General features: G+C 61.6%; 57 protein-coding genes (1 of these 57 only partly in view). 34 read left to right on the top strand and 23 right to left on the bottom strand.

The genetic code is table 11. From position 1 onward, the window contains the following. Positions 1-193: the 5' portion of a DUF1192 domain-containing protein gene (locus ACUXUR_RS11205; RefSeq protein WP_445502431.1), read on the bottom strand. It extends 14 nt beyond the left edge of the window; the window shows 193 of its 207 coding nt (coding positions 1-193); it begins with the start codon at positions 191-193; its stop codon lies beyond the left edge, outside the window. Positions 194-316: 123 nt separating this feature from the next. Between ACUXUR_RS11205 and ACUXUR_RS11200 the strand changes: the two genes are divergently transcribed. Continuing rightward, a complete protein-coding gene (locus ACUXUR_RS11200; RefSeq protein ID WP_445502571.1) occupies positions 317-1,294 on the top strand; it encodes an NAD(P)H-quinone oxidoreductase in 978 nt (325 codons plus the stop codon). A gap of 158 nt (positions 1,295-1,452) precedes the next feature. Here the strand turns inward: ACUXUR_RS11200 and ACUXUR_RS11195 are convergent, their stop codons facing one another. Further along, a complete protein-coding gene (locus ACUXUR_RS11195; protein ID WP_047189218.1) occupies positions 1,453-1,653 on the bottom strand; it encodes a YdcH family protein in 201 nt (66 codons plus the stop codon). A gap of 187 nt (positions 1,654-1,840) precedes the next feature. Between ACUXUR_RS11195 and ACUXUR_RS11190 the strand changes: the two genes are divergently transcribed. Beyond that, on the top strand, positions 1,841-2,023 hold the full coding sequence (locus ACUXUR_RS11190; protein ID WP_445502430.1) for a YdcH family protein: 183 nt from the start codon (positions 1,841-1,843) through the stop codon (positions 2,021-2,023). Between the two features lie 74 nt (positions 2,024-2,097). On the opposite strand, the gene ACUXUR_RS11185 is transcribed toward ACUXUR_RS11190, so the two are convergent. Further along, the gene (locus ACUXUR_RS11185) at positions 2,098-2,856 is read right to left on the bottom strand and encodes a sulfite exporter TauE/SafE family protein (protein WP_445502429.1); all 759 of its coding nucleotides are present in this window, start codon (positions 2,854-2,856) and stop codon (positions 2,098-2,100) included. Positions 2,857-2,980: 124 nt separating this feature from the next. Between ACUXUR_RS11185 and ACUXUR_RS11180 the strand changes: the two genes are divergently transcribed. Then, a complete protein-coding gene (locus ACUXUR_RS11180) occupies positions 2,981-4,894 on the top strand; it encodes a propionyl-CoA synthetase (protein ID WP_445502428.1) in 1,914 nt (637 codons plus the stop codon). 8 nt (positions 4,895-4,902) lie between these two features. Continuing rightward, entirely contained in the window at positions 4,903-5,118 is a 216-nt protein-coding gene (locus tag ACUXUR_RS11175) for a hypothetical protein (RefSeq protein WP_445502427.1), read from the top strand. A gap of 54 nt (positions 5,119-5,172) precedes the next feature. Here ACUXUR_RS11175 and ACUXUR_RS11170 read toward each other — a convergent pair whose 3' ends face one another. Then, positions 5,173-5,886, bottom strand: a complete 714-nt coding sequence (locus tag ACUXUR_RS11170) for a DUF1013 domain-containing protein (RefSeq protein WP_445502426.1) — start codon at positions 5,884-5,886, stop codon at positions 5,173-5,175. Positions 5,887-6,205: 319 nt separating this feature from the next. Here ACUXUR_RS11170 and purE point away from each other — a divergent pair, with 319 nt between their 5' ends. The 4 genes from purE to ACUXUR_RS11150 all read left to right on the top strand — a co-directional run bounded on the left by purE (position 6,206) and on the right by ACUXUR_RS11150 (position 9,280). Next, positions 6,206-6,697, top strand: coding sequence for a 5-(carboxyamino)imidazole ribonucleotide mutase (gene purE / locus ACUXUR_RS11165; RefSeq protein WP_445502425.1), 492 nt, complete (start codon positions 6,206-6,208; stop codon positions 6,695-6,697). A gap of 4 nt (positions 6,698-6,701) precedes the next feature. Continuing rightward, positions 6,702-7,781, top strand: a complete 1,080-nt coding sequence (locus ACUXUR_RS11160; RefSeq protein WP_445502424.1) for a 5-(carboxyamino)imidazole ribonucleotide synthase — start codon at positions 6,702-6,704, stop codon at positions 7,779-7,781. A gap of 167 nt (positions 7,782-7,948) precedes the next feature. Continuing rightward, positions 7,949-8,182 (top strand): 30S ribosomal protein S21, encoded by a 234-nt coding sequence (gene rpsU / locus ACUXUR_RS11155; protein WP_134496050.1) that lies wholly within the window; start codon positions 7,949-7,951, stop codon positions 8,180-8,182. A 237-nt stretch (positions 8,183-8,419) separates the two neighbouring features. Next, positions 8,420-9,280 (top strand): tetratricopeptide repeat protein, encoded by an 861-nt coding sequence (locus ACUXUR_RS11150; protein ID WP_445502423.1) that lies wholly within the window; start codon positions 8,420-8,422, stop codon positions 9,278-9,280. 52 nt (positions 9,281-9,332) lie between these two features. On the opposite strand, the gene ACUXUR_RS11145 is transcribed toward ACUXUR_RS11150, so the two are convergent. The 8 genes from ACUXUR_RS11145 to ACUXUR_RS11110 form a co-directional block, all read right to left on the bottom strand. Continuing rightward, positions 9,333-9,812 carry a GNAT family N-acetyltransferase gene (locus tag ACUXUR_RS11145; RefSeq protein ID WP_445502422.1) on the bottom strand — a complete coding sequence of 160 codons (480 nt, stop codon included), beginning with the start codon at positions 9,810-9,812 and terminating at the stop codon, positions 9,333-9,335. Positions 9,813-10,028: 216 nt separating this feature from the next. Then, positions 10,029-11,426, bottom strand: coding sequence for an NAD(P)(+) transhydrogenase (Re/Si-specific) subunit beta (locus ACUXUR_RS11140; protein ID WP_445502421.1), 1,398 nt, complete (start codon positions 11,424-11,426; stop codon positions 10,029-10,031). A gap of 4 nt (positions 11,427-11,430) precedes the next feature. Beyond that, positions 11,431-11,880, bottom strand: coding sequence for a proton-translocating transhydrogenase family protein (locus ACUXUR_RS11135; RefSeq protein WP_445502420.1), 450 nt, complete (start codon positions 11,878-11,880; stop codon positions 11,431-11,433). An 18-nt stretch (positions 11,881-11,898) separates the two neighbouring features. Next, positions 11,899-13,035, bottom strand: coding sequence for a Re/Si-specific NAD(P)(+) transhydrogenase subunit alpha (locus ACUXUR_RS11130; RefSeq protein WP_445502419.1), 1,137 nt, complete (start codon positions 13,033-13,035; stop codon positions 11,899-11,901). Positions 13,036-13,096: 61 nt separating this feature from the next. Continuing rightward, positions 13,097-13,390, bottom strand: a complete 294-nt coding sequence (locus ACUXUR_RS11125) for an aa3-type cytochrome c oxidase subunit IV (RefSeq protein ID WP_445502418.1) — start codon at positions 13,388-13,390, stop codon at positions 13,097-13,099. Positions 13,391-13,501: 111 nt separating this feature from the next. Further along, a complete protein-coding gene (locus tag ACUXUR_RS11120) occupies positions 13,502-14,719 on the bottom strand; it encodes a glycosyltransferase (RefSeq protein ID WP_445502417.1) in 1,218 nt (405 codons plus the stop codon). 60 nt (positions 14,720-14,779) lie between these two features. Next, positions 14,780-16,147 carry an ABC1 kinase family protein gene (locus ACUXUR_RS11115; protein WP_445502416.1) on the bottom strand — a complete coding sequence of 456 codons (1,368 nt, stop codon included), beginning with the start codon at positions 16,145-16,147 and terminating at the stop codon, positions 14,780-14,782. 89 nt (positions 16,148-16,236) lie between these two features. Beyond that, positions 16,237-18,081: a M3 family oligoendopeptidase gene (locus ACUXUR_RS11110; protein ID WP_445502415.1), complete on the bottom strand. Its 1,845-nt coding sequence runs from the start codon at positions 18,079-18,081 to the stop codon at positions 16,237-16,239. Between the two features lie 167 nt (positions 18,082-18,248). On the opposite strand from ACUXUR_RS11110, the gene ACUXUR_RS11105 reads away from it, so the two are divergent. From ACUXUR_RS11105 to ACUXUR_RS11095, 3 genes are all read left to right on the top strand, one after another. Then, a complete protein-coding gene (locus tag ACUXUR_RS11105) occupies positions 18,249-19,283 on the top strand; it encodes a sigma-54-dependent transcriptional regulator (protein WP_445502414.1) in 1,035 nt (344 codons plus the stop codon). Between the two features lie 108 nt (positions 19,284-19,391). Further along, positions 19,392-21,167, top strand: coding sequence for a L,D-transpeptidase family protein (locus tag ACUXUR_RS11100; protein WP_445502413.1), 1,776 nt, complete (start codon positions 19,392-19,394; stop codon positions 21,165-21,167). A 138-nt stretch (positions 21,168-21,305) separates the two neighbouring features. Next, a complete protein-coding gene (locus ACUXUR_RS11095; RefSeq protein ID WP_445502412.1) occupies positions 21,306-22,973 on the top strand; it encodes a peptidoglycan L,D-endopeptidase MepK in 1,668 nt (555 codons plus the stop codon). 34 nt (positions 22,974-23,007) lie between these two features. Here ACUXUR_RS11095 and ACUXUR_RS11090 read toward each other — a convergent pair whose 3' ends face one another. After that, entirely contained in the window at positions 23,008-23,868 is an 861-nt protein-coding gene (locus ACUXUR_RS11090) for an urea carboxylase-associated family protein (protein ID WP_445502411.1), read from the bottom strand. A gap of 142 nt (positions 23,869-24,010) precedes the next feature. Here ACUXUR_RS11090 and ACUXUR_RS11085 point away from each other — a divergent pair, with 142 nt between their 5' ends. The 6 genes from ACUXUR_RS11085 (at position 24,011) to ACUXUR_RS11060 (ending at position 29,114) form a co-directional block, all read left to right on the top strand. Continuing rightward, positions 24,011-24,463: an acyl-CoA thioesterase gene (locus ACUXUR_RS11085; protein WP_445502410.1), complete on the top strand. Its 453-nt coding sequence runs from the start codon at positions 24,011-24,013 to the stop codon at positions 24,461-24,463. Positions 24,464-24,643: 180 nt separating this feature from the next. Then, a complete protein-coding gene (locus ACUXUR_RS11080) occupies positions 24,644-25,081 on the top strand; it encodes a universal stress protein (protein ID WP_445502409.1) in 438 nt (145 codons plus the stop codon). Positions 25,082-25,313: 232 nt separating this feature from the next. Beyond that, a complete protein-coding gene (locus ACUXUR_RS11075; protein WP_445502408.1) occupies positions 25,314-26,501 on the top strand; it encodes a hypothetical protein in 1,188 nt (395 codons plus the stop codon). Positions 26,502-26,506: 5 nt separating this feature from the next. Then, on the top strand, positions 26,507-26,896 hold the full coding sequence (locus tag ACUXUR_RS11070; protein WP_445502407.1) for a DUF2946 family protein: 390 nt from the start codon (positions 26,507-26,509) through the stop codon (positions 26,894-26,896). A gap of 36 nt (positions 26,897-26,932) precedes the next feature. After that, positions 26,933-27,472, top strand: a complete 540-nt coding sequence (locus tag ACUXUR_RS11065; protein WP_445502406.1) for a YcnI family copper-binding membrane protein — start codon at positions 26,933-26,935, stop codon at positions 27,470-27,472. A 43-nt stretch (positions 27,473-27,515) separates the two neighbouring features. Next, positions 27,516-29,114 carry a copper resistance CopC/CopD family protein gene (locus tag ACUXUR_RS11060; protein WP_445502405.1) on the top strand — a complete coding sequence of 533 codons (1,599 nt, stop codon included), beginning with the start codon at positions 27,516-27,518 and terminating at the stop codon, positions 29,112-29,114. A 39-nt stretch (positions 29,115-29,153) separates the two neighbouring features. Here ACUXUR_RS11060 and ACUXUR_RS11055 read toward each other — a convergent pair whose 3' ends face one another. Continuing rightward, positions 29,154-30,032 (bottom strand): ferritin family protein, encoded by an 879-nt coding sequence (locus ACUXUR_RS11055; RefSeq protein ID WP_445502404.1) that lies wholly within the window; start codon positions 30,030-30,032, stop codon positions 29,154-29,156. 61 nt (positions 30,033-30,093) lie between these two features. Between ACUXUR_RS11055 and ACUXUR_RS11050 the strand changes: the two genes are divergently transcribed. From ACUXUR_RS11050 to ACUXUR_RS11020, 7 genes are read left to right on the top strand one after another with little or no spacing between them, the layout of a single operon-like run. After that, the gene (locus ACUXUR_RS11050) at positions 30,094-32,691 is read left to right on the top strand and encodes a 4Fe-4S binding protein (RefSeq protein WP_445502403.1); all 2,598 of its coding nucleotides are present in this window, start codon (positions 30,094-30,096) and stop codon (positions 32,689-32,691) included. Positions 32,692-32,709: 18 nt separating this feature from the next. Beyond that, positions 32,710-34,656, top strand: coding sequence for a TAT-dependent nitrous-oxide reductase (nosZ, locus tag ACUXUR_RS11045; RefSeq protein ID WP_445502402.1), 1,947 nt, complete (start codon positions 32,710-32,712; stop codon positions 34,654-34,656). A gap of 3 nt (positions 34,657-34,659) precedes the next feature. Continuing rightward, the gene (locus ACUXUR_RS11040; RefSeq protein WP_445502401.1) at positions 34,660-36,057 is read left to right on the top strand and encodes a nitrous oxide reductase family maturation protein NosD; all 1,398 of its coding nucleotides are present in this window, start codon (positions 34,660-34,662) and stop codon (positions 36,055-36,057) included. Next, positions 36,054-36,971 (top strand): ABC transporter ATP-binding protein, encoded by a 918-nt coding sequence (locus ACUXUR_RS11035; protein ID WP_445502400.1) that lies wholly within the window; start codon positions 36,054-36,056, stop codon positions 36,969-36,971. The genes ACUXUR_RS11040 and ACUXUR_RS11035 overlap by 4 nt, the downstream gene beginning before the upstream one ends. After that, on the top strand, positions 36,971-37,801 hold the full coding sequence (locus ACUXUR_RS11030; protein WP_445502570.1) for an ABC transporter permease: 831 nt from the start codon (positions 36,971-36,973) through the stop codon (positions 37,799-37,801). The genes ACUXUR_RS11035 and ACUXUR_RS11030 overlap by 1 nt, the downstream gene beginning before the upstream one ends. Further along, positions 37,798-38,397: a nitrous oxide reductase accessory protein NosL gene (locus ACUXUR_RS11025; protein WP_445502399.1), complete on the top strand. Its 600-nt coding sequence runs from the start codon at positions 37,798-37,800 to the stop codon at positions 38,395-38,397. Before ACUXUR_RS11030 ends, ACUXUR_RS11025 begins: the two co-directional genes overlap by 4 nt. Before the next feature lie 10 nt (positions 38,398-38,407). Further along, a complete protein-coding gene (locus ACUXUR_RS11020; protein ID WP_445502398.1) occupies positions 38,408-39,406 on the top strand; it encodes an FAD:protein FMN transferase in 999 nt (332 codons plus the stop codon). A gap of 1 nt (position 39,407) precedes the next feature. Here the strand turns inward: ACUXUR_RS11020 and ACUXUR_RS11015 are convergent, their stop codons facing one another. From ACUXUR_RS11015 to ubiT, 5 genes are all read right to left on the bottom strand, one after another. Then, complete coding sequence (locus ACUXUR_RS11015) at positions 39,408-40,115, bottom strand: Crp/Fnr family transcriptional regulator (protein ID WP_445502397.1); 708 nt, start codon at positions 40,113-40,115, stop codon at positions 39,408-39,410. 67 nt (positions 40,116-40,182) lie between these two features. Continuing rightward, positions 40,183-40,560, bottom strand: a complete 378-nt coding sequence (locus ACUXUR_RS11010; RefSeq protein WP_445502396.1) for a hypothetical protein — start codon at positions 40,558-40,560, stop codon at positions 40,183-40,185. Positions 40,561-40,645: 85 nt separating this feature from the next. Continuing rightward, positions 40,646-41,554: a ubiquinone anaerobic biosynthesis protein UbiV gene (ubiV, locus tag ACUXUR_RS11005; RefSeq protein ID WP_445502395.1), complete on the bottom strand. Its 909-nt coding sequence runs from the start codon at positions 41,552-41,554 to the stop codon at positions 40,646-40,648. A gap of 19 nt (positions 41,555-41,573) precedes the next feature. Continuing rightward, complete coding sequence (ubiU, locus tag ACUXUR_RS11000; protein ID WP_445502394.1) at positions 41,574-42,551, bottom strand: ubiquinone anaerobic biosynthesis protein UbiU; 978 nt, start codon at positions 42,549-42,551, stop codon at positions 41,574-41,576. Then, positions 42,542-43,102 carry a ubiquinone anaerobic biosynthesis accessory factor UbiT gene (ubiT, locus tag ACUXUR_RS10995; RefSeq protein ID WP_445502393.1) on the bottom strand — a complete coding sequence of 187 codons (561 nt, stop codon included), beginning with the start codon at positions 43,100-43,102 and terminating at the stop codon, positions 42,542-42,544. Before ubiT ends, ubiU begins: the two co-directional genes overlap by 10 nt. A 111-nt stretch (positions 43,103-43,213) precedes the next feature. On the opposite strand from ubiT, the gene ACUXUR_RS10990 reads away from it, so the two are divergent. Together ACUXUR_RS10990 and ACUXUR_RS10985 are read left to right on the top strand one after the other, a co-directional pair. Beyond that, complete coding sequence (locus ACUXUR_RS10990; RefSeq protein WP_445502392.1) at positions 43,214-44,731, top strand: UbiD family decarboxylase; 1,518 nt, start codon at positions 43,214-43,216, stop codon at positions 44,729-44,731. Then, a complete protein-coding gene (locus ACUXUR_RS10985; protein WP_445502391.1) occupies positions 44,728-45,309 on the top strand; it encodes a UbiX family flavin prenyltransferase in 582 nt (193 codons plus the stop codon). The genes ACUXUR_RS10990 and ACUXUR_RS10985 overlap by 4 nt, the downstream gene beginning before the upstream one ends. 211 nt (positions 45,310-45,520) lie before the next feature. Here ACUXUR_RS10985 and ACUXUR_RS10980 read toward each other — a convergent pair whose 3' ends face one another. Further along, positions 45,521-45,976, bottom strand: a complete 456-nt coding sequence (locus ACUXUR_RS10980; protein ID WP_445502390.1) for a pseudoazurin — start codon at positions 45,974-45,976, stop codon at positions 45,521-45,523. Positions 45,977-46,296: 320 nt separating this feature from the next. Between ACUXUR_RS10980 and ACUXUR_RS10975 the strand changes: the two genes are divergently transcribed. Continuing rightward, positions 46,297-46,638 (top strand): metal-sulfur cluster assembly factor, encoded by a 342-nt coding sequence (locus ACUXUR_RS10975; RefSeq protein ID WP_445502389.1) that lies wholly within the window; start codon positions 46,297-46,299, stop codon positions 46,636-46,638. After that, positions 46,638-46,883, top strand: coding sequence for a DUF2249 domain-containing protein (locus tag ACUXUR_RS10970; RefSeq protein WP_445502388.1), 246 nt, complete (start codon positions 46,638-46,640; stop codon positions 46,881-46,883). The genes ACUXUR_RS10975 and ACUXUR_RS10970 overlap by 1 nt, the downstream gene beginning before the upstream one ends. 81 nt (positions 46,884-46,964) lie before the next feature. On the opposite strand, the gene ACUXUR_RS10965 is transcribed toward ACUXUR_RS10970, so the two are convergent. Further along, positions 46,965-47,120, bottom strand: coding sequence for a hypothetical protein (locus tag ACUXUR_RS10965; RefSeq protein WP_445502387.1), 156 nt, complete (start codon positions 47,118-47,120; stop codon positions 46,965-46,967). 136 nt (positions 47,121-47,256) lie between these two features. Between ACUXUR_RS10965 and ACUXUR_RS10960 the strand changes: the two genes are divergently transcribed. The 6 genes from ACUXUR_RS10960 to ACUXUR_RS10935 all read left to right on the top strand — a co-directional run bounded on the left by ACUXUR_RS10960 (position 47,257) and on the right by ACUXUR_RS10935 (position 52,936). After that, positions 47,257-47,823: a cytochrome c oxidase subunit 3 family protein gene (locus ACUXUR_RS10960; protein WP_445502386.1), complete on the top strand. Its 567-nt coding sequence runs from the start codon at positions 47,257-47,259 to the stop codon at positions 47,821-47,823. Between the two features lie 3 nt (positions 47,824-47,826). Beyond that, entirely contained in the window at positions 47,827-48,102 is a 276-nt protein-coding gene (locus tag ACUXUR_RS10955) for a cytochrome C oxidase subunit IV family protein (RefSeq protein ID WP_445502385.1), read from the top strand. A 217-nt stretch (positions 48,103-48,319) separates the two neighbouring features. Continuing rightward, on the top strand, positions 48,320-48,772 hold the full coding sequence (locus ACUXUR_RS10950) for a c-type cytochrome (protein ID WP_445502384.1): 453 nt from the start codon (positions 48,320-48,322) through the stop codon (positions 48,770-48,772). Positions 48,773-48,788: 16 nt separating this feature from the next. Next, positions 48,789-50,135: a cbb3-type cytochrome c oxidase subunit I gene (locus ACUXUR_RS10945; RefSeq protein ID WP_445502383.1), complete on the top strand. Its 1,347-nt coding sequence runs from the start codon at positions 48,789-48,791 to the stop codon at positions 50,133-50,135. 60 nt (positions 50,136-50,195) lie between these two features. After that, positions 50,196-51,008, top strand: a complete 813-nt coding sequence (locus tag ACUXUR_RS10940; protein ID WP_445502382.1) for a CbbQ/NirQ/NorQ/GpvN family protein — start codon at positions 50,196-50,198, stop codon at positions 51,006-51,008. Between the two features lie 14 nt (positions 51,009-51,022). After that, on the top strand, positions 51,023-52,936 hold the full coding sequence (locus ACUXUR_RS10935) for a nitric oxide reductase activation protein NorD (protein ID WP_445502381.1): 1,914 nt from the start codon (positions 51,023-51,025) through the stop codon (positions 52,934-52,936). A 69-nt stretch (positions 52,937-53,005) separates the two neighbouring features. Here the strand turns inward: ACUXUR_RS10935 and hemN are convergent, their stop codons facing one another. Together hemN and ACUXUR_RS10925 are read right to left on the bottom strand one after the other, a co-directional pair. Beyond that, positions 53,006-54,358 carry an oxygen-independent coproporphyrinogen III oxidase gene (hemN, locus tag ACUXUR_RS10930; RefSeq protein ID WP_445502380.1) on the bottom strand — a complete coding sequence of 451 codons (1,353 nt, stop codon included), beginning with the start codon at positions 54,356-54,358 and terminating at the stop codon, positions 53,006-53,008. A 9-nt stretch (positions 54,359-54,367) separates the two neighbouring features. After that, positions 54,368-54,558, bottom strand: a 191-nt coding sequence (locus tag ACUXUR_RS10925; RefSeq protein WP_445502379.1) for a hypothetical protein, incomplete at its 5' end; no start/stop codon positions are given.

Raw genomic sequence — 54,558 nt, 5'->3', positions numbered from 1 at the left:
GTCTGAAGAAGGCACTGGCGGCAGCGCGGGAATTTTCCTTCTCGGCCTTCGCCTCCTTCAAGCGGGCGATTTCTTTTTCCAGCATAGCGACGCGTTCATCGAGCTCGTCGACGGAGAGCATCGACAGGTCCTGGCCGATCTCATGGGCGCTCACGATTTTGCGGGGCTCATCGGCGAAGGGATCGAAGGCCATGGCATTCTCCTTCTCAATGGGTGTCCTCTGAACGTTAATCCGGCATGCATTCCTTGCCAACTTCGCCCTATATGAGCGGAGCTTGACCAAAGGAGGGAAATTATGGAGCCGATTCCAGGCACGATGCGCGCAGTGATCGCGGAAGGCAGCGGCGGCCCCGAAATCCTGAAGGTGGTCGAACGGCCGGTGCCGCAGCCGAAGGAAGGCGAAATCCTGGTGCGGGTGCGGTTTGCCGGGGTCAACCGCCCGGACGTGATCCAGCGCCAGGGTGGCTACCCCCCTCCTCCCGGTGCGCCGGATATCCTCGGCCTTGAGATCGCGGGCGAAGTCGTAGGCTCGGACCCGAACGCCAACCGCTTCAAGGCAGGCGACACGGTCATGGCCCTGGTTGCGGGCGGCGGATATGCCGATTACGCCGTGGTCCATGAGAGCAATGCGCTCCCCGTCCCGGAAGGCCTTTCCCTCGAAGAGGCCGGTGCGGTGCCGGAAACCTACTTTACGGTCTGGACCAACGTGTTCGAGCGCGGAGCCCTCAAGCCCGGCGAGACGCTGCTCGTCCATGGCGGCTCCTCCGGCATCGGCACCACGGCGATCCAGCTCGCCGAGGCCTTCGGGGCCAAGGTGATCGCGACGGCCGGCAGCCCTGAAAAATGCGAGGCCTGCCTGCGGCTCGGGGCCGACGTCGCAGTCAATTACCGGGAGCAAGACTTTGTCGCCGCCGTGAAGGAAGCGACCGACGGCCGGGGAGCGGACGTGATCCTTGACATGGTGGGCGGCGACTACATTCCCCGCAACCACGAGGCCGCCGCCCAGGATGGGCGCATCGTCCAGATCGCCTTTCTTAAGGGCAGCAAGGTCGAGGTGGATTTCCGCCGCCTCATGCTGAAACGCCTCACCCATACGGGCTCGACCCTGCGCTCCCGCTCGGCTGCCGAGAAGGCTGTCATCGCCGAGGCTTTGGAGGCCAAGGTGCTGCCGCTCCTGGCTGAAGGGCGCTGCAAACCCGTAATGGATTCAACCTTTGCTTTGGAGGACGTCGCTCAGGCTCATGCCCGGATGGACGGGGGAGAGCATATTGGAAAGATCGTCCTGCGGCTCTAGCGCGTCGTGCTTAAAAGGTCTCCGCTACTCGCTAACGTGGCCCTTTTCGGATCGCTGACGCAGATCTCCAGTTCGCGGTCGACAATGCGCCAGTTGAAACGGCATCGGACGGAATCCCAAGGCGATCTTTGGGTCCGAGGCCGAAAGGCGGCCCTTTTTCAGGCGATGATGTCGGGCGTGAGCTGGTCTTCCAAACGGATGATCTGGTCCTTCAGGACGAGCTTGCGCTTCTTCAGGCGCTGAACCTGGAGCTGGTCCCCGGCGATCATGCTCTCGAGGGCGTCGATGGCCATGTCGAGATCACGGTGCTCCTGCTTGAGGCGCGCCAATTCCGCTTCCAATTCAGCCAGTTCGGTCATTGAAAATCGATCCAGATGCCCGTGTCCTAAAGGGACCCGGCGAGAGGGCGGAATTATGCTCTCAAGCCTCCTGAAGGGCAAGCTGAGGGGCGCATCTTCTACTCACGATTTTGCAAATTTTGCCTTCGACTCGCCACAGTGAGTCTGGCTAAATAAGTCTGTCAGGTATCGAACAGGAGGAACTGACATGCCGCTGCAGAATCATCTGACGGAGCTTGAGCGTAAGCATCGGGCTCTCGAGCGCGAAATCCAGGATGCCCTCAACAGCCCGTCCATGGATGACATGAGACTCGCAGAACTGAAGCGGAAAAAACTCCAACTGAAGGATGAAATCACCCGCCTGAGAAGTTCAGATACGGCGGTGCATTAAAGCCGGTCTTCAAAACACCCCCACCGAGAGCCGTCGCTTCCTTTGAGGAGCGGCGGCTTTTTCTTGTGAGGGCTCTAGATGAGTACGCCCGCACCGTCGTAGATGAGCTTTGCACCGACCAGCACCAGCAGAATGTAGACGGCCGTGTAGAAGCCTTGGCCGGATACCCGCCGCACGAGCAGGACGCCTGCCCAGGTCGAGGCAATCGCCACCGGAAAAAGCGCGGCTGCGGTCGTCAGATTTTCCGTCGTGAACTGGCCGAGCGCCATATAAGGTGGCACCTTGATCCAGTTGATGAGCGCGAACAGGACGGCCCCCGTTCCGACGAAGACATCCCGCGGCAGTTTCTGCGGCATCACGTAGATCTGGAAAGGCGGCCCGCCCGCATGCGCGATCATGCTGGTAAAGCCTGTCACCCAGCCCCAGAAGAGGCCGCGCGGGGTATCGGCCGGTGCCGCTTCCGGCGGGGTGGCGCTGCGTTCCAGCATCATGCGGCGGATCGCAAAGGCGACGGAGATCACGCCGACGGCGAGCTTGATCGCAGCATCCGACACCTGCGCCGCCAGGAGATATCCCGTGAGGATGCCCGACACCGCTCCTGCCACCAGCAGCGCCACGTTGCGCTTGTCCCATGTGTAGCGATAGGCCCAGACGGAGACGACATCCTGCACGATAAGGATCGGCAGCGTGATGGCGGCTGCCTGCACCGGCGAGACCACCAGCGCCATCAGCGGCAGGGAAAGAAGCCCGAGCCCCGAGAAGCCGCCCTTGGCGAGGCCCATGAGCGTGACGGCCGGAATAGCGGCGGCATAGAAAAGCGGGTTGGTGATCATTCGAAACCTTAAGGGAACTCGCCGAAAGTCGACTGGTCGAAAGTCGCCGCTGACCACGGCAGCTTTGCCTGCTACCACAACGGCAATCTCAAGTCTCATGCGGTAGAAGCAACGGGGAAACGCCATGCCATCAACCCAAAGCCGCTATCATGAGGTCTATGCGCGCTGGAAGTCCGATCCGGAAGGGTTCTGGCGCGAGGCCGCCCGGGAGATCGACTGGTTCAAGCCTGCCGATAAGGTATTCAACGCCCGGGCAGGTGCCTATGGCCGCTGGTTCGAGGGGGCGCTCTGCAACACCTGCTACAACGCCGTCGACCGTCATGCGCGAACGCGCGGCGATCAACCCGCCATCATCTACGACAGCCCCGTCACGAACGCGAAACGCAGCATCTCTTACGCCGAATTGAAGGATGAGGTATCCGCGCTCGCAGCCGTGCTGCACGACATGGGTGTCGGACGAGGCGATCGGGTCATCATCTACATGCCGATGATTCCCGAGGCTGCGTTCGCGATGCTGGCCTGCGCGCGCATCGGCGCGATCCATTCCGTGGTATTCGGCGGCTTTGCGGCGAAAGAATTGGCAACCCGCATCGATGACGCGAAGCCGAAGGTCATTCTCTCCGCTTCCTGTGGCATCGAGGGCTCGAAGGTCGTGGCCTATAAGCCGCTGCTCGATGAGGCGATCCAGCTCGCTGCCACCAAGCCCGATGCTTGCCTGATCTATCAGCGCCAGCAGCTCGAGTGCCCGCGCATCGAAGGACGCGATCTCGATTGGGCGCAGGAAGTCGCCAACGCCAAGGCTGCAGGCAAGCACGCCGAATGCGTGCCGGTCGCCGCCACGGATCCGCTCTACGTGCTCTACACCTCCGGCACCACCGGCAAGCCGAAGGGCGTGGTGCGCGACAATGGCGGCTACATGGTCGCGCTCAAGTGGACCATGAGCAATTTCTACGGCGTGAAGCCCGGCGAAGTGTTCTGGGCGGCCTCCGACGTCGGCTGGGTCGTGGGCCATTCCTACATCGTCTACGGTCCGCTGCTGCATGGCTGCACGGCGATCCTCTACGAAGGCAAGCCCGTGGGTACGCCGGATGCCGGCGCCTATTGGCGCGTGATTGCCGACCACAAGGTCGTGACGCTGTTCACCGCACCCACCGCCTTCCGCGCGATCAAGAAAGAGGATCCCAACGCGGAGCTTCTCAAGAAATACGACCTCTCGCATTTCCGCGCCCTTTTCCTCGCCGGCGAGCGGGCCGATCCCGACACGGTGCAATGGGCCGAGACCATTCTCAACGTGCCCGTCATCGACCATTGGTGGCAGACGGAAACGGGCTGGGTCGTCGCAGGCAATCCGCTGGGCTTAGGCGCGCTGCCCGTCAAGCACGGTTCGCCCACGGTGGCGATGCCGGGTTATGCGCTTGACGTGCTCGACGAGGGCGGCAAGCCCGTGGGCCCTGGCACCATGGGTACCATTGCCATCAAGCTGCCGCTGCCTCCCGGCTGCCTGCCGACGCTCTGGCAGGCGGATGAACGCTTCAAGGAAGCCTACCTCACCACCTACCCGGGCTACTACAACACCTCGGATGCGGGCTACATCGACGAGGACGGCTATGTGTGGGTAATGGGCCGGACCGACGACATCATCAACGTGGCGGGCCACCGTCTCTCCACCGGTGGTATGGAGGAGGTTCTCGCGTCCCACCCGGCGGTCGCCGAGTGTGCAGTGATCGGTATGAAGGATGCGCTGAAAGGCGAGGTGCCCTGCGGCTTCGTGGTGCTGAAATCCGGAGTGCGGCAAACCTCTGCCGAGGTCGAGAAGGAACTGGTGGGCCTCGTGCGCGAGAAGATCGGCCCCGTGGCGGCCTTCAGGCTCGCCATCACCGTACCGCGCCTTCCGAAAACCCGCTCCGGCAAGATCCTGCGCGGCACCATGAAGAAGATCGCCGATGGTGACGAGTGGAGCATGCCCGCCACCATCGACGATCCCGCGATTCTTGAAGAGATCGGTGACGCGCTCAAGAATAGAGGCGTAGCACCCTGAAAGGCGTGATGATGACGAAACTGTCGAAGGAGGATGCCAAGGCGCGCTTCGAGGCGTTGCTAGAGCAGGTGCTCACGACGGATGAGAAAGCCCGGCAGCATGCCGCGTTGAAGAACGCACGCGGCTTGGCAAGGCAGGAGGCTGTCACCGCGAAGACCACTTTCGAGGAAAATCGAGAGAGGTCGCCTAAAGCACGCAGGCGTGAGCCGAAGCGGCAGGGTTAAGCGTGACAGCGCAGAAAGAAAAAGGCCCGGATCGCTCCGGGCCTTTTGTTTGTCTTATTCCTCGTCGTCCGAACGCTTGAGCTGCTTGAGCTTGGCGAAGACCGAGTTGACGTCGATATTTTCTTCCTGCGGCTTCGGGCGGCTCATATCGGCGAAGGGCTCGTCGCGGGTGGGCTCGGCCGTGGAGATCTCGGCCGGCATCAGGGTGCCGCCCTGATCCTGCGGCTCCACATGCGGACGGTCCTTGGCGGCGCGCTGCACCTCGAAGTCCAAGTCGATCTGCGAGCAGAGACCCAGCGTCACCGGGTCCATGGGGGTGAGGCTGGCCGAGTTCCAGTGAGTGCGGTCGCGGACCTGCTGGATCGTGGTCTTGGTGGTGCCCACCAGACGCATGATCTGCGCGTCCTTGAGTTCCGGATGGTTGCGCACGAGCCAGAGGATCGCATTGGGGCGGTCGTGGCGGCGCGACACGGGGGTGTAGCGCGGCCCCTTCTTGACCCGCTTCTGCTCGGGCAGCTTCACGCGCGACTCGGCGAGCTTCAGGCGGTGGTTCGGGTTGGCTTGAGCCTTTTCGATCTCCTCGCGGGTCAGCTGGCCCGTGGTAATCGGGTCGAGTCCCTTGATGCCTGCTGCGACTTCGCCGTCCGCGATGCCTTTCACCTCGAGCGGGTGGAGCTTGCAGAAATCGGCAATCTGATCGAACGACAGGGATGTGTTTTCGACGAGCCAAACGGCCGTCGCCTTCGGCATCAGCGGTCCCTGGGACATGGGGCGAACCTCCTTCAAGCCGGGCACCGGACATCGGCGCCGCACGGCAAAACTCTCTTGCGCTCCGAACCGGTCCGGACCGGAGCATCTCGTCTCACGTTGTGAGGGAAACGAGATGATTATAGGGAGCGTGGGGCGATGTTGCAAACTTTAACGCACCGGACCCAAAAGTGGATTCCACTTTTCTCGTCCGGTGCTCTAGCGAATAACCGGGACCACTTTTTAAGCACGATGCGCCTACGGCTAATGCTTGCCTGCCGTGAGAGCCTTCGCTATGTCCGGCTTTCAAATTCTGAGGCCTTGAAAGCCGGAGCACATCATGGCGCCACCCCCCGTTGCCATCATCATGGGCAGTCAGTCGGACTGGGCGACCATGCGCCATGCCGCCGAGACCCTGGACGCGCTCGGTATCGCCTACGACTCCCGCATCGTTTCCGCCCACCGCACTCCGGACCGGCTCGTCGCTTTCGCCAAGGGCGCCAAGGCGGAAGGCTTCCAGGTGATCATCGCAGGCGCAGGGGGTGCTGCGCACCTTCCCGGAATGACCGCCTCCATGACCCCCCTCCCCGTCTTTGGCGTTCCGGTCGAATCGAAGGCGCTGTCGGGCCAGGACAGCCTGCTCTCCATCGTGCAGATGCCCGCCGGCATCCCGGTGGGAACGCTCGCCATCGGCAGGGCCGGCGCCGTGAATGCGGCCCTTCTGTCCGCCGCCGTTCTCGCTCTCCACGATCCCGCTCTTGCCGAACGGCTCGATGCCTGGCGCAAGCGCCAGAGCGACAGCGTGGCCGAACGCCCCTCCGACGAAGGCTGACCTCATGATCCGTCCAGGCTGCACCATCGGAATCTTAGGCGGCGGGCAGCTTGGCCGCATGATGGCCATGGCTGCGGCGCAGCTTGGCCTCAAAGCCCATATCTACGCCCCGGAAGAGAACAGCCCCGCCTTCGACGTCGCGGCGGACGTCACCGTCGCCCCGTACGAGGACGAGGCCGCCCTGGTCCGTTTCGCCAAGGCCGTGGACGTGGTGACGTATGAATTCGAGAACGTCCCCAGCGAGACGGCCGCAACGTTGAGTGCCCATACGCTGCTCGCGCCCAATGCCCAGGCCCTGGCCGTGGCGCAGGATCGTTTCCTGGAAAAGACTTTCATCTCCGGCCTCGGCATTCCGGTCGCCCCCTTTGCAGGCTTCTCCAACGAGGCGGAGCTGAATGAGGCCGTGGAACGGCTGGGCCGCCCCGCCGTGCTCAAGACCCGGCGCTTCGGCTATGACGGCAAGGGGCAGGTGATGATCCGGGCCGAGACCGATCCTGTCGCCGCCTGGGCCGAGGTAGGTCGTACGCCCTGCATCATCGAAGGCTTCGTGCCCTTCGAACGGGAGGTCTCGGTGGTGGCAGCCCGCACGGCTTCCGGGGCCTTCGCCGCCTATGATCTCTGCGCCAACGAGCATCGCCATCATATCCTCGACACCACGCGGGTTCCGGCGGGCGTTTCAACCGCGACCGAAGCTGAGGCCATGCGGATTGCCAAAAGCATTGCCGATGCCCTCGATTATGTGGGCGTCCTGGCTGTCGAGCTGTTCCTTGTGACGGAAAACGGCCAGGAACGCCTGGTGGTGAACGAGATTGCCCCCCGGGTGCACAATTCCGGCCACTGGACTCTCGGTGGAGCCTCAACGTCCCAGTTCGAGCAGCATATCCGGGCGATCTGCGGCTGGCCTCTCGGCTCGCCCGCGCGTCTGGGCCGCGTGGAGATGCAGAATCTCATCGGCCATGATGCAGACGAATGGGAACGGATTCTGGTCGAGCCCGGCGCCCATCTGCACCTCTACGGCAAGGCGGAGGCCAGGGCTGGCCGCAAGATGGGGCATGTGACCCGGGTTTTTCCTGAAAGGGACTGAACCTTTCAAAAACCCTGACGTTAATGTCCTGGTGTGGCGCTTTTGTCGGAAGGAACCCTGGACAGGCAAGGCTTCTTCTGATATCGACGCCAGCCAGATTGAGGTGCGCATGGCGCGCCTCGTTTTCTTTTACACAATCGAAACGGCTCAAAATACGAGGAATTCGCGTGCAGGTTCTTGTCCGGGATAACAACGTCGATCAGGCGCTCCGCGCTCTCAAGAAAAAGATGCAGCGTGAGGGCATCTTCCGCGAGATGAAGCTCCGCGGTCACTATGAGAAGCCGTCTGAGAAGAAGGCCCGCGAAAAGGCTGAGGCGGTCCGCCGCGCCCGCAAGCTGATCCGCAAGCGCATGCAGCGCGAAGGCCTTCTGCCTTCGAAGCCGCGCACGACGGCTCGCTAAGATTTTCAAACTGGCCCTTTGAGGCCAGCCCGTCGATTGTGAAACAGCGCCTTCTGCGCAAGCAGGGGCGCTGTTTGCATGTCTGGGCCTCGCTTTGGCGACCTTTTGACCCGAATTTCTGAAGGATGCCGGACTATTTTCCTTGACACTGCCTTCGTGTTGCCGTGTTTCACGGCTGTTAAGGTTTATCCGCTAAACCATCCCTCACCTTGTTGAGTAAAGAAGTTGGAGACAAAGGTGATCGCCCCATCGATTCGCCGTTTTGCGCCTTTGAGCCTGGCCCTGACCGCTTTGAGCCTTGCTGCCTGCAGCACGGTGGGAGGCGCCCCCACCCAGCGGATCGCCGTGGTGGAAGAGGACACCCAAGGCACGAGCCAAGTGAACATCGCGTCCCTGTCCGATGTCATCCAGCGCAATCCGAACGATCCGAGCGCCTATAACACCCGCGGCGCGGCTTACGCCCGCGTCGGCCGGTACAGCGACGCCATGGCCGACTTTACCAAGGCGATCCAGCTCGATCCCAACTATGCCCCGGCCTATACGAATCGCGCCCTGGCGCTGCGCCAGACCAACCGGAACGACCAGGCATTGGCGGACTTCACCCGCTCCATCCAGGCGGATCCGAATTACGGCCCTGCCTATATCGGCCGCGCCAACCTGCTGCGGGCGCAGGGCGCCTATCAGGAAGCCCTGAACGACCTGAACATGGCCACCCGCCTCCTGCCCGAATCAGCCGAGGCACTTCATTCGCGCGGCCTGCTCTACCAACGCCAGGGCCTGCATCAGCAGGCGATCCTGGACTTCGACGCCACCATCGACCGCAATCCCTTCGTGGGGGCTCCTTATGCGGCCCGCGGCCAGAGCTACGTGGCGACGAACCAGTTCGACAAGGCCATTGAGGACTTCAACGCGGCGCTCAACGTCAACAACAAGGATGCCGATTCCTGGGCATGGCGCGGTGTGGCGATGGAGCGCAAGGGTGATCGCCAGGGCGCGATCGAGAGCTATTCCCGCGCGCTGGCCCTCGACAGCTCGAACTCGGTGGCCCGCCAGGGCAATTCCCGCCTCCAGGGTGGCGTGGCGACCCTGTTCCGGTAATCTTCGGAAGACCAGATCCCAAATCTTTCAAAGCCGGTGCAATGCGCCGGCTTTATAGCTCCTTCTTCAGGAACGACACATAGGGCTCGAAGCCGAACTGGCCGTAGGTGTGTATGGCACGCTCGTTCGCAACGAGGGCGCCGATCATGAGGCGCTTGAGGCCTGCCTCCTTCGTGAGGCGCTCGGCCTCGTTCAGCAGCATCCGGCCGATCCCCTTCCCGCGCCATTCCTCATGGATGATGAGGTCCGTCACAGTCCCGTGGCTGCGGACGTCCGCGGCGACATAGGCCGCATCCTGGTCGAGCGAGAAGCCCATGGCCCCGACGACGACGCCCCCCGCTTCGGCCAGAACGATCCGCCCGTTGCGTCGCGTGAGCCGCATCATGAGTTCGTCGTAATAGGCATTGGCTCCATCGTAGTCCCGCCGCCGGTCGCCCACGAGACCGGCCTCGAAGACATTGAGCTGATGGATCAGCTCCACGACCGTGTCGCGGTCTTGCGGCAGGGCTGTGCGCAGGGTGATGGAAGGCATGACGGAATCCGGGGCGGCTTGAGAGGGCTCCTCTTAAACCAGCTTTCGTGCGTTTCGTCATTCTCATCCTCGCCCGTCATGGCCGCACTTGTTGCGCCCATCCACGTCTTCTGCGGTTCAAGACGTGGATACCCGGGACAAGCCCGGGCATGACGTGTGCGCAACAAAAAAGGCCCGGCTTCAAGCCGGGCCCCTTTGTCATCGTCCGGATGAAAATCAGAGACTCTTCAGAATCTCGTCCACCACCTTCTTCGCATCGCCGAAGAGCATCATGGTATTGTCGCGGAAGAACAGCTCGTTCTCCACGCCCGCATAGCCCGAGCCCATGCCGCGCTTGATGAAGAGCACGGTCTTGGCCTTCTCCACATCGAGGATCGGCATGCCGAAGATCGGCGAGGAAGGATCGGTCTTCGCCGCCGGATTCGTGACGTCGTTGGCGCCGATCACGAAGGCCACGTCAGCCTGCGCGAACTCGCCGTTAATGTCTTCCAGCTCGAACACCTCGTCGTAAGGCACATTGGCTTCGGCGAGCAGAACGTTCATGTGGCCGGGCATGCGGCCCGCCACCGGGTGAATGGCGTATTTCACCTCGACGCCTTCTTCCTTCAGCTTGTCCGACATTTCGCGAAGGGCATGCTGCGCCTGCGCCACCGCCATGCCGTAGCCCGGCACGATGATGACCTTGGACGCATTCTTCATGATGAAGGCCGCATCGTCCGCCGAGCCCTGCTTCACGGGACGTGTTTCGACCGTGCCGCCGGCGGCACCCGCCGTCTCGCCGCCGAAGCCGCCGAGGATGACGGAGATGAAGGAGCGGTTCATGCCCTTGCACATGATGTAGGACAGGATCGCACCCGAGGAGCCGACCAGCGCGCCCGTGATGATGAGCGCGAGATTGCCCAGCGTGAAACCGATGCCTGCCGCCGCCCAACCCGAATAGGAGTTGAGCATCGACACCACGACGGGCATGTCCGCGCCGCCGATCGGGATGATGAGCGTGATGCCGAGCACGAAGGACACCAGCACGATGAGCCAGAAGAGGGTGTGGCTCTCGGTCCGGATGAACGTGACGAGGAGCACCAGCAACGCCAGCCCCAGGCCGATGTTGAGAAGGTGGCGGCTCGGCAGCAGGATCGGCTTGCCGGACATGCGCCCGTCGAGCTTCAGGAACGCGATCACCGATCCGGTGAAGGTGATGGCGCCGATGGCGACGCCCAGTCCCATCTCGAAGAGCGAGCCGCCGTGGATCGTCCCCACGGTGCCGATGCCGAAGGCCTGCGGCGCATAGAGCGCGCCTGCGGCAACCAGCACGGCGGCAAGGCCAACGAGGGAGTGGAAAGCGGCCACCAGCTGCGGCATCGCCGTCATGGGCACGCGCTTGGCCACCACCGCGCCGATGGTGCCGCCGATCGCGAGACCCCAGAAGGCCAGGAGCCAGCCGCCGAAACCTTCCGGAGGCTGCACCAGGAGCGTAGTGAGGATGGCAATGCCCATGCCCACCATGCCGAAGAGATTGCCCCTGCGGGAGGTGGTGGGGTGCGAGAGGCCGCGCAACGCCAGGATGAAGAGGACACCGGAGACGAGATAGAGGATGGAGGCAAGATTCGCCGACATGGCCTCAACCCTTCTTGCGGTACATGGCGAGCATGCGCTGGGTCACCAGGAAGCCGCCGAAGATGTTGATGCTTGCCAGGATGAGGCCGACGAAGCCGAGCGACCGGGCCCAGATCGGGCCGTCGCCAAGGCCATCGGCCACATTGACGCCGACCGCCAGCAGCGCGCCGACCACGATCACCGAGGAGATCGCGTTCGTCACCGACATGAGCGGCGTGTGCAAGGCGGGCGTCACCGACCAGACCACGTAGTAGCCGACGAAGATCGCCAGCACGAAGATGGCCAGTCGAAACACGGTGGGATCCACCGCGCCGTGCGTGACGGTAGCGACGGCCGCACCTGCGGCAGCGGCCACCTGATCGGCTAGGACTTGCGCTTGCTCTGCGGCTCGCTGGGCGGTTTCGGCCGCTGCGCGGGCCTGCTCGACGGCCTGTTCGGGCGTGAGTGTCGCCATGAGATCCCCCTGGTAACTTTAAGCTTTTGGCTGGAAGGCGGGGTGAACCACCGCGCCGTCCCGGGTCAGGCAGGTCGCCTTCACGAGCTCGTCGTCCCACTTCACGGAGAGCGCCTTGCTCTCCTTGTCGACGAGGGTCTCGACGAAGGCATAAAGGTTCTTTGCATAGAGGCTGGAGGCCGTGGCGGCGAGACGGCCGGGCACATTGAGATGGCCCACGATCTTCACGCCCTTGTGGTCCACCACCTTGCCGGGCTTGGAGACCTCGCAATTGCCGCCGCGCTCGACCGCGAGATCGACGATCACCGAGCCGGGCTTCATGGATTCGACCATGGCCTTCGTCACGAGCTTCGGCGCCGGACGGCCCGGGATCAGGGCCGTGGTGATGACAATGTCCTGCTTGGCGATGTGGGAGGCGACCAGTGCCGCCTGCTTCGCCTGATACTCCGCCGACATTTCCTTGGCATAGCCGCCGGCCGTCTCGGCCTGCTTGAACTCTTCGTCCTCGACCGCGATGAACTTGGCGCCGAGACTTTCCACCTGTTCCTTGGCGGCGGGGCGCACATCGGTGGCGGTCACCACGGCGCCGAGGCGGCGGGCGGTGGCGATGGCCTGGAGGCCCGCGACGCCTGCCCCCATGACGAAGACGCGGGCTGCCGGAACAGTGCCGGCCGCCGTCATCATCATCGGCATGGCACGGCCGTATTCGGCAGTGGCGTCGATCACGGCGCGGTAGCCGGCGAGATTCGCCTGGGAGGAGAGAACGTCCATCACCTGCGCACGGGTGATGCGGGGCATCAGCTCCATGGCGAAGGCAGCGACCTGGGCATCGGCCAGTTTTTTCAGAGCCGCGTCCTGGCCGTAAGGGTCCATGATGGCAATCAGAAGCGCACCGGGCTTCGCGCCTGCAATCTCGCCCTCGGCAGGGCGGCGGACTTTCAGGATGATATCGGCGTCCCTTAAGGATTCCTCACGGGAGGGCGCGATGGTGGCGCCGGATGCCTCGAACTCGGCATCCGTGATGCCGGCCCTGGCGCCGGCTCCAGCCTGGACCACCACGTCGGCGCCAAGGCCTTTGTACTTCTTGACCGTCTCGGGTGTTGCGGCGACGCGGGTCTCCGCTCCCTCGGTTTCGGAAAGAACGGCGATTCGCATAAATGCCCCCTGCGATCGATTGAGACAAAGAAAAGGCCCTGGAAACAGGGCCTTTTGCAGCTCAGTAGAGGAAGAGTGCCAGAAGCAGAAGCACGCCCACGGCGGCCGGAGCACGAACCCCGATCGAGGGAGCGATCGCCCCGAATGCCCCCGCAGCAAGCGAGAGGATGACCCCGAAAATCGCCGTCAGCCAGGCATGCTTGATGCCACCCACGGCCAGAGCCAGAACGTGACAGATAATGACGGCCGTGCCGATCTCGGCAAACCGCACGAACCCGTTGTAGGTCACCTCATGGGCAGGACCGTCCATCTCCGGACTATAACCCCCATGCGGCGCATGTTTTGTATCGGCCATGATTCAACGCCCTATTAGCATCGGTTGTTAATTGCTGCGTTTAACCCATGCGGTGAGGCGCCGCAATCGTTCGCGACGCCCTCGTGAAAACTTTATGAACGCGTGGGAGCGTTATTTTATCCCCAGGAACTCGCGCCATTGCGGCAGGCAGACCGTCTCGTAGTCGTAGCGCTCCACCGCGCTCCGGCGGGCCTCCTTCGCCATGGCGGCTGATTTTTCCTTGTCGATCAAAGTCTCGCGCACCCGCTCGGCAAGCGCTCTGTGGTCGAAGAAGGGGAAGAGACGGCCATTCACCCCATCCGTAATGATCTCGCGAACCGGGGCCGTATCCGAGGCCACGATCCGGCATTCGAGGGCCATAGCCTCAATGGAGGACCAGGATAGGACGAAAGGATAGGTCATGTAGATGTGGGCGGAGGAAACCTGGAGCACCTTCACGAACTGCTCGTAGGGCAGGTTCCCGACCAGATGGACGCGCGACCAGTCCACCGGCCGGTCGATCTTGGACACGAAATGGTCGTACCAGGATTTTCCACCCGGGGCCTTGCCTGAATAGCTGTTGCCCTTGCCGCCAATGACGACGACCTGAAGCTCGGGGTCGATATCGAGCAGATCAGGCAGGCTCTTGAAGACGATATGCGCCCCGCGCATCGGCTCGATATTGCGGGTGACATAGGTGACCACCGGCTTCTGGCGGCTTAGCTTGGGGCCGTCCTTGCCGATCTGAATGCCTATGGTGGGATCGGGTGCGAGCCGTTCGGTGTCGATGCCATCATGAATGATGGCAACACGATCATGCAGATAAGTCGGGAAGGTGTCGCGCTGGTATTTCGTCGGGGCGACGGCGAGGTCGGCGGCGTCAAGCGCACCGAGCTGCATGGCGTTCTTCAGCCGAAGCCGCCAGATCACCTCTTCGTCGGTCACGGGAAACTCGGGATCGAAGTCGAGGTCCTGCCCTTTGGCGTGATAGTAATATTCGAAATAGGCCACGTGCTTGGCCTTGGGCCAGATGTCCTTCAGGAACAGATTCTCGCCCCAGCCCGTGTTGACCACGACGACATCGGGCTCGAAGCCCTGATTGGCGAGCTCCCGCGCCTTGTGAGCCACGCCATAGGCGCGGCGAAGGCGAGGGATCACGGGAGAATAGCGGGCCTCGAATCTCGGGTCCTCGGGCCCCGGAGCCGGGTTGTAGGGATAATATTTCACCCCCTTCAGGAGGCATTGCTTGGTCATGCCCAGCGCCACGACCTCGTGGCCTTCGGCGACGAAGCTCTGCGACAGGCGCAGAAACTGGCCCGGAAAGTTCTGGTGAACGAAGACGATCTTCATTGGCTGCCCCTGACGGTAGGTTAGGCCCTGTAAGGCCGTTCCGCTCAAGACGCAACCTCATTACATAGGAATCGGTAAACCGGAAGTGCCGAGAATCTCGGCTTGGCGCTGTGCCAGCCCCTCAAGGGAGAAGCGCTCGATTTCGGTCTCGAACAGCCGGTGGTAATTCAGCTCGGCCCTGAGATGCAGGAATACGGCGCCCAAGCCCACCGCCGCCCGGTCCATGAAGACGAACTCGCGCGGGACCGTGACCGGCCCTTTTTCTTTCAGCGCCTTATGCACCTCGAAAGCCTGGCGGCGGCCATACTCGCCGGGCTTCACGCCGTCTGCCACCGTGCGGACTCGATCGTCGAGAAGCGGCGCGTAAATGAATCGCGCCCAGATATTGAGGATATCGATCAGCTCGTTCGACAGGTTCTTGAAGCCCCAGGTCTCGTAGGCATGAACGATCCGGGCACGATCATTCGTCTGGAGCCCGCGATAGAGATCGACCACGCCACCGACGAAACGGGGATGGAAGATGCGGATGCAGCCGTAATCGAGAAGATTGATCCCCCTCGCCTCTCGGCCTTCGGAGAACACGGTGTAATTGCCAAGGTGAGGATCGCCGTGAATGACGGCGGCGTGGCTGAAGGGGTGCCACCATGCCTTGAACATCGCAATCGCGAGACGATTGCGGATCTCGACCGGGCTTTCCACGAATTGCAGGATTTTCTCGCCCTCGAGCCATTGCAGCGACAAAAGCCGTTTGGTCGACAACTCCGGATGAACCCGCGGCACGCGCACATCGTCAACGCCCGCCAGAGCCTCCGCATAGAGCGAGGCGTGCTTGGCCTCGCGCTCGTAATCGAGCTCCTCGCGCACGCGCTCGCCGATCTCCTTCGCGATCTCACGCGTATCGATGGCGGGATCCATGCGCCGGTGCAAAGCGAACACGAATTCGAGCTGCTTCAGATCCGCTTCGACAGCCGATTGCATATCGGGATATTGCAGCTTGCAGGCGAGCTTCTCGCCGCCTTTCGTCGTGGCCCGATGCACCTGGCCCAGGGATGCTGCGGCTGCGGGATTGAGATCGAAGGAGCCGAAGCGGCTCTGCCATTGCGGCCCGAGTTCCGCCTGCATGCGCCGCCTGACGAAAGCCGCACCCATGGGAGGCGCTTCGCTCTGCAGCTTCTGCAGCTCGGCGGCGTATTCCGGCGGAATGAGATCGGGAATGGTGGCGAGCAGTTGCGCCACCTTCATGATCGGTCCTTTCAGACCGCCCAGGGCCTGCGCGAGCGCCGCCGCGTTGGAGGCATCGCGCACATCGCCGCCGAAGAGGCGTGCTCCCGCCATGCGCGCGGCAACACCGCCCATATTGGCCCCCACCCGCGCATAGCGCGCAGCACGGGCAGAGAAGCGGTTTGCTTCGTTGTCGCGATCAGCCATACGAACAGTTCTTTCCGATGAAGTCGCAAATGGGCCCGAGGCGCTCTTTACGGAAGGAGCGCCTCGGGCCCATCGCGCCTATGCAGGCATCACGCCGCCTTTTCCATCGCCTCCAGCTCGCCGATGAGCCGTTCGATCATGGACAGACCGATCTGCCAGAAAGACGGATCGCGGGCGTCGAGACCGAACGGGGCGAGAAGCTCCGAGTAGGGTTTGGAACCGCCGGCCGAGAGCAGCGCAAAATAGCGGTCCACGAAGCCCTCGTTCGAGCGCTCGTAGATGCCGTAGAGCGAATTCACCAGGCAATCGCCGAAGGCATAGGCGTAGACGTAGAACGGCGAGTGAATGAAGTGCGGGATATAAGTCCAGAAGGTCTCATAGCCGGGACCGAGGCGGATTGCCGGACCAAGGCTCTCATCCTGCACGGACATCCAGAGTTCGCAGAGCTTGTCGGCAGTAAGCTCACCGTTGCGACGCTCCAGATGCACCTTGCGCTCGAAGGAGTAGAACGCGATCTGGCGCACGACCGTGTTGATCATGTCCTCGACCTTGGCCGCCAGCATCGCCTTGCGCTGCACCGGGTCCTTGGTCTGGTCGAGCAGACGGCGGAAGGTGAGCATCTCGCCGAACACGCTCGCCGTTTCAGCCAACGTCAATGGCGTCGGTGCCATCAGCGCGCCGTTGGGCGCGGCGAGAACCTGGTGCACGCCGTGGCCCAATTCGTGGGCAAGCGTCATCACATCGCGCGGCTTGCCCTGGTAATTGAGCAGCACATAAGGGTGTGCGGACGGCACGGTCGGATGGGCGAAGGCACCCGGCGCCTTGCCGGGGCGCGTCGGCGCATCGATCCAGCCTTCGTCGAAGAAGCGGCGGGCGATGTCCGCCATGCGCGGAGAGAAGGCGGAATAGGCGGAGAGCACGGTCTCGCGCGCCTCGTTCCAGGGAATGGAGCGCTGCTCGACTTTGGGAAGCGGCGCGTTGCGATCCCAATGGTCGAGCTTGTCCTTGTTGAACCACTTGGCTTTGAGCGCGTAATAGCGATGCGACAGGCGCGGATAGGCTTCGCGCACGGCGGCAACCAGAGCATCCACCACCTCGCGCTCGACGCGATTGGCGAGGTGACGGGAATCCGCCACATCCCGGAAGCCGCGCCAGCGGTCGGAGATTTCCTTGTCCTTGGCGAGTGTGTTCGTGACCAGCGTGAAGGTGCGAAGATTCGCCTTGAAGGTCTTGGCGAGCGCATCGGAGGCATCCTTGCGCACGCTCTCGTCCGGATCCTGCAGCTTGTTGAGGGTGGGCTCGATGGGAAGCTCCTCGCCGCGCACCGTGAAGCGTAAGGACGCTATGGTCTCGTCGAACAGGCGATTCCAGGCCGAGCGCCCCGTCACGGATTTTTCATGGAAAAGCTGCTCGATCTTGTCTTCGAGCTGATAGGGCTTGTCCTTCCGCAGATCCTCGATCCAGGGCTTGTAGTGAGACAGCGGCGCCTGAGCCACCGCCTTGTCCAGCACCTCATCCTCGATACGGTTCAGCTCGAGCCCGAAGAAAAGCAGCTCGGTGGAAGCGGTGGTGAGGCGCTCTTGCGTATCGCCATAGAACTTGGCCCGAACCGGATCGGTCGTGTCCCCGGAATAGATGAGCCCGGCATAGGACATGATGCGACCGAGAAGATCCTCCAGCGCCTCATAGCGCTTGATCACCTCGGTGAGGATCTGCGGGGCGTTCTCGGCCCGAGCGATCCCGTCAAGCTTGCCGCGATAGGCCTCGGCGAAGGCCTTGCACTCTTCCTCGGCTCTCGCGAGATCACTCTTGAACACCGCGCTGTCCATGCCCGGGTAAAGGTGGGACAGGTTCCACTCAGGAAGCGAGCCGAGATCGACCTGAGCGGCGCCGGTTGAGGATGACTGATTCACGGGAGAAGCTTTCTGGGACATTGCTGAAAGAAAGGTTGAAAGAGGTTGCATCACATATTGGCTGCCTCGTCTCTCGGATCAACCCAGGCGTTAGGGGATGGGTCCTTCAAAAGCAACCCGCGTTAAGTTCCGGTTTACCCTTGTCGCCCAGCATCGCCGGACCGATTCCCCAAGACATCATCCGCCTCATGCCCCTCCACCGGTTCTTCGCAGACGACATCCGCGCTCTTCGCCAGGGCACGGCCGGTTTCGTCGCGGGCTCGGAACGGGAAAGGACGGCTCGGCTCGCCGACCGGGCGGCGCGCTCGGCCCTCTCAGTCTTGGTCGAGACGGAGGCCGGCAGCGGTGCCAAGGCGCTGGCCAGGGCAATCCATGAGAACAGTGATCGCAAGGCCCGCCCTTTCATCAGCCTGCTCACAGAAGAGGCCCGCTTAGAGGGAAGCATTCAGGGGGGCAGCCTGCTCCGGCACCTGAGGGAGGCCAATGGCGGCACGCTGTTCATCGAAGGCGTGGAGCACCTGTCTCAGGAAGCTCAAACCCAGCTGACGGAGACGATTTTCCACCAGGATACGGTCTCGCGACCGGCCCGACGCCTCGACGTGCGGATCATCGCGAGCGCTGGCTTCGCTCTGGCGGACGAGGTGCGCGAAGGCCGATTCAGCCAGGATCTCTATTATCGCCTTCAGGCGATGCCTCTTGCTCTACGTCCTTTGAGGGCTCGGCGTGAAACAATCGCCGAATGGGCCCACTTTTTCGCCGAGCGCTTCGCAAAGGACGAAGGAAAGAAGATCCGAGGATTGTCGGCGGATGCGCTGACCTTGCTGACCCGCTACGACTGGCCGGGCAATCTCCGTCAACTCGAAAATGCCGTCTATCGCGCGGTGATCCTCGCCGATGGAGCTTTTTTGACGCCTAGCGAGTTTCCCCAAATCGCAGCCCGTGTGGAGGGCTTCCGCATTGAGATCCCGCCGGTTCCGGCGGCAAGAACGCTTGCGCCCATTCGCACGCAGGAACAGTTTGAAAAGCCTGCTCCGCATGCGCTTTCACTGATTCGCGAGAGCGGCGACATGCTGACATTGGCGGAGCTGGAAGAACGCGCGATCCGCTTTGCTCTTCAGCATTATCAAGGACATCTGTCGGCCATCTCACGTCATCTCGGAATCGGCCGCTCGACCCTTTACCGAAAATTGAAAGAACTTGGTTTAAGTGATGCAGCCGCATGACGCCTTTGTGCGTTAAGCGTAGCAGACGTGTGCCCGCACACTGACAAATTTGATTTGAAGGCGGAGGATGCAACGTCCTCCAACCTATTGCGATAAGGGAGATGGGTCATGCGTGATCTGCGCAAGACGGCATTCTGGCTGGGCCTGATCGGATCGGCGTCACTCTTGTCTCTCTCCGCAATGGCGCAGACCGTGACGAACGGCACCACCGATGCGTCCCAGCCCATCCTTGCACAGAGCCCCGCCGAACCGTCGTTCCACGATGTGTCGATGCCTCCCTCAGCGGAAAAGGAGACCACGGTTCTCCAGGCCATCCCTGTGCCCGAGCCCGCGCCGGTGACCCTCGACACTGCCGATCTGAAGCCGGCACCCGCCATCGAGATTCCCCTACCGGATGCCGCACCCGTCACCGCACTCATGCAGCAGGATCTGCTGCACATGACGATGGAGGGCTTGCTCGCCAACGATGCAGCCATGCGCGATTTGGGCCTGAGCAAGAAGGAACGCGAGGCTCTGACGGCCTTCTATGCGCAGGCCGAGCGCCCCCTGGCATGGGCCCAGGACGGCGCTTTCACACCCGCTGCCATGGGGGCCGTCGCGCGGCTGAAGGCTGCCGACGAGGACGGGCTTGATCCGACCGATTACCCCCTGCCCGATCTGAAGCTGCGTAAGGACGCCTCGCCCGCGCAATGGGCAGAGGCCGACCTGAAGCTCTCGGCCTCCGTGACCCGCTATGCGCGCGATGCCCGCGGCGGACGCATCGAGCCCTCCAGCCTCTCGCGCCTCGTGACACCGCAACTGGCGATTCCGGATGCCGGCGAGGTTCTGAAGAAGGTCGCCTTCGCCAAGGACGCGAATGCGGCGCTCGCTTCCTACAACCCACCGCATGCAGGCTATCGTGCACTCAAAGAGCGGCTCGCGGAACTGCGCGCCAGTCATCCGTCGCAGCCGAGCGTGCGCGTGCCCAAGGGTCCGGCGCTTCGGGTCGGCATGAAGGACCCGCGCGTGCCGCTGATCCGCGCCCGCTTCAATCTGAAGGACGACCAGAACCAGAATGTCTATGACGAGCGTCTGGCCTCGGCGGTCGCCGCTTTCCAGAAGGAAAAGGGCCTGCCCACCAACGGCGTTCTCACACAGCAGACGGTCGCTGCCTTGTCCGGCCCCTCGCTGGCGCAGCGGGAAGCGGGGTTGATCGCCAACATGGAGCGCTGGCGCTGGCTGCCCGAGGATCTTGGGGCACGCCATATCATGGTGAATGTACCGGAATTCCGCCTCCAGCTCATGAAAGGCGGCAAGGTTGCGTACGAGACGCGGGTGATCGTCGGCAAAGAGCAATCGCAGACGCCGATCTTCTCCGAGGACATGAAGTACCTCGTGGTCAACCCGTCCTGGACGATTCCGCCGTCCATCATGAAGAAGGAGATCTTACCTGCTCTCGCAAACGATCCGGATTACGCCGCGAAGAAGGGCTATAAGATCATTCGCAAGGGTGACCGCATCATGGTGCAGCAGCCGCCGGGCGAGCGCAACGCGCTGGGCTTCGTGAAGTTCATGTTCCCCAACCAGCACGCGGTCTATTTGCACGACACGCCCAACCGCAATCTGTTCTCGGCCGCCAAACGCGCCTTCAGCCATGGCTGCGTGCGCGTGGACAAACCCTTCGCACTGGCGGAAGAGATCATGGGCGACGACGGCAAGTGGACCGAGGAGAAGCTGCGAGGCCTGATCGGCAAGGGCGAACGCACGGTGTTCCTGCCCAAGCCCCTGCCCGTGCACCTCGCCTACTTTACGCTCGCGGCCGACGAGAAGGGCGGGCTTAAATCCTTCCCCGATCTCTATGGCCTCGATCAGAAGATCCGGGCGGCTCTCAATCTCGCCCCCTGATCTTCTTCAAAGCGGCCTTTAAGGGCCGCTTTTTTGTGGCCTGTTTAACTCCAAGGTAACCGTCTTCGGCAAAGATCCTTTCACTATAAGTGATTACTGCACTGCCCCGAGTGCAGCGAGTACAAGACGAGTATCCCAGTGAGAGTATTGCGTTCCGACGGCCTGGTGCGTCGCGCCGGCTTTGGTCTTGCGGCCTTTTTAGCCGTCATGGTCGGCGGCGTGCGCGGCACGCAGGACGCCATCGCCAACGGCGATACGCGCACGTTGACCTTCTATCACAACAACACCAAGGAAACTCTCACCGTCACGTTCCGGCGCAACGGCCAGTACGATTCTGCCGCCTTGCAGCAGCTCAACTGGTTCCTGCGCGACTGGCGGCGCGATGAGCCGACCCGCATGGACCCGCGTCTGTTCGATACGGTGTGGGAGGTCTATCGCGAGGTGGGTTCCAGCGCGCCCGTGCACGTGAACTCGGCCTACCGCTCACCTCAGACCAATTCCATGCTGCGCCGGCGTTCCAGCGTCGTGGCCAAGAACAGCCAGCACATGCAGGGCAAGGCCCTGGACTTCTATCTCCCCGACGTGCCTGCCTCGCGCCTGCGTGCCGTCGGCATGAAGCTCCAGAACGGCGGCGTCGGCTATTATCCCAATGCCTATACGCCGTTCGTGCATCTCGATGTGGGCAGCGTTCGCGCCTGGCCGCGCATGACGCGCGATCAGCTCGTGAGCCTCTTCCCCGACGGCAAGACAGTGCATATTCCGGCCGATGGCAGGCCTTTGCCCGGCTACGACATGGCCCGTGCCGAGGTGCTGGCCAAGGGCGGCACCGTGGCGGGCTACTCGGCTTATGCGGATGCGGAAGAGGCGATCGCCGCCCAGCAGCCGCGCCGCAAGAGCTTCTGGGCGACCCTGTTCGGCCTTGAGGATGAGGAGGAGGACGCGGAGGAGATCCGCGCCGCGTCCCGCCCGAGCCGCGCGCTTGTGGCATCGCGCAGCACCAGCAATGCACCGGGCGGCTATTATGCGGACGATCAATCGCCCCAGGCTGTCCTGCAGCAATATGAGAACAGGAACGCGCCGATGGCGCGCCAGGCTCCTGTGATGATGGCGCAGGCGCGGCCCGAGCCGGCTCCGGCACCTGCCGTGATGGCCGCAATGGCCCCGGCTCTGCGTGAGGATCTGTCGCCTCCTTCATCCGCGCCTCTGCCGCCGACCCGCATCAGCGGCCTGCCGAGCACGGTCGATACGCCGAGCGGCCCGACGCTCGCATGGCAGCAGGGACCGGGAGCGCAGAACGAGATGTCGATTGCCAAGGGCATGGCTTTCGCACCTGTGCCGCCGCGCCGTCCCGATGCGGATGACGCGGGCGAGACCACCGTGCTCGCCTACGCCCCGCTCCCGCCGGCACGCCCCGGCTCGCTCGCGGCGACGAATCCGATCCCGCTGCAGAGCGAACTGCGCGGCGCGGTGGAGGTTGCCTCCGCAAGCTCTGCACCCCTGCCGCCGCCGCGTCCTGATCGTGCCATCGCTGTCGCCTCTGCGAGCCCCGTCGATATTCCGGTCACGGGCTCGACGCCCAAGGACCTGCCCAAGGCCTCGGCGAAAGATGCCAGGGGGAAGACGGCTGCGGCTCCCGAGCCGAAGGCTCCTGCAGCCCATGCGCAGCAGAACTCGACGACGGCATTGAGCGCCTTGATGGCGGCGGAGCCCAGCGTCCATATGGGCTTTTCCAACAAGCCCGTAGGGGATCTCGCGACAAACCGTTTCACAGGTCCGGCCGTCAAGCCGCTGCGGGTGGTCAGATAAAGAAGAAGGGCCCCTTTCGGGGCCCTTTTCGTGTTCAGTCGCCATGCTTGCGGCTGTAGCTGTTACGAGGCGCCGGGGCCCAACCCTCAGGTGTGGCCTTCGGCTTGTAGATCTCGACAAGCAGCGGATGGCACACGGCCACATCGCTCGAATGCTCTGCGCTGCAGTCACCGCCCGGGCAGGCCGACAAGGCGCCGAGAAGATCGATCTCCGCGAAGAACTCCAGGTAATCGCCGGGACGCACGGGGCTCGCCTTCATGAAGTACTGGCCCGTATCGCGCGTGAAGCCCGTGCACATGAAGACGTTGAGCACGTCGTGCACCGCAGGTTCCACGGCCTCGCGCGAGCGGCCCACCTTGTCGGCGAGTGCGCGCGTCAGGTTCGAATGGCAGCAATGGTGATATTCATGACCGGTGAGGAGCTTGTGTGTGTAGGGATCGCAGCGTGTGCCGATGACGTCATGCACGGAGCCGCCGAACTCGTCGAAGCCGTACCAATCGAGCGTATCATGCGTGATCGTCGCCATGGGCCGTAAGTAAGGCAGGCATGACCAGAGCTGATCGCCGGTGGACAGATGCGTGCCGTGCAGCGCGCGCGTCTTACCGGAGAAGAATCGCTCGTCCAGATCCTCCGCTGCCCAGAGGTTCAAGTCCCCCACCTGTGGGCCTTCGATGCTCACGATACGAAAGAACGAGCCGGCCGGCACCGAGAAGCAGCGTGCTTCGCGCGGCGGCACGATGACCTCATCCATCTTCTGCCAACCCTCACGCACCGCCTGATAGGCCGCAAGGTTGGGACGTGGCAGGGTGTCGACGGGATAGCAGATGACCGGAGGAATCTTCCGGCGCGCCTCGGCATCCTGCGGTTCCGTCACTTCGTTACGCGCTCGCTTCATCAGACTCTCCTGGCAATGGTTGTCCCTATTGCCCATCCCTATAGAAGAGCGGGGGGCAAGCGGCGACCAAAATAGTTCCACAAGGGGACCTTTTGCTGTTGCTCCCTTTGCTGTTCCATAGCAGAGGCTCAAGGACGAAACGATGATCGACACGAACCCTCAACGCCCGCTGGAGGCATATCCACACAGGACATCGGCCGAGATCCGCTATGCGGACATGGACCGGCAAGGGCACGTGAACAACGCGGTTTTCGCCACCTACTCGGAAATCGGCCGGGTGGCTTTCATGTATGATCCGGCAAGGCCGCTCGCGCCCGAAGGCACGAGCTTCGTGATCGCACGGCTGCAGATCGATTTCCGCTCCGAGCTCTTCTGGCCCGGTACCGTCGATATCGGCACAGGTATTCTCAAAGTCGGCCGCAGCTCGTTTACCCTGGCGCAGGGCATGTTCGATAACGGTCGTCTCGCCGCGACGGCGGAGGCCACCATCGTCATGGTCGATAAACAGACGCGCCGCTCGACGCCGCTTCCCGCGGATACGGTCCGCGTCTTGCAGAGCCTTCGGCTGGACGACCTGCCCCTTGTCAGCGTCTGATCCTGAGCAGGAAGCATCCAAGGAAGCCCAGATGATGGGGGTAGAGATCTGGCTTTGGCCCTTACCGAAAACTGCATGTAACATCCTGCAATTGGATTATAATCAGCCCCAGTATCCAAGATTGGGCTGATCATGGCTCCATCGCGAGGGGAAGCTTAGCAGCCCGGCGAGGAGGTTTCGATGTACAGGCACATTCTGATCGCGACTGATGGATCATCTCTGGCGACACGCGGTGTCGCGCATGGCGTGCAGCTGGCCAAGGCATTAAACGCCAAGGTTACTCTCCTCACGGTCTCGGAGCGCTTTCACACCTTCAGCCTGGAGGCCGAGCAGCTTGAAGAGACGGCCTCGTCCTACAAGGCGCACGCAGCAAAGGAGGCGTCGAAGATTCTTGAAGATGCCTCCAGGATAGCCGCAGATGCGGGCGTGGAGGCAAGTCTCATACACCGTGAGGACGACGAACCTTATCAGGCTATCATTCGTGCTGCAGAAGGCCGTGGCTGTGATCTGATCGTCATGGCCTCCCACGGCCGCGGTGGCGTTTCCGCCATGTTTCTCGGCAGCGAGACCGTAAAAGTTCTTTCACACTCGAAGCTGCCGGTCCTTGTCGTCCACTAATCCCCTTACGGCAAAGGGCCCCTCACTCAAGTCTCTGATGTGAGGGGCTCGCCGTTCCGACCATGCGATCGGCAAGCGGCTTCCGTCTCTGAGAGGGATCAACTGACCTCCTATGAGACTGGCCGTCGACCTTATGAATCCCGTTTGCGCTCTATCAAAGACGGGCCTCCCTCGACGAGAGATATTCCTCGGCACTTGAGGCTCCTCATGCCTCTTGCTTCTTGGAGGTCCCATGTCGGCGGCAGGGCCAGCCCGTATATTTGACGAAGAACTTCCGCGCGTGCTGTCCGCCAGTCAGAAGCGGCGCGTTCGCTCGTTCATTCTGTCGACGGCCGTCCTGATCGTCCTCGCTGGGTTCTACGGAGCCCTTGAGCGCCTCGGCTGGATCCTGCCGCATGGCACGACCCTCGCCGGGATCCACGGGCCGCTCATGATATGCGGGCTCTTTGGGACCCTTATCAGCCTCGAGCGTGCCGCCGCCCTCGGGTCGATATGGAGCTACGCTGCCCCTGCCCTCTCAGTGCTTGGAAGTCTCGTTTTGATTGCAGGCGCTCCCGTGGAAGTGGCTGCGGCTGCCTATGTCATGGCAGCATTCCTGCTGGCCGGGGGATCGCTTTTTATCACGGTCCAGCAGCCCGCCCTCTTTACAGGAACGCTGTTGTTTGGAGCCCTGGCATGGCTTGCCGGAAACGTGCTCTGGCTCATGGGCTATTCGGTCCCCGAAATTTCCGGCTGGTGGGTCAGTTTCCTGATCCTCACCATTGCAGGCGAGCGCCTCGAGCTGAGCCGTATCGTGGCACCCCAGCGTAGAGGCGAAGCCCTATTCCTCTTCGCCGTCAGCCTGCTTGCAGCCGGAGCGCAGAACGAGCTGACAAGCGAAAACGGCGCCATTCTGTTTGGCAGCGCTCTCATCATGCTGGCTGCCTGGCTCCTGCGTCATGATATTGCCTCCCTGAACATTCGACGGACGGGGCAAACCCGGTTCATGGCCGTCTGCATGATGGCGGGATATGCCTGGCTGGCGATCGTCGGGGCATTGCTGATCGCGGACCCCACCAGCAACGGCTTCGCGTACGACGCCATTCTTCATGGATTGCTGGTCGGCTTCGTCCTGTCCATGGTGTTTGGCCATGCCCTCATCATCCTTCCGGCTGTTGTCGGAATCCGCATTCGCTATTCAGCCGCACTCTATGGGCCATTGATGCTCCTCCATGCATCGATGGCCCTGCGCTTCGTCTCCGACCTCACGGAATGGACCAGCGGACGGAAAGTCAGTGGCATCGTAACCCTCCTCGCACTCGCAGGGCTCGCCGGCATTCTGTCGCTCACCTCGCGCCAGAGCCCCAGGCGCCTTTCGGGGTCGAAAGCTCAGACGACCCAAGGCGATGTCGTTGATGCGCCTGGCCTGGAGCCTAGGTAACGGCCATGCGCATTCCAAGGCATATTGCTGAGCTGGCTCGAAAGGCAACCGCCTTTGTTTCTGCCTTGGTGTTGGCTCTCCACATTCTCCTGATCGCCGTGGGGGCCGGCCGCTCCACCGACGGCGCAAGGGAGAATGCCGGCGTTCATGCCTCCCACACGGCGCAGACGGCCGATCGCGATGCCGACATGCCCAAAGGAGGCATGACGCACAAAGCTTCGTGCTGCATCCTCGGCGCACATCCCGGTCTGCCTGCTTCTCCCGCCGGGTATGCTTCCTGGCTTTGGCCGAGGATTGAATCCCATACGCTCGCATTCCAGCATGAGACGGAAGCGGCAGCAAACATCGTCCTGTTTCGTCCTATCGGCCCGCGCGCCCCTCCTGCCGCAGCCTGAGCCGCCACACGAAACTCTCTTCAATAGGACTGAATCATGTTTACCGATCGCCTTCGTTCGACGCTTGTCGCGTCGTCTCTCATCGCTCTCGCATGCCCTGCCTTGGCTCACACGACCCTTGAAACGCAGCAGGCGCCCATCAATTCAACATACAAGGCCGTGCTGCGCGTCGGCCATGGCTGCGACGGCGCGCCGACATTGAAATTGAGGGTTCGCATTCCGGAGGGCGTGATTGCCGTCAAGCCGATGCCCAAATCCGGGTGGACGCTGGAGACGGTTCGTGGAACCTACGACCAGCCTTATGACTACCATGGGACTCCCGCCACCGAGGGCGTGAAGGAGATCATCTGGACAGGCAATCTACGGGACGAGCACTACGATGAGTTCGTCTTCCGTGCGCTCCTGACGGATCGCCTCAAGCCTGAGACCACGTTGTACTTCCCAACCGTACAGGAATGTGAAGGCGGCAAAGCGGATCGGTGGATTGAGATCCCTGCGGAGGGCAAGAAAGCGGATGATTACAAGTATCCCGCTCCCGGGCTGAAGCTCCTGCCCGCCAAGGCTGCGACTCATTGATCGATGGGAAGAGTCACATTCTGTCTCTTCCCTGGAGCAAATCATGCGCATGCTCGTCACAATCATCTGGTTTGCGCTCGCCGTCCTATACGGCGAGCGCGCCTCCGCGCATGCAGCACTTGTCTCTTCGAATCCTGCGGACGGAGCCGTCGTCGAGACGGCTCCGTCCAACGTGGAGCTACGCTTCAACGAGCCCATTGCTCCTTTGATGGCCAATCTGGCCGATGCGCAGGGACATGTTCATCGCGAGCTGCCTGTTGCTGGCCACGACACGCTCCTCGACATCAGGCTGCCAGCCGATCTCCCTGCTGGCAGTCATGTCCTGAGCTATCGTGTGGTTTCGGGTGACGGTCACCCGATCAGCGGCTCGGTTGTTTTCTCGATTGGAACGTCGACGACGGTCAAGACCGGATCGGAGGCGGGACAATCCTGGGATGTCCACGTCGCTCTCTGGCTTTCGCGGATGCTGATTTATCTGGGGTTGTTCGCAGGCGTGGGAGGCGTGTTCTTCCAAAGATGGATCGCGCCCACACTCCCGTCTCGGAAAACCGCCCGAATACTGACTATCCTCCTTGTCGTGGGCACCGGAGCGGCACTGGCCTCACTGGCTTTTCAAGGGCTTGATGCTCTGGGGCTTTCGCTCCCCGATTTAGGATCGTCTCTCATATGGTCGGCTGGATGGCAGACATCGTTTGGTCCGACAATCACAGCTGCGCTGACTGCGTTCGCATTAGCATCGGCTGGTAAGCGCGTCAGGGCGGAGCCGTGGGGGCGAGGCTTGAGCCTCATGGCCCTCATCGGCGTTGGAATGTCGATAGCATTGAGCGGTCATGCCAGCTCGGCGCCTCCTCAATGGCTGACGCGCCCTGCCGTGTTTCTGCACAGCATCGGGGTTGCTTATTGGGTCGGAGCCCTGATCCCATTGATGCAGCTTCTACGCCAAGTCCCGCCTCTGCTGGCCCTTCCGGTTGTTCGCCGGTTCTCGTCCGGAGCGCTCGTTGCTGTGGGGATTATGAGCCTGGCTGGTCTCGTGCTAGCGGTGGTCCAGGTCGCCGCGCCCGCCAATCTTATCGGCACGGCCTACGGCCGGATTCTCATTGCGAAGACATTGCTCGTCGCGGGGCTTCTTGGCTTGGCAGGCATGAATCGTCTTTGGCTTACGCCGGCCCTAGCATCTCCCGAAGGATCTGGCAGAAAGTGGCTCATCCGATCCATTGCGGCCGAGATCGTGCTCGTTGCAGCCATTCTCGCACTCGCAGGGTTGTGGCGTTTCACTCCTCCCCCACGGGTTCTGGCATCCGCGCCAGAGATCAGTTCTTCGACGAGCGTTCATCTGCATGCATCGAAACTCATGGCGCAAGTCACTCTCTTTCCGGGGCATCGTGCAGCGACACGGGCGACGATCACCGTCGCCTCGATGCATGGGGAGACGATGAATCCCAAAGAGATTTCGCTAATCTTGGCAAAACCCGATTCAGGAATCGAACCCATTGAGCGCTCTGCAGTAAAAGCAGGGAGGAACGAATGGTCGGTCGATGGTTTGGTGTTGCCGCTGTCGGGGACGTGGCAGATCAAGGTTGAGGTTCTCGTCAACGACTTCGAAAAAGCCAGTCTGGAAGGGCTTATCACGATCAAGCCTTGACCGAAACGGCAGCAGCCAGATCAGGCCATGAGATCTCGTTCAATCTCTCCTGAGTTCCGGGAGATCAGCGCGCAGCCAGGCCAACCGCGCAATGGCACGCCCGGCCAGTCTTTGGACCTGCCTCAGTTCTTTCTCGTCCTGAAGAGAATCACCTGCGGCCAGATAAAGGTCAGTGAGCAACTCGGCCAAAGCCAAGGGATCATCCAGAGCCGCCCTCATGGCTGCTGGCCCAGGAATAGGCAGGGAGAATCGCTCAAGCTCTTCTGCATGGCGGCGCGCTTCCTCCGCGAAATTCTCAAGGCGCACGCGCTCCTCTGGATGCGTCGCTTGAGCCGCCATGGACTTCAGCAGATCCGCAAGCCGACTTTCCAAACGGGCAGCATCATCCTCGCTCTGCTGCGCATCTGAGCCAGCCTGCTCACGCTGCGCATGAAATGCATTCCGCCGCTCGCGCCGAAGCGTGGAGACGTGCTCCAATTCCTCATGGGCCATTGTCTCCGCTGCCTGACGAACTTCAGCCGATTGCGCGTGCGCGGCAACATAAGTCCAAAAGGCAAAAGCGCGCTCCTCATTGCGGACGGCCATGGAGAGCGCACGATAGGCACTCAGCAGGCGCGGATCGATTGTTGCCGCCCCTTCATCATCGAACGTTTCAGGAAGCTGCCACCGAATAAGGGCCGGGTCGGGATGCTTCCCCTTCGTCTTCTGCGACCAGTGAACGACATTATCGAGGTGGCCTCTCTCATCGGCTGAGAGACGCTCGAAGACCTCAGCCAGTGCTGGATTGCCCTCCCGCCGCATGCGCTCGGCAATCTCTGCATAGCGGGCCGCCGCCTCGTGCTCCATGGCGGACGCAATGGCAAACAGTTCCTCGAGAGATCGCACGGATCCTGCAGGCTCAGCTTTCAAAAGAGGCATCCAACTCTCCCGACATATTGATCCAACAGCGCAAAGTGGTGAAGGGCCACAGGCGATGATAATGAATTTTCTTACCTTCGACTTGCGCCAGATCAATGAACGCATCGCAGACGCGCCTCATGGTGCACTGGGTTCGTTGACCTCCCTATATCAGCGCGCCTCGGAAAAGACATCGGCCGGGACTGGAACGTTTCCCGCTCGCCAGCCGGTTTGCTTTTCCGCTCAGAAACCTTTTCCGAATGCGGACGGTCCCCTGTTGGAAAGATTGCGTTTTCTGCATCTCGCCCCATCACGGCTCATCCCTTGCCTGCAGACAGCGCTGATCGGGATCGTCTCCCTCATCGTGCTTGTTGCGCTGGCAGGACAGGCTCTGGCGGCAGGACGCGTGCAGGAGTTCCTCCCCAAAGCTCAACCGGGCGAACTCATTCCTGGGGCCGACAGGTTCGGTCAGGCTGAAGGCGATCCGCCTCTCGTCCCTGCTTTTCAGGGAGACCGCCTTCTTGGATACGTTTATCTGAATTCCGATTTCACGAGCACCGTCGGCTATTCCGGCAAGCCGATTCACATATTGGTCGGAATCGACCCGCAAGGGACGATCCGGGGCATCAAGCTCGTCGACCACAAAGAGCCCATTGTTCTCATCGGCATTCCGGAGCGGCGCATCATCGCTGCGGTGAACACGCTCGTCGGAAAGGACATGAAGCCGGTTGCAACCGGAGCCGAGCGCCCGCCCCAGGTCGATATCGTCAGCGGAGCGACCGTGACGGTTCTCGTGATGAGCGACAGCGTCGTGCGCTCTGCGGTTCGCATCATCCGCAGCGGCCGCCTCGGCGGGGTGGGTCCGGCGGCTGGAGCCAATGCTTCCGCCGCTGTCATCAAAAGTCTCGATCCCAGCAAAAGCGAAATCAGGGATTGGCAAACGCTTCTCGGCGACGGTTCGGTTCGCCGCCTGTCGCTCACTGTCGGTGAAATCAATGATGCCTTCGCGAAAGCGGGCAATCAGGAAGCTGCGAACAACGCCGAAACGAACGAGCCTTCAGACACGTTCATCGATCTGTACCTTGCACCAGTGAGCGTGCCGACTATCGGACGCAGTCTCCTCGGCGATGCGGGTTACGAACAGTTGCGCACTCGGCTCAAGCCGGATCAGCAGGCCATCATCGTGGCTGGCGATGGCGCTTACTCGTTCAAGGGATCCGGCTACGTTCGCGGCGGCATCTTCGACCGCATCGAACTCTTGCAGGATGTCCAGAGCACCCGGTTTCGCGACCGCAACCACACACGTCTTGGAGCATTGGCCGCCGATGGCGCGCCGGACCTGCGCGAGATCGCCCTGTTCGTCGTGCCCGAGGACTTCAAGCTCGATCTGACCGAACCCTGGCAACTGCAACTGCTCGTGCAGCGCAACGTCGGCGCCCGCGACAAGGCCTTTCTGACATATAATCTCGAATACACGCTGCCGGACCACTACCTGCGGATCGAGCAGCCTCCGGCCCCTACGGTCGCACCCGCCGCGACCCAGCCACAACAGCAGGCTCAAGGCCAGCCTGCCACACAGACACCTGCTCCCACCGCACCGGCCGCATCGTCCCTGAATGACGCGGATGCGCTCGCGGCAGGCGAGATCGAGGAGCCGCTCTGGCTCAAGATCTGGAAGACGAATACGGTTTCCATTGGCCTCGCAGCGCTCGCGCTTGCCGTCCTCACCGGTATCTTCTTCTTCCAGGACGCCCTGGTGCGCCGTCCCAGGATTTACGTCTGGGTGCGCCGCGCCTACCTGACATTCACTCTCGTTTGGCTTGGCTGGTACGCCAACGCCCAACTCTCGGTCGTCAACGTTCTCACCTTTACGAACTCGCTCATCACGGATTTCAACTGGGAATTCTTCCTGGCAGCCCCGTTGATCTTCATCCTCTGGGCTGCTGTCGCGGCTGCGCTGCTGTTCTGGGGGCGCGGCCCGTTCTGCGGCTGGCTCTGTCCGTTCGGCGCACTTCAGGAGCTGACGAACAACATCGCCCAATGGCTGAAGGTGCCGCAGATCACCGTGCCCTGGGGATTGCACGAGCGCCTGTGGCCGATCAAGTACATCATCTTCCTCGGCCTGTTCGGCCTCTCGCTCTACAACATTGCGCTGGCCGAGTTCTTCGCCGAAGTGGAGCCGTTCAAGACAGCCATCATCCTGAAGTTCGTCCGGGATTGGCCCTTTGTGATCTATGCCCTGACTCTGCTCTCGGTCGGTCTGTTCATCGAGCGCTTCTTCTGCCGCTATCTCTGCCCGCTCGGCGCGGCACTCGCGATCCCCGGCAAGATCCGCATGTTCGAGTGGCTGAAGCGCTGGCCCGAATGCGGCTCGCCGTGCCAGCGCTGCGCCAAGGAATGCCCGGTCCAGTCGATCCATCCCGAAGGCTTCATCAACGTCAATGAATGCATCTACTGCATGCATTGCCAGGAGCTTTACCACGACGACCACCGTTGCCCGCACATGATCCAGGTGCGTCTCAAGCGCGAGAAGCGCGAGGCACTTTCGTCGCCGTCCATGCGCGGGAGCAAAGACGAGGGCAAAGGCCCCGCTAAACCCATCATCACCCACAAGGGGAAAGTCGTCGGAACGCCTGCGGATCAGCCGACCACCGCTGATGTTCCGACAACGAGCTCATGAGCAGAGAAGGAGGCCCACGTGTCACAGGAAGAGAAAAAGAACGGTCTCAGCCGGCGCCAAGTGCTCGGGACGACTGCCGTTGCGGCCGCGGCTGGAGCCGCGGGCGTGGCCGGTGGCGTCTCTCTGAAGGATGCAGGCGTGATCACGCCGGCCGAGGCACAGACGGCCCCGGCCGCTCCGGCAGCGCGGCCAGCCGCCAGCAAGTACGAGGTCAAACCGGGTGAGCTCGACGAGTACTACGTATTCTTCTCCAGCGGCCAGACCGGCGAGGTCCGGATCATGGGCCTGCCCTCCATGCGCGAGATGATGCGCGTTCCCGTGTTCAATCGCGACAGCGCCACCGGCTGGGGCCAGACCAACGAGAGCCGCAAGATCCTCACCGAGGGACTGACGCCCGAGGCCCGCGAGTTCCTGGCCGACAAGGGTGGGATCTACCTCAACGGCGACCTGCACCATCCGCATCTCTCGTTCACGGACGGCACCTATGACGGGCGCTATCTCTTCGCCAACGACAAGGCGAACACCCGCGTCTGCCGCATCCGCCTCGACGTCATGAAATGCGACAAGATCATCCAGCTGCCGAACCAGCATTCGGTGCACGGCCTCCGCGTGCAGAAATATCCCCGCACCGGCTACGTGTTCTGCAACGGCGAGGACCGCGTGCCGATCCCGAATGACGGCAAGATCCTGGACGATCCGAAGCAATACTCCTCGATCTTCACGGCGGTCGACGGAGACACCATGAAGGTCGCCTGGCAGATCCGGGTCGACGGCAACCTCGACAATGTGGATGCCGACTATCAAGGCAAATACGCATGGGCGACCTGCTACAATTCGGAAGAAGGCGTGACGCTCGCCGAGATGATGTCGAAGGAGCAGGACTGGGTCGTCGTCTTCAACCTCAAGCGGATCGAAGAAGCGGTGAAGAACGGCGAGTTCGAGACCATCGGCGGCGTACCGGTGCTCAACGGTCGCCATGGCTCGAAGCTGACCCGCTACATCCCTGTCCCGAACAGCCCGCATGGCATCAACACTGCGCCGGACGGCATTCACTTCGTCGCTAACGGCAAACTCTCGCCCACAGTGACGGTCTTCGATGCGCGCAAGCTCGACGACCTGTTCGACGACAAGATCCAGCCGCGCGACGTCGTCGTCGCCGAGCCTGAGCTCGGCCTCGGCCCGCTGCACACGGCCTATGACGGCAAGGGCAACGCTTATACGACGCTGTTCCTCGACAGCCAGGTCGTGAAGTGGAACATCGATCTGGCCAAGCGCGCCTACAAGGGCGAGAAGGTCAACCCGGTCATCCAGAAGCTCGATGTTCACTACCAGCCCGGCCACAACCACAGCTCCATGGGCCAGACCAAGGAAGCGGATGGCAAATGGCTGATCTCGCTGAACAAGTTCTCGAAGGACCGCTACCTCAATGTCGGCCCTCTGAAGCCCGAGAACGACCAGCTGATCGACATTTCCGGTGACCGGATGGTGCTCGTTCACGACAGCCCGAGCTTCGCTGAGCCGCATGACGCCACCATCGTGCACCGGTCCAAGATCAATCCGCTGCATGTGTGGAAGCGCGACGATCCGTTCTTTGCCGATGCCGTGCAGCAGGCCAAGGCCGATGGCGTGGATCTGATGGTTGACTCGAAGGTGGTCCGCGACGGCAACAAGGTGCGGGTCTACATGACCTCGTCCGCGCCGGCCTTCGGCCTGGAGAGCTTCCAGGTGAAGCAGGGCGACGAAGTGACGGTCTACGTCACCAACATCGACGACGTGGAAGACCTGACGCATGGCTTCTGCGTCATCAACTACGGTGTCAATATGGAGGTGGCTCCTCAGGCGACCGCATCGGTCACGTTCAAGGCCGACCGGCCCGGCGTGTATTGGTACTTCTGCACTTGGTTCTGCCATGCGATGCACATGGAAATGAAGGGCCGCATGTTCGTCGAGCCGCAGGCGACCTGACGAATGGCCCGTTCTCGCACCATCGTGCGCCTGGGGCTGGCGGTCTTCACCGCCGGCCTCGCCATGCCTGCCTGGGCGGAGCGGATCACCGTTCCGCCCGGAGAAGGCAATCCTCAGGAGTTTCTGGACAAAGCTGCGGACGGCGACGTCGTCATCCTGCAGGCCGGCGAGCATCGCGGCACGATCCGGATCACGCGCCGGCTGACGGTGGAAGGGGAACCCGGCTCCATCCTCACCGGGCCCGGGAAGGGCAGCGTCGTCATCGTTTCTGCTCCCGAAGCAGCCGTGCGCGGGCTGACGATCCGCGGCTCCGGCAGGGATTCCGAGAAGATGGATGCAGGCGTGTTTGTTGAGCAGACAGCCAAGGGAGCCGTGATCGAGAGCAATCGGATCGAAGGCAATCTCTATGGCATCTATCTTCATGGTGCCGAAAACGCCGTTGCCAAAGGCAACACGATCATCGGAATCGAAGAGGGCCGCATCAACGAGGCAGGCAATGGCATCTCCGTGTGGAACGCGACCGGCGCGAAAGTGCTCGATAACAATGTCCGCTTCGGCCGCGATGGCATCTTCGTCATCACGAGCAAGCGCAATGTTTTCAGTGGCAACCGCTTCCAGGATCTGCGCTTTGCCATTCACTACATGTACACGAACGACAGCGAGGTCACGGACAACGTGTCGATCAACAATGCCGTGGGCTATGCGATCATGTTCTCGCACCGGCTGAAGGTCAGCGGGAACGTGTCCGACGGAGACCGCGATCACGGCTTTCTGTTCAACTATGCCAACGGCTCGCAGATCACGGGCAACATGGTTCTGGGCCGCCTCCAGCCTGCCGAACGCTGGGCCAGTGCGGGCACGCGAGCCAAGGACGACAAGGAGCATGCGCTTCCAGCAGTCGATGCCGCCGATCTGGATTCAGGTGGCGGCGCTCGCCCGGGCCCCACGAAATGCGTGTTCATCTACAACGCCAACCAGAATCGCTTCCGCGGCAATTGGTTCGAAGGCTGCGAGATCGGCATTCACTTCACCGCCGGATCCGAGCGCAACGAGATCGTGGACAACGCTTTCATCAAGAACCGCAACCAGGTGAAATACGTCAGCACGCGCTATCTCGACTGGTCCAAGGACGGACGCGGCAACTACTGGAGCGATAATCCGGCCTTCGACCTCAATGGCGACGGGCTGGGCGACAGCGCCTACCGTCCCAACGATCTCGTCGACAAGGTGCTCTGGACCGCGCCGCAGGCGAAGGTGCTGATGAACAGCCCCGCCGTTCAGGTGATCCGCTGGGCGCAGGCTCAATTTCCCGCCCTGCTGCCGGGAGGCGTCGTCGACAGCCATCCCCTGATGACGCCGCCTGCGCGTCCGAAACAGGTTGCCGAAGGAGCCCGGCCATGAGCGGGACAGTCGAGATCCGCAATGTCGTGAAGTGCTTCGGCAAGGTCGAGGCGGTCCGCGATGTCTCCTTCGCGCTGCAGGAAGGCGAGACTGTTGCGCTTGTCGGCCACAATGGCGCCGGCAAGACAACCCTGATGAAGCTCATGCTCGGCCTGATCCGGCCGACCGGCGGCAGCATTACCGTTCTCGGAGACGATCCGGCCGCCGGTGAATTCGCTGCGCGCAGGCGTTTGGGCTATCTTCCGGAAAATGTCTCGTTCAACGCGGCACTCACCGGCTACGAGACGCTGTCGTTCTATGCGCGTTTGAAGCGGGAACCGCAGCAATCGATCAAACCGCTCCTGGACCGGGTCGGCCTCACTCATGCGGCTCACCGTCGCGTCGGAACCTATTCCAAAGGCATGCGCCAGCGGCTTGGGCTTGCTCAGGCCCTTCTCGGCGAGCCGCAGGTCCTGTTGCTGGATGAACCCACGACAGGTCTCGATCCGGCCCTGCGCCACAGCTTCTACGAGATCGTCGAGGAATTGCGGGAGCGAGGCGCGACACTGCTCCTGTCGTCGCATGCTCTGACCGAGCTCGAGGAGCGTGCCGGGCGGGTGATCATCATGAACCGGGGAGTCAAGGTCGCGGACGGGACTCTCGACGAGTTGCGCCGCATGGCCCAATTACCGACCCGCATTCGCCTGAAGGTGACGGATAGCGGACTCACCAACATTCCCAGCTGGCTTGGATCTACCGACAAGTGGCGCCGCATCAACGGCCACATGATCGAGGTCGAAGCCACGCCTGAGCGCAAGATCGAGATGCTGCGGCGCGCGACCGGCGAAGGCACTCTTGTCGAGGATCTCGATGTGATGCCGCCGACCCTGGATGAGCTTTACGCTCACTTCCTTCTGACGCAGGAGCGCGCATGATGAGAAATATCCTGATTGTCGCGCGTAAGGAAGTTCAGGAGGGGCTGCGCAACCGTTGGGTTCTTGCAACGACCCTGCTCCTGGCGGCCCTGGCCCTGACCTTGACGTTCCTCGGCAGCGCTCCCACGGGAAATGTGGGGGTCCGTGCTCTCGACGTCGTTATTGTCAGCCTGTCGAGCCTTACGATTTTTCTGTTGCCGCTCATTGCCCTGCTGATCTCGCACGATGCCATCGTGGGTGAGATGGAACGCGGAACGATGCTGCTGCTCCTGAGCTATCCCATCGCGCGCTGGCAGGTCATACTCGGCAAGTTTTTGGGCCACCTCGCCATCCTCGCCTTCGCAACTCTTCTTGGCTACGGCGCTGCAGCAGCTGCTCTGGCCGTGACGGGTGAAGTCATCGATGCGGAAAGCTGGAAAGCTTTTGCCTGGATGATCGGATCCTCCGTGCTGCTCGGAGCCGCGTTCATTGCGATCGGCTATTTCGTGAGCGCTTTGGTTCGTGAGCGTGGCACCGCCGCCGGAATTGCCATCGGGATCTGGCTCATTTTCGTCCTGATCTATGACATGGCCCTGCTCGGTCTGCTTGTCGTCGACAAGGGGAAGACGATCTCAGGGAATCTCCTGAGCACCCTGCTTCTCCTGAATCCGACGGATGTCTACCGCCTATTCAATCTCAGCAGCTCCGGCAATGTCGGCGCGTTTTCCGGCATGGCCGGGGTTGCGCAGAATACAGCGTTGAGTCCGTCGCTTCTGCTGATAACGCTGGCAGTCTGGGCTTTCTTTCCGCTTGGACTTGCGACCTTTGCCTTTTCCAGGAGAGAACTATGAGAAAGATCGCTCTCTTCGCTGCCTTTGCCGGCACTCTCATCCTCTCCGGCTGCAACGACCAGAAGACGGCTGAGGCTCCGCCGCCGCCACAGGAGATGACGGCATCGGACATTGGTCATTACTGCGGCATGAATGTCATGGAGCATCCCGGGCCAAAGGGACAGATCATTCTTGCAAGCCGGAAGGAGCCGGTTTGGTTCTCCTCTGCGCGCGATGCGATTTCCTTCACCCTGCTCCCGGAGGAGCCCAAAGATATCCGTGCGATTTACGTGTCCGACATGGCGAAGGCCCCGGATTGGGACAAGCCAGGAGCGATGAATTGGGTCGATGCGAAGCAGGCCTCGTTTGTCATCGGCAGTCGCATGAAAGGCGGCATGGGCGGTGACGAGGCCGTGCCGTTCTCCGACAAGAATGCGGCCGAAAAGTTCGCGGCCGAGAACGGTGGCCGCGTCGTGGCTTTATCAGACGTGCCGAAGGATTATATCCTGGGCGGCACGGCCGAGACCACGAGCTCAATGGGACAAGGACCTGCAGCGAGTGAACCGCATGACGGACACGGCGCGCCTCCTGCTCCGCAGAACGGCCATGTCCATTAGGATGGAAGAGATGTCTCATTCCCTTTCCCGCAGACGCTTCATCGGTATCACGGCTGCGGCGGCCGGTCTCAGCCTGCTGCCGCTCGGACGAGCGGCGAAGGCTGCGGCTGAACTCGTGGAGTGGCAGGGGCAGGCCATGGGAGCCGTGGCGAGTCTGCGAATTCATCATCATGATCGCGCTGCTGCCGAGCGCCTGATCGAACGTTCGGTTACCGAGGTGCGCCGGCTCGAGCAGATCTTCAGCCTTTATCGGGAGGATTCTGCACTTTGCACCCTCAACCGTACAGGAATGCTCGTTGCGCCGCCCACGGAATTCGTCGAACTCCTGTCGGAATCCCGCCGTTTCGCCGATCTGACGGGCGGAGCCTTCGACCCGACCGTTCAAGCCTTGTGGAGTCTTTATCGGAATCATTTCGCCAGTCCCGGAGCCGATCTGAGAGGCCCCTCTGAATCGTCGATCCAAGCGGCGCTGGAGCGAGTGGGCTTTGACGAAGTCCTGTTCGACCGCAACCGGATCGTCCTTGGTCGACCCGGCATGGCCCTCACTCTGAACGGCATTGCCCAGGGCTACGCCACCGACCGTGTCGTGAACCTCCTGCGCCAGGAGGGGATCGGCAACAGTCTCGTCGATATGGGAGAGAGTCGGGCTGTCGGCTCACGCCCGGATGGAACGCCCTGGCGCATCGGCATTGCTGATCCGGATCAGCCGGAGCGGATCGGAGAGACATGGGAAGCCGCCGATCAGGCTGTCGCAACATCAGGTTCTTATGGTTTCCGGTTCGATCCTGCCGGACGCTTCAATCACCTTTTCGATCCTCGAAGCGGGACTTCGGCGCATCTGCACAAGAGTGTGACCGTTGCGACGCCGACGGCAACGGTGGCCGACGCCTTGTCGACAGCATTCAGCCTCCTGTCCACGGCGGAGATTTCCAATGTCCTTCGCAGGATCGGAATGGGACGTGTCTCCCTCATCACCGGCGCAGGAGAGAAACACTCCCTGGCCGCATAGCTCATCGGAAAGCACCCTCCGATTTTGGAGGCACACCTTTGTAAATGACGCTAGCCACAGCCTCCACGTTGGCAATGATCAACCGACGCCGATAGCGCCTAATCTGACGTTGGCTCTCCCAGGCCCCGAGCGTTCGGCTGACCGTCGGCAGAGTGCTGCCGATCAGATCTGCGAGGTCCTGTCGGCTCACCGGGAACGGAATCTCGATGCCTTCCGCAGTCTGCTCCCCGAATGTTTCGATGAGCTTCAGGATCGCGCGAGCCAGGCGATGCTCGACCGGCTCTTTCGAGAGATCCCGCAATCTGCCTTCCATCTCGCGCAGGCGCGCTTCCAGATCACCGATCACGTTGATCGCGACACGCGGATATCGGTCGATGAAAGTTCTGACCAACTCGGATGGCCAATCCAGCGCCACGCAATCCGTGACGGCCACTGCATCGGTCGGATAAAACTTGTCCAGCAGCGCAGGGCTGCCGAAAATTTCTCCGGGTCTGACATATTTGACGATGATCCACGCCCCGCTTGGCGTGATCTGAACCAGCTTGGCTGCTCCCGAGGCGAGCACGTGCACCGAGCGCGCAGGCTCACCTGCCTTGAAGATCACCTCGTCCGTCTTTACCGTCCGCCGCTGCGCCTGCTCCAGCAGGCTTGCTGCAACCTGCGGCTCAAGCCCTGCAAGCAAGCCGATGGATGCTGCATCGTCAGACATCGAATCGCGCTTTCTGCCCATACCTATGACAAGCCCCGCAGGTATATCGCAGACCGCAGGCCATGGTTCAACGGCACGTCGCCGACTTCAGCGCTTCGATGATATCAAGGTTCGGACAATAGCTCTTTACAGCGACGGTTTGCCCGCGATCGAGGTCGCGCTGGCAATGGTGAGTCTTCGCGCAAATGGAGCAGGTGATGCTCATGCTGCGTATGACGTTCCCATATCTCCGCTCGATTCTCTCAGGTGCCAGATTGAGGGCGCGCATGAAGCGTGGCAATTCCCCGCCAGCCGCATCACCATATGACGCCACCTGCTTCAGCCGCTCCGTGGAAACTCCGACATCGCGGGACAAGGCATCAATCTCGCCAGCATCGAGGAGATCCAGCTCCCGCGCTGCTGCCCATCTGGACCGTAGATTCACAATCGCTGCTATCAGGTTCATGCAAGCCTCCTCCTCTCTGCCTTCCAAGGCTCGCACGAACGCTCTCGCGATTCTTTGCCCTAGCGCAAATTGGGGCAGGTGGCCTTTATCTCGGCCCGGCCGAAGCTCCCGACCGATACTCGGCACCGGAAGCCCCCTTGAAGAATCCGTTGGAGAAGGTCCCTCCGTCGCAGACGAGCTCCAAGGCACGCCTGCCCTCCTCGGGCCCGGACTTTCCGTCGGCGACGTCTCGGAAGATCCTCGCCACGGCAACCATGTCGACTTTCTGTGGTGAGAGCCGGCAGGAGGCAACACCCATGTCCGCGAGATCGGCCAGATTCTCGATCAGGTTGGCGTAGGTCGCCGAGAGTGTCTGAACGCCATTCACGGCCAGAAACGTCTGCCTGTCCAAGGTGTCGGTCGAAAGGCCATCCGGATCCTTGCCGCAGACAAACTGGCAGTTATCCTTCGTGAGCTTGTGAAGACGGGCGTGATAGCAGCGCGCCGAAATCGCGAGCGGCACGCGCCCGAAGGACCAGACCTCCAGTTCGACATCAGGGCAGCATTTCGCGAGCGCGTTGATGGAGGAAGCCGGCAATTCGGGCGGCAGGCACACCCGACGAGCGCCGTTTCGCGCCAACCACGACAGCGTCGCTTCGTTATAGACATTGACATAAGGTCCGATGGCATGCGAGCGGCCATCCAGGTGCGTGAGGACGGTGATGTCGTTCACCTCCACGAGCAGATCGGCCTCACGCGCAAGGGATGCTGTCTGCTTGCGCTCCCGCCCCAATGTCACGAGAGCCAGCGAACTCAGCAGCACGTCCTTTCCGGCTGCCGCAAGGCGCTCCACGACCTCCGGCACCAGATCCTGAAAGAATGGAAGACGCTTCGAGCACACGACCTCTCCGACGCAGACAGCATCGACGGGTGCCTCGTCGGCTATCCTGAAATAGAAGTCCCGCCAAGCGTCCGGCTCCCAGTTGTACAGGACCGGCCCGAGTGTCAGCTTCATGATGGAGATCCTTACCTGCTCAGCGCCAGGTTTTGCGGTAAGCGCCGAGAGTGTTGCTTTGCCCCTCGCTCATCGACAGGAGCATTCCGGCCGGAATAGCGCGTCCCTGCTCCATGGCGGACAGAGCCTCGCGGAAGGAGCGCACGACATTTTCGATATAGGCGCGGCTGCGCTGCCGCCCTTCGATCTTCAACGCCGTCACCCCGGCATCGCGCAGCCCGGGCAGCAACGTTGCTGCATCAAGGCTGACAGGATCCTCGAAGATGTAGCCGGTGGAGAGTTCTGTCCGGAAGCGGCCTTTGCACAGCGTCGGATAGGCTGCCGACTCGCCGCTGCCGAACTTGTTGATGGTGAAACCGCCGAGACGGGACACCACGGTGCCGCCCGCATTCTCATAACTGACATGGCTGGCCGGTGAGCACACGCCGTTCATGTTGGGCGACAGGCCGGTGGCATAGGATGAGAGAGAGCATCGGCCCTCGGCCATGACGCACAGGCCTCCGAAGACGAAGACCTCCACCTCGCAAACTGAGGCCCGCGTGATGGCGGCGATCTCGGGCACGCTCAACACACGAGGCAGAACGACGCGCTTCGCATTGAAGCGCTCCACATAAAAGCGGATTGCATCGGGATTGGCCGCGGCAGCCTGCACAGAGACGTGGAGGCGTGTCCCGGGATAGCGTTCGGCGGCATAGGCCATCAGGCCAATGTCACAAAGAATGAACGCATCAGCTCCCGCGGCAACCGCGTCTTCAACAGCCTTGTGCCACAGTTCCAAGGCGCCGGCGCGCGGAAACGTGTTGATCGCCACGAGTACCTTGGTCCCTCGAGCGTGGGCGTAGTGAACGCCCTCGGCGAGTTCCTCCGGGCTGAAGTTCAAGCCTGGGAAATTGCGGGCGTTGGTCTCGTTGCGAAAGCCGCAATAGATCGCATCCGCACCGGCGTCGACGGCCGTGCGAAGAGAAGCCGGTGTACCGGCCGGGCAGATCAATTCCACGATGTCTCTCCTTGCCGCCTCGAGGCGGAAGATGGCCCCTTTTTCTGCTCTCTGCTGAGACGTTCGCGGAGAAGCGCCTCACACAACCGCCCAGGCGGCCCGAGAAGCGAGGCTCCCTCCTGCAGCACGTCCACTCCGGCGTCGTCGACGGCGTTGCGGAGCGCAAGAACAGCCTCCATGTCGCCCTCCACGACGATGGTGCGGGAGAAGAAAAGGGCATCGCCGTCATAGGACCCGTTCACCATGCCGAGCAAGATCTGCAAGGGACCCGATATCTTCGCGTCGAGGCGCAGAGGCAAGGAGCGCACGACTGTAAGGCGCGCAGCCCGTGGAGACGTATCCAGCACGAAGGCGAAGGGCAGATCCGACGGCGCTAGTCCGTATCGCTTTCCAGCATAGGAGCCGAGACGCTCGAACATGCGCGGATGCTGCTGCACGATCCGGCGCAGCACGGCCGAAAGAAAGAGCTGCAACGGGTACAAAGGAAGCGGCCGCAGGGCGAGAGAGACAAGGGGCGGAAGAGCTGTCGCGGGCGTGTTCGATAGGGTCATGATGGCATCCTTGCGATCGCTGTAGATGCAACCGTCAAGCTTGTATTTGTGCTGGAGCAAAGACAAAGGAATCTCCCTCCTTCATCGGAGCGTCTCATCCTGAGAAAACCGATGCCACAGCGCGACTTGCCCCTGTTCTCCGACCTTCGCGACTTCATGGCTTTCCTTGAAGCCAAGAATCAGCTCGTCCGCATTTCCGAGCCCGTCTCGGTCGAGCATGAGATCACCGAGATTCACCGGCGCGTGCTTCAGGCGAACGGCCCGGCTCTCCTGTTCGAACGCCCCGTTCAACCGGATGGTCGCCCAGCCGAGATACCGGTTCTCGTGAACCTCTTCGGCACGGTCGAGCGTGTTGCCTGGGGCTGCGGAGTGCATCCGGAGAAACTGAGGGATTTCGGTGAGACTCTTGCCGAAATGCGTGAGCCGCGCCCACCCCAGGGACTTGCTGACGCATGGAGCAAGATCCCCCTCGCACGTGCGGCCCTTGCCATGCGCTCGAAGGAAGTCAAAAGCACGAAGCGAACGATCCTGACGGAGGATGCCATCGATCTCGAACGTCTTCCGGTTCAGATCTGCTGGCCGGGCGAGCCAGCCCCTCTTATCACGTGGCCTCTCGTCATCACGCGTCCGCCTGAGAGCACCCGCGTGGATGACTACAACATCGGTGTCTATCGCATGCAGGTGCTCGACCGGGATCGAGCGATCATGCGGTGGCTCGCGCATCGGGGCGGAGCCCGGCATCACCACCAATGGAAAGCCATCGGTCAACCCATGCCGGTGGCCGTCGTCATCGGTGCCGATCCGTCGACCATCCTGTCGGCCGTAATCCCCTTGCCCGAGTCCTTGTCGGAGCTTCGCTTCTCCGGTCTTCTGCGCGGCCAGCGCCCCAGGCTCATGCCCTGCACCAGCGTCCCGCTTCTCGTGCCTACGGAGGCTGAAATCGTGATCGAGGGTTACGTCTCGCCTGACGAGACCGCGCCCGAAGGACCGTTCGGCGATCACACGGGCTATTACAATGCCGTCGAACGCTTTCCTGTCATGCAGGTTACGGCCATCACCATGCGCTCCGACCCGATCTATCTCTCGACCTTTACAGGCCGCGCACCGGATGAGCCTTCCCGCATCGGCGAGGCGCTCAATGAAATTTTCGTCCCGATCCTGAAACGTCAGTTTCCGGAAGTCCGCGATGCATGGCTGCCGCCGGAAGCGTGTTCTTATCGCATCGCCATCGTCTCCATCGCAAAGCGTTATGCCGGACAGGCCCGCCGCATCATGCTGGGCCTCTGGTCGCTGCTTCCGCAATTCACCTATACGAAGCTCCTCATCCTCGTCGATGAGGATATCGATGTCCGCTCGTGGGACGATGTCATGTGGGCTGTCGCAACCCGATCCGATCCCTCTCGCGATCTCGTCACCATCAACGACACGCCGATCGACTATATGGACTTTGCGTCTCCGAAAGCTGGATTAGGCGGCAAGCTCGGCATCGATGCCACCAACAAGATCGCATCGGAGACCAACAGGGAGTGGGGCGAGGTTCTTCGGATGGATCATGCCGTCACAGCGCGCGTCGATGCACTCTGGGAAAAGCTCGGATTGCACGCATCCAGCATCAGGAGAGTCGCATGAGGTCCTCGTCACGCGTCGTCATCGGTATCAGCGGCGCTTCAGGCGCGATGCTCGGATTTCGGGCTGTAGAGCTTCTCGCCGCGATGGGCTGCGAGACCCATGTGGTTGTCTCGGCTGGAGCGGAGCGAACCATTGCGCATGAGATCGGCCCGGACGCCCTGGAACGGGTGCAATCCATGGCCTCTTATTATCACGCCATTGACGATGTCGGCGCGACGATCGCGAGCGGATCCTTCCGCACGGACGGAATGATTGTTGCCCCCTGCTCCATGCGGACCTTGTCGGCGATTGCGACCAGCGCGGCGGATAACCTTCTCGTGCGGGCCGCGGATGTCCATTTGAAAGAGCGGCGCCGGCTCGTGCTGATGACCAGGGAAACCCCGCTGCATCTGGGGCATATTCGCATGATGGCTGCCGCAACGGAGATGGGAGCGATCATTGCCCCTCCCGCTCCTGCGTTTTATCGCAAGCCTGAAACGGTGCGCGACATCATCGACCACACGGCCAAGCGAGCCATCGATTTGCTGAATCTTGGAACTGAGCTCGCGGAGCCCTGGACCGGCCTCGTCGAGGATTGAGATCCGATCAAGGCGGCCCATCGGAAATATTAACGCCGCCGCGCTGGGGCGGCGGCGTCACATCGGCAGCGACGGGGGTTAGAGCCTCGGACCCAAAAGTGGAATCCACTTTTGGGACTGATCCGATGCTCCCATTTTCAATGGTGCATCGTTGATGCGGAAAACCGGGGCCACTTTTCGCTGACGCGGCCCGCTGGGTCCGCACGATGCGCTAGTTTGCGGCGGTCTTGCTCGTAGCGAGCTTGTCGAACAGGCCGGAGAACGCCGTCTTGGCCTTGCCCGGATGGGCGGCGGCCTTGGCCTGGTCGAGATTGGCGGCCTCGCCCACCACCACCAGCCCGACCATGCCCATGCCGTAATGCGGCTTGCACTTGTAGCCGTACACGCCGGGCTTGTCGAAGGTCACCGCGAGATCCTCGTTCATCTTGCCGGCGAAGGCGGCGGCGCCGTCCGGCTTCATCGTCTCGATGAGCTCGGCATTGTGGCCCTTGTCGGCCGCCACGAACTTGACCGTATCGCCCGGGTTGATCTTGACCAGCGCCGGCTCGAACACCATCACGCCCTCCGAGCCCTTGTTGAGCATCCTGACCTCGACCTCGGCCGCCTGAGCGGTGCCGGCGGCGCCGAGCGCCGCCACGAGAGCGCCGAGCATGATCATCTTGCGCATGTTCTTCTCCTTATTCCTGATCCAAGTCCCACGAGCCTCACTGCGGCCCTTGAGGCGATGTCATACACGTCCTCAGCCCCAATCTTTTTGTGCTAGCGCAAGGATGCATACGCTTTCTCATTTGCGCCCTGATTGGTGGAATTCTCCGCACCGGCGTTATTCGGCCAACGAGTCATGGCGCTATTGAGCTCCGCCCGATCTGCTGCAGCGCGCCTCAGCCAGGAACTGACCGCAATCGGCCTGTTATTTGAGGCAGGGCAAAGAACGCGACACGTTGACCAGCCAAGGTGCCGCTGTCGAAGCGAACATCAGGACCGCCGATGAGCGACATCCCCGGCAAGCACCATTCCCTGGACCCAGCTATCCTTGAATGTCTGTCCGACGTCATGGATCCGGAGCTTGGACTTAGCGTCGTGAATCTTGGACTCGTCTACCAGGCGCTCCGGACACCAGATGCAGTAGAGGTTGCATTGACCTTGACCACACGCGCCTGTCCGCTGGGCGAGATGATTGTGGAGGAGGTGCGTGAGCGCCTTTCTCATCGATTCCAGGATGCTTCTCGCATTGACGTCCGCTTGGTCTGGGAGCCCATCTGGAAACCCGACTTCATTACTACCGGCGGCCAGGACCTCCTAGGCCGCATACGAAGAAAGATTGTCTGATGTGCAGCTGCAATGTCATAGAAACGACCATTGATGTCCGCCAAATCATGCCGCGGATGCGCCATCCCTTGATCTTCCAGACATTCGATCAACTGGCCCCTGGGGAGGCATTCATGCTCGTGAACGACCACGATCCGAGGCCCCTCTTCTATCAGTTCAATGTCGAGCGTCCTGGCGAGTTCGGCTGGGAATACCAGGAAGAAGGTCCTGAACTCTGGCGTGTGCGCATCAGCCGCGCAGCTTGACAGCAGCCCAGCGGCGAATGGAGAGCGGAGTCCCACGTGGCTCCGCTTTTTTGTTTCGGGACGTATGAGAGAGCAGGTCCATTACTGGGTGAAGAACAAGCCCACGGCAATCACCACAGACAGGGCGACCGCAGCAATCGTTCCCGTCAGGCGCAGCACGCCCATGCGGTGGAGCAGGATGGCAAAGATGATGATCAGCGGCGTCGCTGTGACCAATCCAACCTGAGCCTCGGTCATGTTTCGTAACTCCTATCCTCGATCATCCCGCTTCTATGGTCGAGAATGGGGAAAACGTGTTTGTGCCAGCGCAACGAAAAACGAAGGACCAAGCGATACGAGACGTCACCGATAAACATCAAGTTTCGGATGACCGATGAACGCTGCGCAAGAACAGCGCCCGTGGGGTGCCCTCTCGGATTTGCCTGGGCACCCGATGATGTGGGTGCTCATTTTAACCGAGGTCGTAACCTTCGGTATTCTCCTCATGACATTTGCCGTCGCAGGAGCCATCCATCCCGCGGTCTTTGCAGCGGGCCGGGCTCAGCTTGATCCCGTCCTCGGCGGGATCAATACGCTCGTGCTGATCACAAGCGGCTGGCTCGCTGCCTTGGCGGTCGAGGCCCGTGCCGGCGGGCGGCGCAAAGCGGCAGGGCCGCTTCTTGGCGGGGCCATGCTCTTGGGCGGCGTCTTCATCGCCATCAAGATCGTCGAATACATCGCAAAGGCCCAGGCAGGAATCGGCATCGAGACGGATACCTTCTTCACCCTCTACTTCCTGATCACCGGATTTCATCTTCTTCATGTGTTGCTCGGCATCGTTTTCCTGGCGGCCGTGGCCGTCTCGGACAGTCTGGAGAACTTGAAGACAGGCACTGCCTTCTGGCACATGGTCGATCTCGTCTGGATCGTCATCTACCCTCTCATCTATCTGATCAGGTAAGCCATGACCCAGATTCTCGCACCTCGCGTCACCCTGGTGTGGTGCATCCTCATCCTGCTCACCTCCGTGAGTCTCATCGCAACCCATTCAGGCATGAGCGGAGTTTATGCCAACGGTCTCATCCTGTCTGTCGTGTTCGCCAAGGGGCACTGGATGCTCATGGACTTCCTGAAGCTGCGAAGGGCTCCTGCAGGCTGGAAAGCCATGTTTCGCGTTTGGTTGACGCTGGTCACGTTAGCCCCTTGGGCCCTTGCAGCCCTACCCTTGCTCGGAGGCTGAACGGCCTTTCGACGCCTGGCTTGCTCCAGAACAAAGAGCGCTCCCTGAGCTCCTGTAATCAGGGGAGCGCACCATCAGGTGCCTGACAAAACGCAAGGCACATTGGCATGTCGAGCTCCTATCACACACGGGTTCATTCCCGCAGCCCGCCAGAGTGGCCCTGTGTCCGCGGCAGGGGCCGCGTTCTTTTATCTCTTCTTCCAGAAAGGATCACGTGATGGCTGAAGCCCTCACCAAATCGGCGGCAAGGAACGTGTTCTATGGGGGCTCGTTCTTCTTCTTCGCCATCTTCGTGGGTCTGACGGCCCACAGCCACTATTACATGAACACCTCGTCGACCGATGTCTCGACTCTGTCGGACTCGGTCGCGCGCGGCAAGCATGTGTGGGAGAAAAACTCCTGCATCAACTGCCACTCCATTCTGGGTGAAGGCGCCTATTTCGCGCCGGAGCTCGGCAATGTCTGGGACCGCTGGGGCGGCAAGGAAGATCCTACCGGCGCCCGTGAAACGCTGAGGGCTTGGATGGCAGCGCAGCCGACCGGCATCGAAGGGCGTCGCCAGATGCCGCAGTTCAACCTGACCGACCAGGAGCTCAACGATCTGGCTGACTTCCTGGAATGGACCAGCCGCATCAAGACCCAAAACTGGCCGCCGAACAAGGCTGGCTGAGACCAGGATCGTCATCATGAAATATCAAACGCAAAAGGTGGCCCTGCTCTACTTCTACGGAGCACTCGGCCTGTTTCTCGCACAGATTCTGTTCGGCGTCTTGGCCGGTACGATCTACGTGCTGCCCAATACCCTGTCCGAGCTTCTCCCCTTCAACATTGTCCGCATGGTGCACACGAATGCTCTAATCGTGTGGCTCCTGATCGGCTTCATGGGAGCAACCTATTATCTGATCCCGGAAGAGACGGAGAACGAGCTCTTCAGCCCGTTCATCGCCAAGCTGCAGTTCTGGCTGTTCCTGGGCGCTGCCGCTGTCGCCGTGGTGGGATATCTGTTCAAGCATCATGAGGGACGCGAGTTTCTCGAGCAGCCCTTCATCATCAAGGTCGGCATCGTGGTCGTCTGTCTGATGTTCCTGTTCAACATCACGATGACGGTTCTGAAAGGCCGCAAGACGGTGGTGACCAACATCCTGCTCTTCGGGCTGTGGGGCGTCGCAATCTTCTTCCTGTTCGCTTTCTACAATCCTAGCAACCTCGCGGTGGACAAGATGTACTGGTGGTACATCGTGCACCTGTGGGTCGAGGGTGTATGGGAGCTGATCATGGCCTCCATGCTCGCCTTCCTGATGATCAAGCTCAATGGCATCGATCGCGAAGTGGTGGAGAAGTGGCTCTATGTCATCGTCGGCATGGCGCTGTTCTCCGGCATTCTCGGTACGGGCCATCACTTCTACTGGATCGGCGCTCCCGGCTACTGGCAGTGGATCGGTTCGTTGTTCTCCACGCTTGAGGTCGCGCCCTTCTTCACCATGGTCATCTTCACCTTCCAGATGACCTGGAAGGCCGGTCGCCGCCATCCGAACCGCGCCGCGCTCCTGTGGTCCATCGGCTGCTCGGTGATGGCGTTCTTCGGTGCCGGCGTGTGGGGTTTCCTGCATACCCTGTCCTCGGTGAACTACTACACCCACGGCACGCAGGTCACCGCCGCTCACGGGCACCTCGCCTTCTTCGGTGCCTATGTGATGCTCAACCTCGCCGTCATGGCCTATGCCATGCCGCAGATCCTCGGCCGCAATCCCTACAATCAGATGCTCAGCATCGTGAGCTTCTGGATCATGTGCACCGCCATGTCGGTCATGACCTTCGCACTCACCTTCGCAGGCGTCATCCAGGTGCACCTGCAGCGGGTGCTGGGTCAGTCGTACATGGAGGTGCAGGATCAGCTCTCCCTGTTCTACTGGGTGCGCCTGGGCTCCGGCGTGTTCGTCCTCATCTCCGCGCTGATGTTCATCTACGCGGTGCTGGTGCCCGGCCGCGAGAAAACCGTGAGGCTCGCGAAAGGATTGCAGCCGGCTGAGTAAGACTCCGGGGCGGCCTAACCGGCCGCCCCTCCTTCCCCATTCTGCTTTAAGAGATTTGCCATGAAACCCCTTCTTCATTCCGTTGCGCAGCCCGCCATCGACCTGCCCTATTACGTGCCTGCGGGCAATGAATGCGCTCTTTTCGAGCTCGCGTGGCGCAAGCGCCTTCCGCTTCTCCTCAAAGGGCCGACGGGCTGCGGCAAGACCCGCTTCGTCGCGCATATGGCGTCCAGGCTCGGATTGCCGCTGCATACGGTCTCCTGCCATGACGATCTCACTGCCGCGGATCTGACGGGCCGTTATCTTCTGAAAGGCGGCGATACGGTGTGGGCCGATGGCCCCCTCACCCGCGCCGTGCGCGAAGGCGGCATCTGCTATCTCGACGAGATCGTGGAAGCGCGCAAGGACGTGACCGTGGTGCTTCATCCGCTCACCGACGACCGGCGCATCCTGCCGCTCGACCGCACGGGCGAAGAACTGCAGGCGCCGGATTCCTTCATGCTGGTCGTCTCGTACAATCCCGGCTACCAGACTCTCCTCAAGTCGCTGAAGCCCTCGACCCGACAACGCTTCGTCGCCATCGAGTTCGATTTCCTTCCCATCGATCACGAGATCGCCGTCGTGGCAGCCGAGAGCGGCCTGTCCTCGGACCGTGTGCGCCCGCTCCTGCTCCTTGCTCGCCGCCTGCGCGCCCTTAAAGGTCAGGATCTCGAGGAAGGTGTCTCGACCCGCCTTCTGGTCTATTGCGCCTCCCTCATCGCGGCCGGTGTTTCTCCCGAAGAAGCCGTGACAGCCACGATGATCGAGCCGCTGACCGACGATCTCGATGTGAAGAAGGCCCTGATCGAAGTCGCACGCGCGATTCTCAACTGAAACGGAGAGACGTCATGCTCGATTTTCTCGAACTCGAAGAAACCGTTGGCCAGCTCTGGCATCGCCTTGTCGGCGACGCCGTCAGCTATCCGCGCTATCCCGAGCATGGCGTCACTCTCGATGACGTTCGTGCCCCTCTGAGCGTGTTCTTTCGAGGGCTTGGCGGAGAGGCGGGCGTGCAGCTCGCCGGCACCACGGCGCGGGCCTCGTCTCACCGCCTGAACTTGCGTCAGCGGCTCGGCCTGTCGGAAGAGCGGCTGGAGCAGCCTGGCCGTGACCAGGCGACGCTTTTCCTTCCGCCTAAGATCGAGCTGTTTCCGTCCCAGGAGCTGAACCGCTCCCTGTATCTCTGGCTGGCAGCCTATTTCGCTTATGTGCCGATGGATTCCATCGTTGAGGCAAACTCTCTGCGGCGAGACCTTATGACATTGAAACGAGCCAGGGAAACGGTCGCCCTCGTCCTTGCGGAATGTCCTGGCCTGAGGCGGATCTACGCCGATCTCTGCTTCGCCATGCGAACGGCGCGCCCTCAACGCGCGCTGCCATGGCTGGAACAAAGGATCGAGCAGATCGTGCTCTCTCTTCTGGGCGATCCTGCTGCCCTTCCCCCTGCGCTGTGGGACATGGAGGCGGGAGAAGCCTCTTTGCTTCAGCAGATGTCTGCGGGCTATCAATCCTTCCTGCCTGTTCCTCTCTGGGGCAATACCTGGGTGCGCGAGACGGGCGATGCTGCGCGCAACAGCGACGAGCCTGCAGGCCCCAGCGATCTTGCTGCCTCAGACACCCGCAAGCGCTTCGCCGCACGGCGCGAGGCGGATCAGGCCCAGCGGAGCGATCCGTTCATCCTCAACCGGTTCGAGAAGATTCTGGCGATGGCCGAGATGGTCAACGTCAATCGCCCCTCTGATGACGACGATGACGAGAATGCCGAGAAGGCGTTGGACGATCTCGATGAGATTCCGCTCTCCAAGCACAAGAGCAAGCCTGCAACGAAACTCAAATTCGATCTCGACCTGCCGCCCGAGGCTGTCGACACCACCATCCTGACGGCGGACCTGACCTATCCGGAATGGGATTACAACCGTCGCACCTATCTGCCGAACCATTGTCGTGTGCTCGCGGCGAAGGCTTCGGAAGAAGGAGAGACCTGGGAGCCGGATCTTGAAGCGCGCCGCCGTATTCGTTCCGTGTGGCGGCAGTTCGAGGCATTGCGACCCAAGCACGAGATCCTGCGGGCGCAGGCCGATGGCGAGGAACTCGATATTGATGCTGTTGTTCGCGCGCACAGCGACCTTCGCTCGGGCGGTTGCGGCTCGGATCGCGTCTACCTGGCAAGCCGCAAGCAGGCGCACGACCTTGCGGTGACGCTCCTCGTGGACGTCTCTCTCTCAACCGATGCCTGGGTGGACAATCGGCGGATCCTGGACGTGGAGAAGGAAGCTCTTCTGGTCCTCGCCCATGGACTTGCCGCCTGCGGCGACTCCCATTCGATCATAACCTTCACCTCCCGCCGCCGCTCCTGGGTGCGCGCGGAAACGGTGAAGGATTTCGATGAGCCGATGAGCCAATCCGTCGTTCGACGCATTTCGGCTCTGAAGCCGGGTTACTACACCCGAATCGGCGCCGGTATCCGCCATGCGACGGCGAAGCTCGCGGAGCGACCGAACCGGCAGCGGCTTCTGCTCTTGCTCACGGACGGCAAGCCGAACGATATCGATCACTATGAAGGACGCTTCGGCATCGAGGATACTCGCAAGGCAGTGATGGAAGCGCGGCGTGGCGGGATAAGCGTCTTCGGCGTGACGGTGGATCGGGAAGCGCAATCCTACTTCCCGACCCTCTTCGGACGTGGCGGTTATGCGATCATCAATCAGGTGGCGAAGCTCCCCTCCGCGCTTCCTATGATTTATCGACACCTCGTCCGCTGATGCGAGCAAAAAGAAAGGGCAGGCTGGATCAAATTCCAGCCTGCCCTTTTTCATGCGTCAAAAGATAGATCAGACGGCGCGGCTGTGTGTTCTTCCGGACGCGCCGAGATAGGCATCGAATGCCGATGCGACGCTCCTCACGAGGAAACGTGAACCCTCCTTGATCGATACCACAGTTCCGGAGACATCGATGATGCCGTCATCCTGCAGGGTTTTGAGACGGGGCACATCGCGAAGAATGCTTTCCGGCGCAGCTCCATGCCGGCTGCAGATCTGCTCCACATCGACGCGGAAATCGCACATGACTCGCTCGATCAGATCGGCACGCAAGCGATCATCGGCGGTCAGGGCATAGCCCTTGGCGGTTGCCAGCTCGCCTCGCGAGATGCGCTCGGCATAGCGCCCCAGTACCACCTCATTCTGAACATAGCCCTGAGTAAGCCGCCCGATGGATGATGCGCCGAAGCCGATCAGCACGTCGCTGGGATCCGTGGTGTAGCCCTGGAAGTTGCGGTGAAGAACGCCATCGCGCTGGGCCTGTGCCATACCATCACCCGGCAGCGCATAATGATCGAGGCCGATCCTGACATATCCAGCGTCGACCAATGCCTGTGCTATGGCTTCGGCCTGCGCATAGCGAGCCGCGCTGTCGGGCAAGGCCGCCTCATCGATCTTGCGCTGATGCTTCTTGAAGGTCGGCACATGGGCGTAGCCGAACACCGACAGACGCTCGGGCCGCAGCTCGAGACATTGCCTGACCGTGTCGATGCAGGACTCGATGGTCTGATGCGGCAGTCCGTAGATCAGGTCGAAATTGACGCCGCGCACGCCGGCATTTCTCAGCCCTTGCGTTGCCCTTGCCGTCTGCTCGAAACTCTGGATGCGGTTGATCGCACGCTGCACGACAGGATCGAAGCTCTGGACTCCCAGGCTCGCGCGAGTCACGCCTGCCTCGCCCAAGGTGGCCGTCATGGTGCGCGTGAGAGTACGAGGGTCGATTTCGACGGCGATCTCCGCTTTTCCTTCGAAAGGAAACTTCTTCCGCAGGAGCTCGAGAAGACCGATAAACTCGACGGGCTCCATAATCGTCGGCGTTCCTCCGCCGAAATGGACATGGCGCACGGGCAATGGGTTGCTCACACGCTCAGCAACGAGCTCGATCTCACGACGCAAGGTCGCGATGTAATCAATGATGGGAGCATCGCGCTGCGTGATGGTCGTGTGACACCCGCAGTACCAGCACATGGATCGGCAGAAGGGAACATGGAGATAAAGCGATGTGGTCGAGCCGTCCGGAAGAGCAGAAAGCCATTCCTCGTATCGCTGATGACCGATTGAATCATTGAACTGAGGAGAGGTCGGATAACTCGTGTAGCGGGGGAGCCGCTCTTCGGCATAGCGTGCCTTCAAGTCGTCTTTCATGGCAACGTCCTAAGTGTCGTACGAAAACGACATGGCATTGGGGATGCACAAGACATACTGCGCTTGAGACAGAACCTCTTTGATCCCTCTCAACTTTCCAACGGCACAAAGCTCCGCCACACCTCCGTAAATGTCCTGATCGGCACAAGTGCGTATCGGCAGTTTTATTTGCTGTACGACAAATAAGCTCTGGGTCAGCG

Source organism: Microvirga medicaginis, from assembly GCF_052658925.1.
The sequence above is the reverse complement of the archived record's forward strand: the minus strand, read 5'-3'. Positions and strand labels throughout refer to the sequence as shown.

Excerpts from the sequence above, each read along its gene's own strand:
- ACUXUR_RS10935 (WP_445502381.1), top strand. The coding sequence starts at position 51,023 with ATGCTCGATTTTCTCGAACTCGAAGAAACCGTTGGCCAGCTCTGGCAT.
- ACUXUR_RS11140 (WP_445502421.1), bottom strand. The coding sequence starts at position 11,426 with ATGTCGGCGAATCTTGCCTCCATCCTCTATCTCGTCTCCGGTGTCCTC.
- ubiT (WP_445502393.1), bottom strand. The coding sequence starts at position 43,102 with ATGACCCTATCGAACACGCCCGCGACAGCTCTTCCGCCCCTTGTCTCT.
- hemN (WP_445502380.1), bottom strand. The coding sequence starts at position 54,358 with ATGAAAGACGACTTGAAGGCACGCTATGCCGAAGAGCGGCTCCCCCGC.
- ACUXUR_RS11015 (WP_445502397.1), bottom strand. The coding sequence starts at position 40,115 with ATGTCTGACGATGCAGCATCCATCGGCTTGCTTGCAGGGCTTGAGCCG.
- ACUXUR_RS11130 (WP_445502419.1), bottom strand. The coding sequence starts at position 13,035 with ATGCGAATCGCCGTTCTTTCCGAAACCGAGGGAGCGGAGACCCGCGTC.
- ACUXUR_RS10940 (WP_445502382.1), top strand. The coding sequence starts at position 50,196 with ATGAAACCCCTTCTTCATTCCGTTGCGCAGCCCGCCATCGACCTGCCC.
- ACUXUR_RS11145 (WP_445502422.1), bottom strand. The coding sequence starts at position 9,812 with ATGCCTTCCATCACCCTGCGCACAGCCCTGCCGCAAGACCGCGACACG.
- ACUXUR_RS11030 (WP_445502570.1), top strand. The coding sequence starts at position 36,971 with ATGAGAAATATCCTGATTGTCGCGCGTAAGGAAGTTCAGGAGGGGCTG.
- ACUXUR_RS11175 (WP_445502427.1), top strand. The coding sequence starts at position 4,903 with ATGATGACGAAACTGTCGAAGGAGGATGCCAAGGCGCGCTTCGAGGCG.
- ACUXUR_RS11120 (WP_445502417.1), bottom strand. The coding sequence starts at position 14,719 with ATGAAGATCGTCTTCGTTCACCAGAACTTTCCGGGCCAGTTTCTGCGC.
- ACUXUR_RS10990 (WP_445502392.1), top strand. The coding sequence starts at position 43,214 with ATGCCACAGCGCGACTTGCCCCTGTTCTCCGACCTTCGCGACTTCATG.
- ACUXUR_RS11060 (WP_445502405.1), top strand. The coding sequence starts at position 27,516 with ATGCGCATGCTCGTCACAATCATCTGGTTTGCGCTCGCCGTCCTATAC.
- ACUXUR_RS11115 (WP_445502416.1), bottom strand. The coding sequence starts at position 16,147 with ATGGCTGATCGCGACAACGAAGCAAACCGCTTCTCTGCCCGTGCTGCG.
- ACUXUR_RS10975 (WP_445502389.1), top strand. The coding sequence starts at position 46,297 with ATGAGCGACATCCCCGGCAAGCACCATTCCCTGGACCCAGCTATCCTT.
- ACUXUR_RS11180 (WP_445502428.1), top strand. The coding sequence starts at position 2,981 with ATGCCATCAACCCAAAGCCGCTATCATGAGGTCTATGCGCGCTGGAAG.
- ACUXUR_RS10960 (WP_445502386.1), top strand. The coding sequence starts at position 47,257 with ATGAACGCTGCGCAAGAACAGCGCCCGTGGGGTGCCCTCTCGGATTTG.
- ACUXUR_RS11200 (WP_445502571.1), top strand. The coding sequence starts at position 317 with ATGCGCGCAGTGATCGCGGAAGGCAGCGGCGGCCCCGAAATCCTGAAG.
- ACUXUR_RS10985 (WP_445502391.1), top strand. The coding sequence starts at position 44,728 with ATGAGGTCCTCGTCACGCGTCGTCATCGGTATCAGCGGCGCTTCAGGC.
- ACUXUR_RS11010 (WP_445502396.1), bottom strand. The coding sequence starts at position 40,560 with ATGAACCTGATAGCAGCGATTGTGAATCTACGGTCCAGATGGGCAGCA.
- ACUXUR_RS11075 (WP_445502408.1), top strand. The coding sequence starts at position 25,314 with ATGTCGGCGGCAGGGCCAGCCCGTATATTTGACGAAGAACTTCCGCGC.
- ACUXUR_RS11055 (WP_445502404.1), bottom strand. The coding sequence starts at position 30,032 with ATGCCTCTTTTGAAAGCTGAGCCTGCAGGATCCGTGCGATCTCTCGAG.
- ACUXUR_RS11160 (WP_445502424.1), top strand. The coding sequence starts at position 6,702 with ATGATCCGTCCAGGCTGCACCATCGGAATCTTAGGCGGCGGGCAGCTT.
- ACUXUR_RS11110 (WP_445502415.1), bottom strand. The coding sequence starts at position 18,081 with ATGTCCCAGAAAGCTTCTCCCGTGAATCAGTCATCCTCAACCGGCGCC.
- ACUXUR_RS10970 (WP_445502388.1), top strand. The coding sequence starts at position 46,638 with ATGTGCAGCTGCAATGTCATAGAAACGACCATTGATGTCCGCCAAATC.
- ACUXUR_RS11085 (WP_445502410.1), top strand. The coding sequence starts at position 24,011 with ATGATCGACACGAACCCTCAACGCCCGCTGGAGGCATATCCACACAGG.
- ACUXUR_RS11170 (WP_445502426.1), bottom strand. The coding sequence starts at position 5,886 with ATGTCCCAGGGACCGCTGATGCCGAAGGCGACGGCCGTTTGGCTCGTC.
- ACUXUR_RS11050 (WP_445502403.1), top strand. The coding sequence starts at position 30,094 with ATGAATTTTCTTACCTTCGACTTGCGCCAGATCAATGAACGCATCGCA.
- ubiV (WP_445502395.1), bottom strand. The coding sequence starts at position 41,554 with ATGAAGCTGACACTCGGGCCGGTCCTGTACAACTGGGAGCCGGACGCT.
- ACUXUR_RS10950 (WP_445502384.1), top strand. The coding sequence starts at position 48,320 with ATGGCTGAAGCCCTCACCAAATCGGCGGCAAGGAACGTGTTCTATGGG.
- ACUXUR_RS11020 (WP_445502398.1), top strand. The coding sequence starts at position 38,408 with ATGTCTCATTCCCTTTCCCGCAGACGCTTCATCGGTATCACGGCTGCG.
- ACUXUR_RS10965 (WP_445502387.1), bottom strand. The coding sequence starts at position 47,120 with ATGACCGAGGCTCAGGTTGGATTGGTCACAGCGACGCCGCTGATCATC.
- ACUXUR_RS11090 (WP_445502411.1), bottom strand. The coding sequence starts at position 23,868 with ATGAAGCGAGCGCGTAACGAAGTGACGGAACCGCAGGATGCCGAGGCG.
- ACUXUR_RS11135 (WP_445502420.1), bottom strand. The coding sequence starts at position 11,880 with ATGGCGACACTCACGCCCGAACAGGCCGTCGAGCAGGCCCGCGCAGCG.
- ACUXUR_RS11040 (WP_445502401.1), top strand. The coding sequence starts at position 34,660 with ATGGCCCGTTCTCGCACCATCGTGCGCCTGGGGCTGGCGGTCTTCACC.
- ACUXUR_RS11035 (WP_445502400.1), top strand. The coding sequence starts at position 36,054 with ATGAGCGGGACAGTCGAGATCCGCAATGTCGTGAAGTGCTTCGGCAAG.
- ACUXUR_RS11065 (WP_445502406.1), top strand. The coding sequence starts at position 26,933 with ATGTTTACCGATCGCCTTCGTTCGACGCTTGTCGCGTCGTCTCTCATC.
- ACUXUR_RS11080 (WP_445502409.1), top strand. The coding sequence starts at position 24,644 with ATGTACAGGCACATTCTGATCGCGACTGATGGATCATCTCTGGCGACA.
- purE (WP_445502425.1), top strand. The coding sequence starts at position 6,206 with ATGGCGCCACCCCCCGTTGCCATCATCATGGGCAGTCAGTCGGACTGG.
- ACUXUR_RS11070 (WP_445502407.1), top strand. The coding sequence starts at position 26,507 with ATGCGCATTCCAAGGCATATTGCTGAGCTGGCTCGAAAGGCAACCGCC.
- ACUXUR_RS10980 (WP_445502390.1), bottom strand. The coding sequence starts at position 45,976 with ATGCGCAAGATGATCATGCTCGGCGCTCTCGTGGCGGCGCTCGGCGCC.
- ACUXUR_RS11105 (WP_445502414.1), top strand. The coding sequence starts at position 18,249 with ATGCCCCTCCACCGGTTCTTCGCAGACGACATCCGCGCTCTTCGCCAG.
- ACUXUR_RS11025 (WP_445502399.1), top strand. The coding sequence starts at position 37,798 with ATGAGAAAGATCGCTCTCTTCGCTGCCTTTGCCGGCACTCTCATCCTC.
- ACUXUR_RS11100 (WP_445502413.1), top strand. The coding sequence starts at position 19,392 with ATGCGTGATCTGCGCAAGACGGCATTCTGGCTGGGCCTGATCGGATCG.
- ACUXUR_RS11195 (WP_047189218.1), bottom strand. The coding sequence starts at position 1,653 with ATGACCGAACTGGCTGAATTGGAAGCGGAATTGGCGCGCCTCAAGCAG.
- ACUXUR_RS11125 (WP_445502418.1), bottom strand. The coding sequence starts at position 13,390 with ATGGCCGATACAAAACATGCGCCGCATGGGGGTTATAGTCCGGAGATG.
- ACUXUR_RS10955 (WP_445502385.1), top strand. The coding sequence starts at position 47,827 with ATGACCCAGATTCTCGCACCTCGCGTCACCCTGGTGTGGTGCATCCTC.
- ACUXUR_RS11185 (WP_445502429.1), bottom strand. The coding sequence starts at position 2,856 with ATGATCACCAACCCGCTTTTCTATGCCGCCGCTATTCCGGCCGTCACG.
- ACUXUR_RS10945 (WP_445502383.1), top strand. The coding sequence starts at position 48,789 with ATGAAATATCAAACGCAAAAGGTGGCCCTGCTCTACTTCTACGGAGCA.
- ACUXUR_RS11190 (WP_445502430.1), top strand. The coding sequence starts at position 1,841 with ATGCCGCTGCAGAATCATCTGACGGAGCTTGAGCGTAAGCATCGGGCT.